Annotated in this window: 44 protein-coding genes, 1 pseudogene and 1 riboswitch (2 of these 46 running past the window's edge); of the genes and pseudogenes, 27 read left to right on the top strand and 18 right to left on the bottom strand. The window is 41.4% G+C overall.

Annotated features, from left to right (window positions below):
- A protein-coding gene (locus IGI77_RS16725; RefSeq protein WP_438770380.1) for a bacterial Ig-like domain-containing protein crosses the window boundary here: on the top strand, nucleotides 1-2,910 show its 3' portion. Its footprint begins 921 nt before the window's first position; 2,910 of the gene's 3,831 nt are visible here — the last part of the coding sequence; its start codon lies off the left edge, out of view; it ends in the stop codon at nucleotides 2,908-2,910.
- A 350-nt stretch (nucleotides 2,911-3,260) separates the two neighbouring features.
- Here the strand turns inward: IGI77_RS16725 and IGI77_RS16720 are convergent, their stop codons facing one another.
- Nucleotides 3,261-4,745: a helix-turn-helix domain-containing protein gene (locus tag IGI77_RS16720; RefSeq protein WP_438770379.1), complete on the bottom strand. Its 1,485-nt coding sequence runs from the start codon at nucleotides 4,743-4,745 to the stop codon at nucleotides 3,261-3,263.
- Between the two features lie 756 nt (nucleotides 4,746-5,501).
- Between IGI77_RS16720 and IGI77_RS16715 the strand changes: the two genes are divergently transcribed.
- Nucleotides 5,502-9,839, top strand: a complete 4,338-nt coding sequence (locus tag IGI77_RS16715) for a bacterial Ig-like domain-containing protein (RefSeq protein ID WP_438770378.1) — start codon at nucleotides 5,502-5,504, stop codon at nucleotides 9,837-9,839.
- A 287-nt stretch (nucleotides 9,840-10,126) separates the two neighbouring features.
- On the opposite strand, the gene IGI77_RS16710 is transcribed toward IGI77_RS16715, so the two are convergent.
- Both IGI77_RS16710 and IGI77_RS16705 read right to left on the bottom strand, forming a co-directional pair.
- The gene (locus tag IGI77_RS16710) at nucleotides 10,127-11,941 is read right to left on the bottom strand and encodes an alpha/beta fold hydrolase (protein ID WP_438770377.1); all 1,815 of its coding nucleotides are present in this window, start codon (nucleotides 11,939-11,941) and stop codon (nucleotides 10,127-10,129) included.
- Nucleotides 11,942-11,995: 54 nt separating this feature from the next.
- Complete coding sequence (locus IGI77_RS16705; protein ID WP_438770376.1) at nucleotides 11,996-12,580, bottom strand: TetR/AcrR family transcriptional regulator; 585 nt, start codon at nucleotides 12,578-12,580, stop codon at nucleotides 11,996-11,998.
- A 176-nt stretch (nucleotides 12,581-12,756) separates the two neighbouring features.
- Between IGI77_RS16705 and IGI77_RS16700 the strand changes: the two genes are divergently transcribed.
- The 4 genes from IGI77_RS16700 to IGI77_RS16685 all read left to right on the top strand — a co-directional run bounded on the left by IGI77_RS16700 (nucleotide 12,757) and on the right by IGI77_RS16685 (nucleotide 15,364).
- A complete protein-coding gene (locus tag IGI77_RS16700; RefSeq protein WP_015510558.1) occupies nucleotides 12,757-13,005 on the top strand; it encodes a hypothetical protein in 249 nt (82 codons plus the stop codon).
- 54 nt (nucleotides 13,006-13,059) lie between these two features.
- On the top strand, nucleotides 13,060-13,674 hold the full coding sequence (locus IGI77_RS16695; protein ID WP_438770375.1) for a lysostaphin resistance A-like protein: 615 nt from the start codon (nucleotides 13,060-13,062) through the stop codon (nucleotides 13,672-13,674).
- Between the two features lie 249 nt (nucleotides 13,675-13,923).
- Nucleotides 13,924-14,274, top strand: coding sequence for a winged helix-turn-helix transcriptional regulator (locus tag IGI77_RS16690; protein WP_015510556.1), 351 nt, complete (start codon nucleotides 13,924-13,926; stop codon nucleotides 14,272-14,274).
- A gap of 145 nt (nucleotides 14,275-14,419) precedes the next feature.
- Nucleotides 14,420-15,364 (top strand): NADP-dependent oxidoreductase, encoded by a 945-nt coding sequence (locus IGI77_RS16685; RefSeq protein ID WP_438770374.1) that lies wholly within the window; start codon nucleotides 14,420-14,422, stop codon nucleotides 15,362-15,364.
- A gap of 266 nt (nucleotides 15,365-15,630) precedes the next feature.
- On the opposite strand, the gene IGI77_RS16680 is transcribed toward IGI77_RS16685, so the two are convergent.
- Both IGI77_RS16680 and IGI77_RS16675 read right to left on the bottom strand, forming a co-directional pair.
- Nucleotides 15,631-16,497, bottom strand: a complete 867-nt coding sequence (locus IGI77_RS16680; protein ID WP_438770373.1) for an aldo/keto reductase — start codon at nucleotides 16,495-16,497, stop codon at nucleotides 15,631-15,633.
- 75 nt (nucleotides 16,498-16,572) lie between these two features.
- A complete protein-coding gene (locus IGI77_RS16675) occupies nucleotides 16,573-16,992 on the bottom strand; it encodes a MerR family transcriptional regulator (protein WP_311903588.1) in 420 nt (139 codons plus the stop codon).
- 409 nt (nucleotides 16,993-17,401) lie between these two features.
- On the opposite strand from IGI77_RS16675, the pseudogene IGI77_RS16670 reads away from it, so the two are divergent.
- Nucleotides 17,402-17,844: pseudogene (locus IGI77_RS16670) on the top strand (GNAT family N-acetyltransferase).
- Between the two features lie 612 nt (nucleotides 17,845-18,456).
- On the opposite strand, the gene IGI77_RS16665 reads toward IGI77_RS16670, so the two are convergent.
- A complete protein-coding gene (locus IGI77_RS16665) occupies nucleotides 18,457-18,885 on the bottom strand; it encodes a hypothetical protein (protein ID WP_438770372.1) in 429 nt (142 codons plus the stop codon).
- A gap of 152 nt (nucleotides 18,886-19,037) precedes the next feature.
- Here IGI77_RS16665 and IGI77_RS16660 point away from each other — a divergent pair, with 152 nt between their 5' ends.
- The 5 genes from IGI77_RS16660 (at nucleotide 19,038) to IGI77_RS16640 (ending at nucleotide 25,812) form a co-directional block, all read left to right on the top strand.
- The gene (locus IGI77_RS16660; RefSeq protein WP_438770371.1) at nucleotides 19,038-19,679 is read left to right on the top strand and encodes a hypothetical protein; all 642 of its coding nucleotides are present in this window, start codon (nucleotides 19,038-19,040) and stop codon (nucleotides 19,677-19,679) included.
- 26 nt (nucleotides 19,680-19,705) lie between these two features.
- Nucleotides 19,706-21,115 carry an amino acid permease gene (locus tag IGI77_RS16655; protein WP_010748933.1) on the top strand — a complete coding sequence of 470 codons (1,410 nt, stop codon included), beginning with the start codon at nucleotides 19,706-19,708 and terminating at the stop codon, nucleotides 21,113-21,115.
- 29 nt (nucleotides 21,116-21,144) lie between these two features.
- A complete protein-coding gene (locus IGI77_RS16650; RefSeq protein ID WP_074934182.1) occupies nucleotides 21,145-22,539 on the top strand; it encodes a glutamate decarboxylase in 1,395 nt (464 codons plus the stop codon).
- A gap of 537 nt (nucleotides 22,540-23,076) precedes the next feature.
- A complete protein-coding gene (locus IGI77_RS16645; RefSeq protein ID WP_010748935.1) occupies nucleotides 23,077-24,525 on the top strand; it encodes a helix-turn-helix domain-containing protein in 1,449 nt (482 codons plus the stop codon).
- Nucleotides 24,526-25,182: 657 nt separating this feature from the next.
- Nucleotides 25,183-25,812: a helix-turn-helix domain-containing protein gene (locus tag IGI77_RS16640; protein ID WP_438770370.1), complete on the top strand. Its 630-nt coding sequence runs from the start codon at nucleotides 25,183-25,185 to the stop codon at nucleotides 25,810-25,812.
- A 345-nt stretch (nucleotides 25,813-26,157) separates the two neighbouring features.
- Here IGI77_RS16640 and IGI77_RS16635 read toward each other — a convergent pair whose 3' ends face one another.
- The 6 genes from IGI77_RS16635 to IGI77_RS16610 all read right to left on the bottom strand — a co-directional run bounded on the left by IGI77_RS16635 (nucleotide 26,158) and on the right by IGI77_RS16610 (nucleotide 33,337).
- Entirely contained in the window at nucleotides 26,158-26,556 is a 399-nt protein-coding gene (locus IGI77_RS16635) for a DUF1093 domain-containing protein (protein ID WP_438770369.1), read from the bottom strand.
- Between the two features lie 412 nt (nucleotides 26,557-26,968).
- A complete protein-coding gene (locus tag IGI77_RS16630) occupies nucleotides 26,969-28,390 on the bottom strand; it encodes a cryptochrome/photolyase family protein (RefSeq protein ID WP_438770368.1) in 1,422 nt (473 codons plus the stop codon).
- 241 nt (nucleotides 28,391-28,631) lie between these two features.
- Entirely contained in the window at nucleotides 28,632-28,997 is a 366-nt protein-coding gene (locus tag IGI77_RS16625; protein ID WP_010748938.1) for a DUF2512 family protein, read from the bottom strand.
- A gap of 384 nt (nucleotides 28,998-29,381) precedes the next feature.
- The gene (locus tag IGI77_RS16620; protein WP_438770367.1) at nucleotides 29,382-30,566 is read right to left on the bottom strand and encodes a PTS transporter subunit EIIC; all 1,185 of its coding nucleotides are present in this window, start codon (nucleotides 30,564-30,566) and stop codon (nucleotides 29,382-29,384) included.
- 11 nt (nucleotides 30,567-30,577) lie between these two features.
- Nucleotides 30,578-32,659 carry a glycoside hydrolase family 3 protein gene (locus IGI77_RS16615; protein ID WP_332283368.1) on the bottom strand — a complete coding sequence of 694 codons (2,082 nt, stop codon included), beginning with the start codon at nucleotides 32,657-32,659 and terminating at the stop codon, nucleotides 30,578-30,580.
- Nucleotides 32,660-32,863: 204 nt separating this feature from the next.
- Entirely contained in the window at nucleotides 32,864-33,337 is a 474-nt protein-coding gene (locus tag IGI77_RS16610) for a DUF3955 domain-containing protein (RefSeq protein WP_081117137.1), read from the bottom strand.
- A gap of 427 nt (nucleotides 33,338-33,764) precedes the next feature.
- Between IGI77_RS16610 and IGI77_RS16605 the strand changes: the two genes are divergently transcribed.
- The 7 genes from IGI77_RS16605 to IGI77_RS16575 all read left to right on the top strand — a co-directional run bounded on the left by IGI77_RS16605 (nucleotide 33,765) and on the right by IGI77_RS16575 (nucleotide 40,796).
- A complete protein-coding gene (locus IGI77_RS16605) occupies nucleotides 33,765-34,079 on the top strand; it encodes a rhodanese-like domain-containing protein (protein ID WP_010748940.1) in 315 nt (104 codons plus the stop codon).
- Nucleotides 34,080-34,081: 2 nt separating this feature from the next.
- Nucleotides 34,082-35,740, top strand: a complete 1,659-nt coding sequence (locus IGI77_RS16600) for an FAD-dependent oxidoreductase (protein WP_438770545.1) — start codon at nucleotides 34,082-34,084, stop codon at nucleotides 35,738-35,740.
- On the top strand, nucleotides 35,733-36,032 hold the full coding sequence (locus IGI77_RS16595) for a rhodanese-like domain-containing protein (RefSeq protein ID WP_010748942.1): 300 nt from the start codon (nucleotides 35,733-35,735) through the stop codon (nucleotides 36,030-36,032). Before IGI77_RS16600 ends, IGI77_RS16595 begins: the two co-directional genes overlap by 8 nt.
- On the top strand, nucleotides 36,029-36,289 hold the full coding sequence (locus tag IGI77_RS16590) for a metal-sensitive transcriptional regulator (RefSeq protein ID WP_005230585.1): 261 nt from the start codon (nucleotides 36,029-36,031) through the stop codon (nucleotides 36,287-36,289). Before IGI77_RS16595 ends, IGI77_RS16590 begins: the two co-directional genes overlap by 4 nt.
- 305 nt (nucleotides 36,290-36,594) lie before the next feature.
- Entirely contained in the window at nucleotides 36,595-37,437 is an 843-nt protein-coding gene (locus IGI77_RS16585; protein WP_010748943.1) for a PRD domain-containing protein, read from the top strand.
- 5 nt (nucleotides 37,438-37,442) lie between these two features.
- Nucleotides 37,443-39,311, top strand: a complete 1,869-nt coding sequence (locus IGI77_RS16580; protein WP_438770366.1) for a beta-glucoside-specific PTS transporter subunit IIABC — start codon at nucleotides 37,443-37,445, stop codon at nucleotides 39,309-39,311.
- Nucleotides 39,312-39,329: 18 nt separating this feature from the next.
- The gene (locus IGI77_RS16575; protein ID WP_438770365.1) at nucleotides 39,330-40,796 is read left to right on the top strand and encodes a glycoside hydrolase family 1 protein; all 1,467 of its coding nucleotides are present in this window, start codon (nucleotides 39,330-39,332) and stop codon (nucleotides 40,794-40,796) included.
- An 86-nt stretch (nucleotides 40,797-40,882) separates the two neighbouring features.
- Here IGI77_RS16575 and IGI77_RS16570 read toward each other — a convergent pair whose 3' ends face one another.
- Together IGI77_RS16570 and IGI77_RS16565 are read right to left on the bottom strand one after the other, a co-directional pair.
- Nucleotides 40,883-41,089 (bottom strand): hypothetical protein, encoded by a 207-nt coding sequence (locus IGI77_RS16570; protein ID WP_008380254.1) that lies wholly within the window; start codon nucleotides 41,087-41,089, stop codon nucleotides 40,883-40,885.
- Between the two features lie 367 nt (nucleotides 41,090-41,456).
- Nucleotides 41,457-42,197 carry an SDR family oxidoreductase gene (locus IGI77_RS16565; protein WP_438770364.1) on the bottom strand — a complete coding sequence of 247 codons (741 nt, stop codon included), beginning with the start codon at nucleotides 42,195-42,197 and terminating at the stop codon, nucleotides 41,457-41,459.
- Between the two features lie 165 nt (nucleotides 42,198-42,362).
- Between IGI77_RS16565 and IGI77_RS16560 the strand changes: the two genes are divergently transcribed.
- The gene (locus tag IGI77_RS16560) at nucleotides 42,363-42,800 is read left to right on the top strand and encodes a MerR family transcriptional regulator (protein WP_005230594.1); all 438 of its coding nucleotides are present in this window, start codon (nucleotides 42,363-42,365) and stop codon (nucleotides 42,798-42,800) included.
- Between the two features lie 142 nt (nucleotides 42,801-42,942).
- Here IGI77_RS16560 and IGI77_RS16555 read toward each other — a convergent pair whose 3' ends face one another.
- From IGI77_RS16555 to IGI77_RS16540, 4 genes are all read right to left on the bottom strand, one after another.
- Nucleotides 42,943-43,692, bottom strand: a complete 750-nt coding sequence (locus IGI77_RS16555) for a SagB/ThcOx family dehydrogenase (RefSeq protein ID WP_438770363.1) — start codon at nucleotides 43,690-43,692, stop codon at nucleotides 42,943-42,945.
- A 352-nt stretch (nucleotides 43,693-44,044) separates the two neighbouring features.
- Nucleotides 44,045-45,928, bottom strand: a complete 1,884-nt coding sequence (locus tag IGI77_RS16550; protein WP_074536495.1) for a glycosyltransferase family 2 protein — start codon at nucleotides 45,926-45,928, stop codon at nucleotides 44,045-44,047.
- Nucleotides 45,929-46,098: 170 nt separating this feature from the next.
- Complete coding sequence (locus tag IGI77_RS16545) at nucleotides 46,099-47,199, bottom strand: iron-containing alcohol dehydrogenase family protein (RefSeq protein ID WP_017144437.1); 1,101 nt, start codon at nucleotides 47,197-47,199, stop codon at nucleotides 46,099-46,101.
- Entirely contained in the window at nucleotides 47,135-48,136 is a 1,002-nt protein-coding gene (locus tag IGI77_RS16540) for a bile acid:sodium symporter family protein (protein WP_010748949.1), read from the bottom strand. The genes IGI77_RS16545 and IGI77_RS16540 overlap by 65 nt, the downstream gene beginning before the upstream one ends.
- Before the next feature lie 600 nt (nucleotides 48,137-48,736).
- Between IGI77_RS16540 and IGI77_RS16535 the strand changes: the two genes are divergently transcribed.
- From IGI77_RS16535 to IGI77_RS16505, 7 genes are all read left to right on the top strand, one after another.
- Nucleotides 48,737-49,372 carry an NAD(P)H-binding protein gene (locus tag IGI77_RS16535; RefSeq protein ID WP_005230609.1) on the top strand — a complete coding sequence of 212 codons (636 nt, stop codon included), beginning with the start codon at nucleotides 48,737-48,739 and terminating at the stop codon, nucleotides 49,370-49,372.
- A gap of 341 nt (nucleotides 49,373-49,713) precedes the next feature.
- A complete protein-coding gene (locus tag IGI77_RS16530) occupies nucleotides 49,714-52,362 on the top strand; it encodes an HAD-IC family P-type ATPase (protein WP_438770362.1) in 2,649 nt (882 codons plus the stop codon).
- 194 nt (nucleotides 52,363-52,556) lie between these two features.
- Nucleotides 52,557-52,695, top strand: a riboswitch (FMN riboswitch).
- A gap of 112 nt (nucleotides 52,696-52,807) precedes the next feature.
- Nucleotides 52,808-53,884 carry a bifunctional diaminohydroxyphosphoribosylaminopyrimidine deaminase/5-amino-6-(5-phosphoribosylamino)uracil reductase RibD gene (ribD, locus tag IGI77_RS16525; RefSeq protein WP_115232921.1) on the top strand — a complete coding sequence of 359 codons (1,077 nt, stop codon included), beginning with the start codon at nucleotides 52,808-52,810 and terminating at the stop codon, nucleotides 53,882-53,884.
- Nucleotides 53,869-54,456 carry a riboflavin synthase gene (locus IGI77_RS16520; protein WP_438770361.1) on the top strand — a complete coding sequence of 196 codons (588 nt, stop codon included), beginning with the start codon at nucleotides 53,869-53,871 and terminating at the stop codon, nucleotides 54,454-54,456. The genes ribD and IGI77_RS16520 overlap by 16 nt, the downstream gene beginning before the upstream one ends.
- Nucleotides 54,457-54,469: 13 nt before the next feature.
- A complete protein-coding gene (gene ribB / locus IGI77_RS16515; protein ID WP_438770360.1) occupies nucleotides 54,470-55,645 on the top strand; it encodes a 3,4-dihydroxy-2-butanone-4-phosphate synthase in 1,176 nt (391 codons plus the stop codon).
- 21 nt (nucleotides 55,646-55,666) lie between these two features.
- Nucleotides 55,667-56,140, top strand: a complete 474-nt coding sequence (ribH, locus tag IGI77_RS16510) for a 6,7-dimethyl-8-ribityllumazine synthase (protein ID WP_005230622.1) — start codon at nucleotides 55,667-55,669, stop codon at nucleotides 56,138-56,140.
- 473 nt (nucleotides 56,141-56,613) lie between these two features.
- On the top strand, nucleotides 56,614-57,671 hold the 5' portion of the coding sequence (locus tag IGI77_RS16505) for a FecCD family ABC transporter permease (protein WP_005233272.1). 16 nt of this gene lie beyond the right edge of the window; the window shows 1,058 of its 1,074 coding nt (coding positions 1-1,058); the start codon lies at nucleotides 56,614-56,616; its stop codon lies beyond the right edge, outside the window.

Raw genomic sequence — 57,671 nt, 5'->3', positions numbered from 1 at the left:
TTTGATCGTGCAGGGGAAGTTTCTTCTTTAGATCTCTCCAACTTTGACACGAGTCAAGTCAGAGATATGAGATATATGTTTAATGGCTTAGCAGAATTAGCATCGCTTGATGTAAGTTCTTTCGATACTACACAGGTTCAAAACATGGCGAGTATGTTTACTGGTACTCAATCTTTAACAAACATCAATTTGTCAAGTTTTGACACCAGTCTTGTAAAAAATATGGACAATATGTTTGAAGGTATAGGTGTTTCCTCATTAGATGTTTCAACCTTTGACACAAGCCAAGTGACCAGCATGACTGCCATGTTTAGAAATGCGGCAAGCATCACTGATTTAGATCTTTCAAATTTTAACACCTCAAATGTGATAGGATTTTCTTTAATGTTTGCTGGAATGACGAACTTAGTATCATTAGATTTATCAAGCTTTGATACTAGCAAGGAATTTGGATATCTTAGCGCTATGTTTGACGGAGCAACGATGCTGAAACAACTTAAATTAGGAACCAATATAAAAAAATTATATCCAGTTGCAGCACTTCCAGCCATTCCTGTAAGTAATATGTATACAGGCTATTGGCAAAATGTTGGTTCTGGAACAGTCGACAATCCCAAAGGAACCACTATATTGACAAGTGCAGATTTGTTACGTACTTATGCTGGAGGAACGATGGCGGATACGTATGTTTGGCAAAAACAAGCTTCTGCTTCGATCCAAGTCCATGATTCAACCATTTATACGGGAGATAGCTGGCAAGAAGAAGATAACTTTGATAGTGCATTAGATAAAGATGGTAATCCAGTAGCTTTCCAAGATATAACGGTAGAAGGCAGCGTAGATACTAACACTCCAGGGACATATCAAGTGAATTATCGCTATGATGGCGTGACTAGTACGGCCACGATTACGGTAAAAGCGAATCAAACCGCAGTCAACGCCCATGATTCTACGATTTATGTGGGGGATTCATGGCAAGCAGAGGATAATTTCGATAGTGTTTTGGATAAAGATGGCAATCCAGTAGCTTTCCAAGATGTAACGGTAGAAGGCAGCGTAGATGCTAACACTCCGGGGACATATCAAGTGAATTATCGCTATGATGGCGTGACTAGTACGGCCACGATTACGGTCAAAGCGAATCAAACCGCAGTCAACGTCCATGATTCAACGATTTACGTGGGGGATTCATGGCAAGCAGAGGATAATTTCGATAGTGTTTTGGATAAAGATGGCAATCCAGTAGCTTTCCAAGATGTAACGGTAGAAGGCAGCGTAGATGCTAACACTCCGGGGACATATCAAGTGAATTATCGCTATGATGGCGTGACTAGTACGGCCACGATTACGGTCAAAGCGAATCAAACCGCAGTCAACGTCCATGATTCAACGATCTACGTGGGGGATTCATGGCAAGCAGAAGATAATTTCGATAGTGCATTAGATAAAGATGGTAATTCAGTAGATTTCCAAGATTTGACGGTTGATACGAGTCAAGCTGATACGAGTAAAGCAGGTAGCTTTGAAGTTACCTATACGTATGATGGTGTAACCAGTAAAGCGATTGTTACAGTCAAAGAAAAACAAACCGCGGTGAACGTCCATGATTCAACGATCTACGTGGGAGATAACTGGGAAGCGAAAGATAATTTCGATAGCGCGTTAGACAAGGATGGTAATTCAGTAGCTTTCCAAGATCTGACGGTTGATGCGAGTCAAGCAGATACAAGTAATGCAGGAACTTTCGAAGTTACCTATACGTATGATGGTGTAACCAGTAAAGCGATTGTTACAGTCAAAGAAAAACAAACCGCGGTGAACGTCCATGATTCAACAATCTACGTGGGAGATAACTGGGAAGCAGAAGATAATTTCGATAGCGCGTTAGACAAGGATGGTAATTCAGTAGCTTTCCAAGATCTGACGGTTGATACGAGTCAAGCTGATACGAGTAAAGCAGGTAGCTTTGAAGTTACCTATACGTATGATGGTGTAACCAGTAAAGCGATTGTTACAGTCAAAGAAAAACAAACCGCGGTGAACGTCCATGATTCAACGATCTACGTGGGAGATAACTGGGAAGCGAAAGATAATTTCGATAGCGCGTTAGACAAGGATGGTAATTCAGTAGCTTTCCAAGATCTGACGGTTGATGCGAGTCAAGCAGATACAAGTAAAGCAGGAACTTTTGAAGTCACCTATACGTACGATGGTGTAACGAGTACAGCGACTATCACGGTCAAAGAGAAAATGACAGCCGTCAATGTCCACGATTCTACGATTTATGTAGGAGAAACCTGGGAAGCGAAAGATAATTTCGACAGTGCATTAGACAAAGATGGCAATTCAATAGATTTCCAAAATCTGATTGTCGATGTTAGTCAAGCAGATACAAGTAAAGCAGGCAGTTTTGAAGTTACCTATACGTACGATGGTATAACCAGTACAGCGACTATCACAGTCAAAGAGAAAATGACAGCCGTCAATGTCCACGATTCTACGATTTACGTAGGAGATACTTGGCAAGCAAAAGATAACTTCGACAGTGCGTTAGATAAAGATGGTAACGAGGTCGCATTTTCTGCCCTGACAGTAGATACAAGTCAAGTTGATCCGAGCAAAGCAGGTAGTTACAAAGTAATGTATACTTACGATGGGATTACAGTAACGGCCACCATCACAGTAAAAGAAAAACCTAGCCAAGAAGAACCTGCAGATGATTCAGAGCATACATCACAAGAACAAGAGAAAGAGAATCAGAAAAAGATAAACTCTGATAGTAAGAAACATGAAGCACTTCCGAAAACAAACGAAAGCAAATCAGTGGTTGAATTAGCAGCAGGGTTCATAATTGTGTTATTGGTAGGTGGAATTTTCTTTTGGAAAAAAAGAAAAGCGAATAAATCGTAATGATTAAATAAAGTACTTGGGATTCATTCCCAAGTACTTTATTTGTGTATGATAAATTTTTATCAGAACCAAAGGTATAAATGAACCCTGATAGTCGCAAGTTATTATTTATCGAAAATGATTGGCATAAGACTCTCATAATTTAGTATCAATTTTTTAAAGAGAGTATTGAAAAAATAGTACCAAGAAAACGAGCAGTGTATGAGCATGAACTAAGCCGTTCTATTATAGATGTATCACTTCAATAGATAATTCATATGCTTTCTTGAAAAAGGAATTTCTTCCTAACGATGAATGAATAGATCGTATGTTGAGTATTTGTACCCGAGAAAAATGCACATCTATAACCTTTACAAACTGAATTTTTCCTTTTGGATGTGCTGTTTTTCCAAATAAACACGTTGAATCAGAAAAAGTAACTCAGCCCATCGTCCGTCATTTTCTATCGAGTTCAAATAAAACACTTTTTTCTTAGGATCGGATCGTACTAATGTATCAGTAACGACGATATCGGCTATCTCGTAATTATCGGTAATATTGATGTGTTCTTTATTAAAGAAGTTCATAAGACTATTTTCAATATAAAAACTGGCGGAATAGTCTTTTACTAGTTGTAAGTATATTGTAACTTCTGTCTTTATATTAGCGGTGTGGAGCGTATAGAGCAGACTTGATAAAAATTTGGTGTGATTTTCATCTTTGGTGTAGATAGAAACAGTTTTTTTTATGACATTCATATAGTCATTTTGAACATTTGATCGAAAAAATAAAGGTGGAATAAATAGTTGGGCGAAGCAGTCAATCGTATCTCCTATCAAAAAATAAAAAGCGTTGAATAAGGTTAAATAGTAGAGAACAAGATACCTGTTCTGATCAGAGAGTTTGTCGTTTATTAGAACAGAACTAGCTGCCAAAACGTCGCGAGAGAAAGTGCAATAAGAATGATCTGATTCGAAAAAAGTTTTTCCTAGTTTTATCTTTTCTTCTATAGGGATAATGTCTGAAATGAAAAGATGGGAAAGAAAATTAAAATAGAGAATCTCGTTATTTTTCGTACTATCATCAAGGGATCCGAAGCTGTTTTTTTGAAAGATTACTGCTGCATCAAAACTTTCAAAAATAATTGTAAACAAAGTTCGAGTCAATAAGGATTCTGGTTGAACCAAACGATGATTACTATGGATTCTTGTTTGCAAAATAGCATATAAAATATAAAGTGATCTATTTTTTGTAAAAGAACGTTTGTAAGATTCTTCCAGGATTTCTTCGGGAACTGATGCGCGAATACTGTGAAGGGAGATATCTCGAAATGGCCACTCTAAATCATGAAAAGAATCTTGCAAGTATAGATAAGAGAACAAGCGAATATTCATTTCATCGCCAACTAAAGTATAATAGCCCTCTCTAACTGTAATGCGGAAATCAAAACCTGAGAAAAATTCATTTAATTTTTGGGTTAGTATGTTCAGATAGCTGGGGGAAATAAAGAGTTCATTTAATACATGATCTTTATGCAGTGAGCTTCGAGTAAGCAACAAAACGGTATAATTAAACGCTGCATTGTTTTTTAATAGGTGCAATTTCAGAGAGTAGGCGGAAGAGACTGAATGTTCTTTGAATTCAGAGTTGATTTGCACCACACCAGAGTTTTTTATGAGAATAAAACTACTGATGCTATGAAATTCCTCAAAATGTTTATTGATGATGGTTAAGGTATCCCGTACTTTTCGAGGAGTGATCTGTAAGCTTTCCGCAATTTCTTTTGTGGTTGTTTGTTCTTTGTTTATGATAAAAAATAAAACAGATATTTCCCTTCTTAAGTAGTCAGGTATCATACAATTCCCCCCTTTCTCAAACACAGTTTCCGTACAATGGTATACCAGAATTGTAAATAGCGAGCGCTTTTTCTGTGTGCTATCATACCACCGTGATTGAAAAAACGCAAAATAATCTAACGCTTTTTTATTGCCAATAAATTTATTAATTACAAATAAATGTTGTGCGAAAATAATTTTAATTAATATATTGAATGTGTAGTGAATATAAAAAGAAAGACAGCACTAAAATAGAAGAATCTGATAATAACATCGCTACCGTTGGAGAGAAGATGAATTCAATTGATAAGATACCAAGTGCAGGCGGACCTACTAATAGACAAATATTGTAGGTTTTATGAAAAAATAAAAATTACTTTAATGAATGTATAAATAAGATGGTTGTTGTATTTACTAAACTTTATTTATTGTCGTGATAGTCAGTTCTATTGTAAGTAGTATTAAAATTTTGTAGTTCTATTATTTAAATCCCATGAAAAAAATAGAAATTTCTATACACAAAAAAGAAGGATAATAGAACAAGTACGATTTTAGTCTTTGGATGAAATAACTAGATAAGTAAGATATTTAAGATGAAGAAAGCATAGATAATAAACATTTCCATGATGAAGTATAGGTTACGCACTTCTAATATACACATTATAAATCATAGCATTTAGCAAATAATTTTATGTAATAACCTTAGTGGGAGGATGAATTAAAATGTGTGGTTTAATGCGAAGATACCTTTTGTTAAATTGAAACGAGGAGAAACGAATGAAAAACAAGAATATGCAACTATTTTTAGTAGGTTTATTGTTAGGCTCTGTGGTAATGAATCCAGTACAAGCATTGACAGATACGCTCGGATCAGCACCCGCTCAAGAACAAGAAGCTGCCAATCTTTTATCGGAATCTTTGAACAGCTTTGAAAAAAGTGAAAATCAGGAACCGTCGCCTGATAACAAAGATGTATTTTCTGAAAGTGAAGCAAAGGAAAACCCTTTGGGGGATGAAATGTCAAGCAGTCTAGAAGATGATGCTGTTATTAATGAGGAGCAATCGGATAACAGGAAAGAACTATCTGAAAGCCAGTCATCTGGATCCGATACGAGAGAAAGTATGACAGATAATGCTGACCAGAATCAAATACATAAAAAAGACTCGAAGACGATTATGACTCCAATGGAAGCTTCAGAGACGTTCACTTATGATTTAACAGTCGAATATGATCCTATTAAGTTTAAGTCTTTGGTAATCGATTTACCCATTCCTGAAAAATATATACAGGATGAACTATATTTTCGTCTTCTGTTAGGTGGGGATGACGGAAACTTTTACGAGTACAAATCGGATCAGCAATATTTCATGACAGGTTTATCACATAGTAACCCAGTAATAGGAGTGAACACTTTACAAATGTCATGGAGTAATTTCACGCAAGGTTGGAGCCCAGATGATGTTGAGTATTTTGGGTTTACTGTGGTTATTCCTTACAAAGATGCTAACGGGAATGATCTATTTGCAGCTGCATACAATATCCGTTTTACAAACAGCCACTTAACTATTAACTATGTAGATGAATCAGGTAATGAAATCTACCCTTCACGTCGAATTGATGATAGTACAAATCAGCCCTATGACGTTTCAACTAGTGACTATATTCCAGAAATTCCTGGATATGAGCTAGATACAAGTAACTTACCTGTAGATGCTATTGGAAAATTTAAACGTGGTGAATTTACTGTTACCTATGTTTATCAGAAAGCGCAAATTGATTATACCGATATTTCGATTAAAGATAGCACTATTTATACAAAAGACACATGGTCACCGATTGATAACTTTATCGAGGCTTCATCAAAAGAAGGGAAACAGCTAACTTATGAGGAATTTTTAGCAAACGGCGGGATTGTTTCTGGTACAGTAGACACACAGACAGCGGGTACTTATACGGTTAGTTATACTCTCAATAATCTAACCAAGGATGCAACAATAGTTGTTAAGCCTAGGCTGACTGCCGTCAACGTCCATGATTCTATGATTTATGTGGGTGATCCATGGCAAGCAGAGGATAATTTCGATAGTGCATTAGATAAAGATGGTAATTCAGTAGATTTCCAAGATTTGATTGTCGATGACAGTAAGGTTAATACAAGTAAAGCAGGCAGCTTTGAAGTCACGTATACGTATGATGGTGTAACGAGTACAGCGATCATTACGGTCAAAGAGAAAATGACTGCCGTCAACGTCCATGATTTAACAATCTATGTAGGAGATGTTTGGCAAGCAGAAGATAATTTCGATAGTGCGTTAGACAAAGATGGCAACGATGTTGATTTTTCAGCTTTAACGGTCGATGCGAGTAAAGCCGACACGAGTAAAGCAGGCAGCTTTGAAGTCACGTATACGTATGATGGTGTAACGAGTACAGTGATCATTACGGTCAAAGAAAAAATGACCGCCGTCAATGTCCACGATTCTACGATTTATGTAGGGGATAACTGGCGAGCAGAAGATAATTTCGATAGTGCATTAGATAAAGATGGTAATTCAGTAGATTTCCAAGATCTTGTAGTCAATGATAGTGAAGCCGACACGAGTAAAGCAGGGAGCTTTGAAGTCACGTATACGTACGAAGGTGTAACGAGTACAGCGATTGTTACAGTCAAAGAAAAAATGACCGCCGTTAATGTCCATGATTCTACGATTTATGTGGGAGATAATTGGAAAGCAGAGGATAATTTCGACAGTGCATTAGATAAAGATGGCAACGACGTTGCACTTTCAGATCTGACGGTCGATGTTAGTAAAGCCGACACGAGCAAAGCAGGGAGCTTTGACGTCACGTATACGTATGATGGTGTAACGAGTACAGCGACTATCACGGTCAAAGAAAAAATGACCGCCGTCAACGTCCATGATTCAACGATCTACGTGGGGGATAGTTGGGAAGCAGAAGATAATTTTGATAGTGCGTTAGATAAAGATGGTAACGACGTTGCACTTTCAGATTTGACGGTCGATGTCAGTCAATCAGATACAAGTAAAGCAGGCAGTTTTAAAGTCACGTATACGTACGACGGTATAACCAGTACAGCGACTATCACGGTCAAAGAAAAAATGACCGCCGTCAACGTCCATGATTCAACGATCTACGTGGGGGATAGCTGGGAAGCAGAAGATAATTTTGATAGTGCGTTAGATAAAGATGGTAACGACGTTGCACTTTCAGATTTGACGGTCGATGTCAGTCAATCAGATACAAGTAAAGCAGGCAGTTTTAAAGTCACGTATACGTACGACGGTATAACCAGTACAGCGACTATCACGGTCAAAGAGAAAATGACCGCCGTCAATGTTCACGATTCTACGATTTATGTAGGAGATAATTGGGAAGTAGAGGATAACTTCGACGGTGCTTTGGATAAAGATGGCAACGATGTTGATTTTTCTGCCCTAACGGTCGATGCCAGAAAAGCAGATACAAGTAAAGCAGGCAGTTTTGACGTCACATATATGTATGATGGTATAACCAGTACAGCGGTTATTACGGTCAAAGAAAAAATGACAGCCGTCAATGTCCATGACTCAACGATCTACGTGGGGGATAACTGGCAAGCAGAGGATAACTTCGATAGAGCGTTGGATAAAGATGGTAATCCGATAGATTTCCAAGAACTGACGGTCGATGCTAGTAAAGCAGAAACAAATAAAGCAGGTACTTTTGAAGTCACCTATACGTACGATGGTGTAACGAGTACAGCGGTCATTACGGTCAAAGAAAAAATGACAGCCGTCAATGTCCATGATTCTACGATTTATGTGGGAGATAATTGGGAAGCAGAGAATAACTTCGACGGTGCGTTGGATAAAGATGGCAACGATGTTGACTTTTCAGCCCTGATGGTGAATGACAGTAAGGCAGATACGAGTAAAGCAGGTACCTTTGACGTCACGTATACGTATGATGGTGTAACGAGTACAGCGATTGTCACAGTTAAAGAAAAAATGACAGCCGTCAATGTCCATGATTCTACGATTTACGTAGGAGATAACTGGCAAGCAGAAGATAATTTTGATAGTGCGTTGGATAAAGATGGTAATCCGATAGATTTCCAAGAACTGACGGTCGATGCTAGTAAAGCAGACACGAGTAAAGCAGGCAGCTTTGACGTCACGTATACGTACGATGGTATAACGAGTACAGCGATTGTCACAGTTAAAGAAAAAATGACAGCCGTCAATGTCCATGATTCTACGATTTACGTAGGAGATAACTGGCAAGCAGAAGATAATTTTGATAGTGCGTTGGATAAAGATGGTAATCCGATAGATTTCCAAGAACTGACGGTCGATGCTAGTAAAGCAGAAACAAATAAAGCAGGTACTTTTGAAGTCACATATACGTATGATGGTATAACGAGTACAGCAATTGTCACAGTTAAAGAAAAAATGACCGCCGTTAATGTTCATGACTCAACGATCTACGTGGGGGATAACTGGCAAGCAGAAGATAATTTCGATAGTGCGTTAGATAAAAATGGTAATTCAATAGATTTCCAAGATTTGACGGTTGATCCCAGTAAAGCCGACACGAGCAAAGCAGGGAGCTTTGACGTCACGTATACGTATGATGGTGTAACGAGTACAGCGACTATCACGGTCAAAGAAAAAATGACCGCCGTCAATGTCCATGACTCAACGATCTACGTCGGAGATAAATGGACGGCAAAAGAAAATTTTGACAATGCATTAGACAAAGCAGGAAAGAAAGTCGTGTACGAAGACTTGACAGTAGACGCAAGTCAAGTTGATACGAGCAAAGCAGGTAGGTACGAAGTATCGTATAGTTATGATGGAATTACGGTAACGGCTACAGTCACAGTAAAAGAAAAACCTAGCCAAGAAAAACCTGCAAATGATTCAACGCATACGACATCAGAACAAGAGAAAGAGAATCGGAAAAAAATAACTTCTGATAGTAAGAAACAGGTAACACTTCCTAAAACAAATGAAAACAAATCAGTAGTTGAATTAGTAGCAGGTGTCATAATTGTGCTTCTAACAGGTGTAATTTTCTTTTGGAAAAAAAGAAAAGCGAATAAAGTGTAATGTCTAAAAAATAAAGTATGCGGGATTTATTTCCGGGTACTTTATTTTATTTGAAAAAGACTTCAGCCAAGCTTCTCTTTCTTGATAGTTGAGAGATAGAAACCCTCACAGAGGCCATGTAAATTTATTTCATAGAGGATTATATCTCTTACATGAAGAATGTTAGGAAGGTACTGACACCATTCTTATCAAAGAGAGGGTCACCTTTCAATAACTAATTATATTAAGTAGGAATTTTCGGTAGCAAGGTTAGCGCAATTGATCAATCATCGCATGCCTCTCTAAAATCACCCTTCGATTAACTCTACCAACACATCAGCTGTTTCTTGCGGATGGCTGATTGGAAAATGATGACCCAATGGCAGATCGACTATTTTAGTCGTTTCTCTTGGCGGTAAATAGCTTTTATCCTCGGTTCCCCATACGATTGGAATCGAAGGATCTATTCTTTGGTGAAGGGACATTTCTTTTAACAACCGATTTAGTTGAAGTGTTGTGTTGACTATCCGTGAAGAACGAGCACTCTTCTTCACTCTTTTTAAATATTCACTAGAAGAGGCTGTTTCGTCTATCAGCAGTCCTTTTTTTGTGAAATAGGCGAGTAATTGTCGTTCAGATGCATGCTTTAAAGCTAGTTTACTGAGCCATGTTGCAGGGACCGAATCGGTTTTTTGAATAGGTGGTTGTAAAAGAATCAGTTGATCGTTCTCTGAAAAGAAGCGCTGTTCAGCGGCTGTTAATAACAAGGCGGCACCAAAAGAATGGCCGATAAAGACAGAGCCGTCAGGCAGGATATTATTTAGTGAGCGTATCAATTCAAGATATGGTGTCAACAGCTGTTGCTTTTTAATAAACGGAGATCTTCCGAATCCTGGTAAATCTGCAATGATAATTTTTCTGCCTGTTTGCTTATTCAATGCTAGTCCCAGTTGAAAGAGATCGGTGCCATCGCTAAATAAGCCATGCAAAAGCACGAGAGGAGTAGCAGAGCCCTCCAATTGATAGACCGTCGCTTCGTTGACAGCTATGCGTGTGTAGGGTGTTAGGCTTTCTTCCCCATAGGTCAAGCGAAAATCAATGTCAGCTACTGCTAGCGGGATGTTTGATGCTGCTATTTTTTTTATCAGTTCCGGTTCAAAATCGCGTTTTGTCAGCCGGTTGTCAAACGTTCTATTGGTCAAAAAGTTTAAACTGCTTTCAGGAATACCCGTTAGTTTGCTTCCGCCAGCTGCCATAACGAACTTGAGTAAACCAAAAGGAACGCTCAGACGAGGTTTGTTTCGATTAAGACTTTCAGAAATCAGTCCCATCAGTTGAACGATCTCTTTATCGGCGTGTTTATCGGCAACAAGGGGATACGTCATTTCGTCTTTTGTCTCATTGAATATGGTTTTGACAATAAATTGAGCGAGTACATTTTTATTGATCAACGGCAGTCGATAGTCGGTTCCTCCGGGGATAACAGGTAAGGCTCCACTTCGGATTATTTTTATAAATAAGCCAAAGCCTTCGAGTTGTTCGGTGCTGCCTGTTTGCTCATCACCGATGACGGTTGGCGGATTGATCACGGCTAAAGGAATATGGTGCTTTTTCGCTTCTTGTCGAATATAAATATCAGATAAAAACTTCATCTGCTCATAGGGCGGGGTTCCAAGTAACGCTGGATGCACCTCTTTGAACACATCCGTCGTTTCCCAGACAGAAGCATCATCTGTGAATGGGCTCATGTACCCAGCTACGTGGATGATCTTTTTCAATTTGTTTCTCTTGTTGATTTCTGTTGCAAGGGTCATGAGGTTTTTGCTGCCTTCTAAAAAGGAGCTCTTCGCGGCTGCTTCTGATAAGGTGATATCCATCGGACCGCCGCAGTGAAGAATCATGTTGCAGTGCATCGCTCGTTCTTGGTCGATCGCATTTAAGCCTAAGTTCTCTTTTGTTAAATCGCCTGTTACCAATGCTATTTTTTCAGGGGCTAATGCTTGTAATGGTCTTGCTTTCGCTGAATTTCTGACAAGTAATGTTAAGAAAACATCTTCCTTTGCGAGTTGTTTGACGACTTCTTTGCCAATAAACCCAGTTGCCCCGATAATTAAAATATTCATTATTTTCTCCTTTTTAGAACTGTTTAGTCCTAATTTTATATAAAAAAATTACTCTTAAACGAGTAATTTAAATAAATTTTTGGCTGTAGTAGTGAGATACTGACTCTCTTTTTTTACTTCTGCTAAAAAGAGTGCCCCTTCAAGGTTGTTCACAAAAATCTCCGCCGTTTCTTTGACGTTGATATCTTCACGAAATGCTTTAGTATTTATTCCTTCTTGAATCAATCCCTTGCAGATACGCGTTAAATAATCAAAAAAATGATTGATTTTTTCTTGGACCTGCCGATCATTTTTCGGCGCTTGCATAATGAAAGTAATGAAGGGACAGCTGCCTTGATAGTCCCGCTCTTCAATTTCTTCAGCCAAACTTTCTAGAAAGGTCAACATTTTTTCTTCCAAAGTTAGATTGGTCTGTTTCAAAATGTCTGCTAGTTTTTCTCGGTATATAGTGATCCAAAAATCAATCACTGCTAGTAATAATTCCTCCTTACTTGAGAAATGGTAATAGACATTTGATTTTGACACACCGCTTTGCTGCACGACCTCATCCATACTGGTATACGTGTAGCCGACTTTGAGAAAAAGGCTGGCGGCTGTTTCGATCACTCGGTTTTTATTTGAACGTTTATAATTTGTCATAATAGAACTATATAGTACTAATTGAGTCTTGTCAATTTTTTGTTTGCCGATTGATTCATTTTCTTTTTATTGATGTAAAATTAATGTTAAAAAATAATTTAAGGTTCTTTTTTTAATGGTTGATATGTATAATAAGAACATACAGTAAGAAAGTGTATGCTGAAAAGAGGACTCTTATGAAAAAATTTGCAATTGGCTGTTTTGGGATCAGCCTTTTTATGACGATCGTTGGCCTTTTTTTACAGACGATTTTGATCCCTATTCAAGATTTTGACACAATCAGCAAAGAAGAACTTAAGAATATCCAACTTGATCTTGCTATTAATTATCCATTAGGAACTGGTATGCTCTATGTCGGGCTTCCTTTGTTAGTATGCTCGAGTGGTTATTTGGTTTTTTGTTATTTTAGAGATAGGAAGAACTGAAAGAAGAGTAACAATATCTGGAGTATAAAGCTTTCGTTCATAAGGAGGGATAAGTTGAAAAGAGGGTTATTTTTATTGTTTTATGTCCTATGGAAGGGGCTAGCAATACATGGCATTCCTTCTTCTTATGCAAGATATTTGATGAGTTATAATCATATTGGGATAAAATTACTATTCATTTTATTCGGTACTATACTCTTTCGTAATTATTTAGTGGAGAGTTATCAAAAGCTAAATAAAGTTAAATTAATAAAAATCGTTCTAATCGTTCCTACGAGTATCATCCTTACAATCGGGTTAATTAATATTCTTTTATTTCGTGATCTCAATGCGTTGATTTTTGTTTATCCCTCAGATCAACGAACCCTTCCCTTTGTATTTGATGCCCTTTTGCTAGCACCTGTTTTTGAGGAAATCCTTTATCGATATTCACTGATTTATGTTGGAGAAAAACGATGGTTGAGAATCATCACTGCTGCCGGAAGTCTCTTGCTTTTTACTCAGAGTCATATTGTAAATGTGAACGGGAATCTTTTTGCTCTTTTTCCTTACTTTGTCATAGGGTTTTATTTGACGATCACCTATTTACGTAGGGGAAATATTTGGGAATCCATTTTTGCACATAGCTTCTATAATTTCGTTGTGCTGGCAGCAGCCATCTTGATCTAAAAATTACTGTGCAGTGGCTGCCTATAAGCGTAAAGGAATTGAGGATGGCTTGGTTGTACGCCTAGAAGCTCTAAAATTAGGTTGATTGAAGCCGATTTGAGAGTTCAGATAAGCGCTACGGGCTTGCTATTTTTTGCAGTCGTTATATACTGATGTCTATACTTCATGTTTTCGTATGTCGTCATCATTTCGGTAGTATTGCTGATATGAAAGACCGCAGCAAAAGTGAGCGAATAGGAGGAAGTAGTGATGCAGCAAACAGAAGAAACTGAATTATTTGTAGAATGCCCAGTGGCTAGCGTCCAGAAGGTCGTACGCGGCAAGTGGTCCATGGTCATCTTGTCCTTTTTACGGCACAAAACGCTTCGTTTCGGTGCGCTTAGTCGTAAAATGCCCATGGTGACCCAAGCAAATTTGACAAAGGAATTGCGCATGCTTGAAAGCTATGGCCTCATTCATCGTGAAGTCTATCCGCAAGTGCCGCCAAAAGTTGAATACTCACTGACCGAAATGGGGCATAAATTCATGCCAGTTTTGGATGCCTTAGAAACATTTGCTTCTACCTATGAGTCAGAAAACGAAAAAGTAGTCAATCCTTGAAGCGTTCAAGGATTTTTTTTGTACCTGAAATCCGTATGATTACACAAATCTATTGAAAACGATAGTACCTATCAAAAAATATGGTACTTTTTATTATTGAGGGAACAGGTCATAATGAAATCATCTTAAGAAAGAAGGTTTTTTTATGAAAAAAATGATACTGAATCAATATGGCTCTGTAGATGTTATACAAATGGTTGAAACTGCTATCCCTGAGCCAGCTGCTAAACAAATTGTGATCAAAACCGCAGCGATCGGCGTGAATGATCCTGATATTGTTATTCGTGCGAATGGACCATTTCCAACGATGCCAAAAGAATTGAAACCTGTGCTTCCACACTCTTTGGGACAAGACTTTTCTGGTATCGTAACAGCTGTCGGAGATGATGTGACCCGCTTTTCAGTAGGTGATCATGTGGTTGGGATGGCGTTTATGAGTACATATTCTGAATACATTTTGTTAGACGAGTCAGCAGTTGTTGCTGCTGTACCGAAGGAGCTGGACTTGGTGCCGTTAGGTGGATTTTTCCTTGGCGTGGCCACAGCCTACGGTGCAACCATTCGTGATGGTCAAGCAAAAGATGGACAAAAAGTACTGATTCATGGCGGTGCTGGCGGTGTCGGGTCTAAAGCTGTTCAGCTGGCAAAACATGCCGGAGCGTATGTCATAGCAACAGGCAGCGCTGAACAAGCTGACTATATGAAGGAGTTAGGGGCAGATGAAACGATCGATTATCAAACAGAAGATTTCACAAAATTGGTTTCTGATGTCGATTTAGTGGTCAACTTGACTGGTCCTAAAACATTGGAGAACAGTTATCAAGTAATCAAAAAAGGTGGACGCGTCACTTCTGTTAATGCGCCAATCGATCCTGTTGAAACGGAGCGTAGAGAAATTACTGGTATGTATTCTATGGGGTTCATGTCTGTTGAAGAGCTAAAAGAAGTCATTGATCTTTATGCGCAAGGAAAACTTGATGTCCTTGTAGACAAGACATATCCCTTTGAATTAGAAGCAATCAAGCAAGCTCACCTTGATTTCCAAGCAGGCGGAAATACTGGCAAAAAGATCATTGTCTTTGATAAATAGGGAGTAGTAAATAGAAATCGTACAATAGAGATTTTAAGAGCGAGCGTAACAGAACGCTGTCCGTTGTTTAGCTACAAGCACAGTGCTCCAGAGAAATGAGTTTAATCGATGGATTCTTCAGTTACTTGATCAAGGCAGAATTTCCAAAAATTTTGTAAGAATTACCATGAAAAGAGACAAAATACAACTCAGTAAGAACCAATACAAGTCCGCTTCCTTTCGAAACGGAAGCGGACTTGTATTGGTTTCCTTCAATAAAAACCCTATTAGTTTTCAGTATCTAACATCCGATTCATAAACCATTCCACTTGTTCGGGGGCATCGTGGTCAAAGAATGCGGACTCTTTTTTATCTAAAGCGGCTATTTTTTCAATGTCTTCCTGGGAAAGCTCAAAGTCAAAAATAGCAATGTTTTCAGCCATCCGTTCTGGACGAACTGTTTTTGCTAAAGCGACGATCCCTCTTTGCATCAACCAGCGAAGCACAACTTGGCCAACCGTTTTGCCATATTGCTTGCCAATTTCTGCTAATGTCGGATTGGTAAATAGGTCATGACGCCCTTCTGCAAAAGGTGCCCAAGCTTCCACTTGGACGTCATATTTTTCATGCCATTCCTGATCTTCCACTCGTTGATTCCAAGGGTTCACTTCGATTTGATTGATTTGAGGTTTCACCTCATTCAAGCCGACAAACTCGATCATCTTAGCTGATTTGAAATTTGAAACGCCAATTGCATGTAATTTTCCTGTTTTTTGAGCAGCAACCATTGAGCGCCAAGCACCATAAATATCTCCATATGGTTGGTGAATAAGGTAGAGATCAAGGTAAGTTAATCCCATTGTTTCAAGCGAATGTTCAATCGTTTCCTTAGCTTTATCTTCGGAAGCTTGTAGAATAAATAATTTAGAGGTAATAAAAAGTTCTTCTCGAGTGACTAGACCTTCACTGATGGCACGCTTGATTCCCTCGCCTGTTTCTTTTTCATTTCCATAAATAGAAGCAGTGTCGATCAGACGATACCCAGCTTTGATTGCTTGGTAAACAGCCTCAGCTGTTTCTTCCAAAGGAATTTGATAAACGCCAAATCCTAGTTGCGGCATGGTGACACCATTATTGAGTGTGATTGTTTGCATAGTGTTTCCTCCTCTAATTTTCATTACATGTTCTATCCTAAACCTTGGAGTTAGGTCCATAGCAAGTAAAAGATTTTATTTCTTTCGTTCCCATAATTTTTCCACTTTATCAGGAGTCATATTTCCTGCTTTGAATTTTGCGATATGCTCATCATACGTTTCTATCTTATAAATAAGCAGGTCTCGTACTTCCTGCATTTCTGCTAACTTTTTCTCTAATTCTTCGAGTTGATCGGCTAAAATCTGTTTTTGGGCTTTTTCGACATTTTGACTTTCACGTACTTGTGCCAATTGGGCAAAATCAATTAGTGATTCGATCGACAATCCTGCATTTCGTAAATGTTTTGCTAAATAGATCCAGTTTAGATCATTCGTTGTGTACACCCGATAGCCACTCTCATTGCGTTGAACAGGTGGAATCACACCGACTCGTTCATAATAGCGCAATGTGTCTACGCTCAAATCAAACATTTCCGCTGCTTTTTTTATATTCATCGTCGGTTCTCCTTATCTTTTTCTATAAGTAATCATAAACCCTGAAGTGGACTCTAAGGCAAGTGGTTTAAACTCGTTTATTTAAAAGAATATATTTTGTTCGTTATGGCGGCTATTCATGAAGAAAAAGCTACAAGCATTTTTATTCCAACAGAATGATTTGAGCAATCATCAGTATTGAAAGCTCCTTTTTTAGTGTGCTTCAAAGCATATCATGCTCTTTTAAAATTCAGAAATACATACCTAGATTATTGTTTTGCTATCTATATGAGCGAGGCATTTTTTTCCATAGATTTTAAATAAATCCATCTCATGTTATGATGATGATGAAAATTCTTAACTTGGATCAAGGAAACAATCGGTTCTTGTTATGAAAAACGAAAAAAAGCTGATGAGAGTGTGACTATTCATGAATATAAAAGAAGTAAATAATATGAATCAAAAGTTAGAGCAACAATTAATTGAAGTTTGGGAGAGTTCTGTTAAGGCGACGCACACCTTTTTGTCAGAGTCTGAAATCCAAGCCATTAAGCAATACATTCCAGAGGCATTGCATCATGTGCCGCATTTGATTGTCGTAGAAAGTGAGCAGCTGGTTTCATGGGGATCTCGGATCGAAATCTTGAAATGCTGTTTATAGCAAATGAACAAAGAGGCAAGGGCCTAGGAAAGAAACTCTTGGCATACGGGATGGAAAACTATGCTGTAAATGAACTGGGAGTAAATGAACAGAATCCTCAGGCGAAAGGATTTTATGAGCATATGGGATTTGAGGTATACAGAAGAAGCGAGTTGGACGAACAAGGAAATCCTTATCCGATTCTTTATATGAAGAAAGTTGCTAAAAAGTAGCTGTTTTTTTCATTCTTTGTTTTTGAGGATTGCTTGGCTGGATGCCTAGAAGATCTAAAATTAGGTTGATTGAAGACGATTTTAGAAACAAGATAAGCGTCACAAGCTTTTTATTTTCAGCAGTCGTTATATACGACTGTCTATCATTCATCATTTTATAGGTCGTCATCATTTAGATTACGCTTGTAATGTGAAAGGCTGCTACCCAATCAAGTCAGCTTCATTTGCAATGCCTCCAAAAAACTTTCCAATTTGAATGAAAAGCTCACACAAAGCAGCCTCCGAAACTGTTTTTCGGGGGCTGCTTGGGGTTTTTGGGGGCTTAGCTTGCTAAGCAATGATTGATCATTAAAAAATGATCAAAACAGAATAGGCAATTTTTTGTTTTCAATCAAAAAAGTTTGATCGTTTTATCAAGCAGAGGATGGCACAAGTAAGTGGAAAGTAGGTAGTGGCTATTTTTTGTGTTCAGGATGGGGAAGTAGATTTGTCTAGGATACACGTGAGGATAAACGTTTGAGGATCATTTGTTTTTGACTTACCTATGTGCCATCACTGCGGAAACCCTGTGGATGAAGGCGTCGTGTACGACACCAGATACTCGGATGAGAACTAAGGACGGTTGATTGCCCGTGCCTGACACGCTTTTTCTAACCGCAAAGTCGTAAGGGCTGAAGAGCTGCAACGCTGAGTAAGTTGGCTGCCCCGTGCGGTTTTTGGTGTTTTTTGAACCCTACAAGCTGCTATTGCTGCGCGTCTATTCGTCGCAATCTTGGAAGGCTTTCTCAGAAAATACCCGTCAGCTGTCAGCACGTTGTCTTTTGTATCAGGAAGCATTAGCGTTCCAACAAACCTTTGTGACCCAGCAGGCACCCACTCATTTTTGGCAGCTTTTATCCGAGAAATCGTTGCGCTAGAAGTAGGTCCGTCCGTACTTTCCAGACAAAAGGCAGCTGAAAGTGGGCGGATACCCAACAAAAAGGCGGTTATGACGACCACAAGCGCTCTCAAAAAACTCAGTCCTTTCTTTTCAATGGTCATTGTTCTTATCTGCACTTCATGATAGCACCGAAACGCGAAGTATTTTTCGCGTTTTTTTGTTTTTAAAATAAAAAATTAGATATTCGCTTTTTTTAGATAAATGGTATACCTGAGATGGAATAAAAATAATAAAAGAAAGGACAGGATTTACAATGAAAAAAACATCATTAGTTGCAGGTTTCGTTTTAGGTGTAGGCGTTTTGTTCACTCTAGGTGCGTGCTCAACAGTGGAAGAGTCAGGGGAAGTGGTCTCTGGGTCAGGAACCGAAACGTTGATCAGTGATTCTTCAGATGAGGTGATCGTGGGAAGTGAAAAATTGAGTGATGACGGGTATTTTGAAGAAATCGTAACCAAGGGAATCGATCCGAAAGTCAAAGATGTTGTTTGGTATGAAACGAATTATGAAAATGCTGGTTGGGATCACATTCGCTTTTTAGTGAACCATGTAAAAATTGTGAATGTAGAAGCGTTCAAACACAAAGACAAAGAATACAAAACATTGCTTTCACTGAAATACCAATTGTTTAATGAAGATTCGAAAGACAAAAAAATCAAACCTGACAAAGCATATTTGGTGTTGAATGATGGCAAGAAAATTGAAGCGGAAGTATTTGTGGACTATTTAGATGATGAAATTTTGACCCATGACAATCACAAAGATGGCTTTATTCACTTTAAAGTAGCACAAGAACAAAGTTTGCCAGCGATCAAAGCAATCGAAATCGAATTTAAAGCAGATGGCGATCTGACACATACGTACCATATTGATCTTTCTTCCGCTGCTGAAAAATAGTATCTAACGATAGGAGGTTGAAAAAAATGGATACTAGCAAGAAAAAACTATCATTGTTGAGTTTTTTTGCGATAACTGCTTCAATGGTGATGACGGTATATGAGTATCCAACCTTTGCGACATCGAAGATGAATCTAGTTTTTTATTTACTCGTCGGCGGTTTCCTCTGGTTTATCCCTGTGGCCCTTTGCTCTGCGGAGATGGCTACTGTAAAAGGATGGGAAAAAGGGGGACTCTATACCTGGGTCTCAAAAACATTAGGGAGAAAATGGGGCTTTGCTGCCATTTTCTTCCAATGGTTCCAAATCACGGTAGGCTTTATTACGATGATTTACTTTATTGTCGGGGCGCTTTCCTATGCCCTAAATTGGCCGGCTCTTAATACCAATGTTTGGCTGAAGCTGATTGCCACTTTAGTGATCTTTTGGTTGATTACGATCTCACAATTTGGCGGAACAAAAAATACCGCGAAGATTGCCAAAGTAGGGTTCTTTGTGGGGATCGTCGCAACTGGGATCATACTTTTTATCCTAGGAATTGTTTACATTGCTCAAGGAAATCCCATCAAAGTTTCCTTTGGCTCAGGCGCTTGGATTCCTGATTTTACGAAAATCAATACGCTGGTCGTTTTTGTTTCCTTTATTTTGGCCTATGCAGGGGTTGAATCTTCTGCCAGTCACGTAAAAGACATGGACAATCCTGGGAAGAATTACCCGAAAGCCATTTTGATTTTAGTCGTAGCGACGATTCTTTTGGATACGCTCGGCGGAGCAACGGTGGCTGCCACGATTCCCCAAAATCAATTGTCTCTTGATACTGGTGTGATCCAAGCCTATTCTTATTTGATCCATCATTTTGGCGGCGGGGAATGGCTGGTTCGTTTGATTGCCGTGGTCATCTGTTTAGGTGTTATTGCAGAAATTGCTGCTTGGGTAGTTGGCCCATCGACGGCGATGCTTGAAGCAGCTGAAAATGGCTTGCTGCCAAAACAAATGGCCAAAGTCAATCAACACAATGTCCCAATCAATATCGTTTTGGTGCAAGGCATCATTGTTTCTATTTGGGCGGTTGTCTTGACATTAGGCGGCGGGGGCGCCAATCTATCCTTCTTCGTTGCGATGGCTTTGACGGTCTGCATCTATCTGGTTGCTTATGTTCTCTTGTTTCTTTCGTATATTAAGTTAGTCAAGGAAAAAGACGACTTAACAAGAACGTATCATATTCCTGGTGGGAAAAATGTGAAAATTGGTGTTGCGATGGTTGGTTTGCTTGTTTCTATTTTTTCTTTCTTTATTTCCTTCTTTCCACCGAGCGATATTGGATCGGGAAAAGGCGGAACCTATTTGGCCATCTTGATCATCAGCTGGCTGATAATTGTCGTGATACCGTTTGTCATCTATAAATACGTAGGTGAAAAAGCAAGCGATAAAAAATAAAAAGCACAACCTATGAGGAGGAGAGCTGCATGTTATTTAGTAAAAAAAATCGAAAAGAAGCCCAATATTTGGAACCTATCTATGGGAATGAGGCAATGGATCGGGCGATCCCTATGTATAAATTGCCAAAAGAGTCCTTGGTACCGCGGGACGCCTATGAATTAGTCAAAGATCAATTGATCGATGAAGGGGTCTCAAGACAAAATTTGGCGACGTTTTGTCAAACCTACATGGAACCAGAAGCAGTCAAAATCATGAGTGAAACCCTTGATAAAAACGCCATCGATAAAACCGAGTACCCACGGACAGCAGAAATTGAAAACCGCTGTGTCAACATGATCGCTGATTTATGGCATGCACCAGAAGCGTCCGATTTTATCGGTACATCAACGGTAGGCTCAAGTGAAGCGTGTATGCTAGGTGGATTGGCCTTAAAATTTGCTTGGCGCAATCGGGCAAAAAAACTTGGCTTAGATATCAATAAACAAAAACCAAACTTAGTGATTTCTTCTGCCTATCAAGTCGTTTGGGAAAAATTCTGTGTTTATTGGGACATTGAAATGCGGACGATCCCTATCGATGAGGAACATGGCAGCATCAATGTTGAAAAGGTCACAGACTATTTAGATGAATATACGATCGGGGTCGTCGGTATTTTAGGGATCACTTACACTGGACGATACGATGACATCAAAGCACTAGATAAGAAATTAGAGGAATACAACAAACACACCGACTACAAAGTCTACATCCACGTGGATGCGGCTAGTGGTGGATTGTACACACCATTTATGGAACCAGAGCTTGAATGGGATTTCCGTTTGAAAAACGTTCGTTCCATCAGTACGTCTGGACATAAATATGGGTTAGTCTATCCTGGTATCGGTTGGGTGCTTTGGAAAGAAAAAGATTTCCTTCCAGAAGAATTGGTCTTCAAAGTAAGTTATCTTGGCGGTGAAATGCCAACGATGGCCATCAACTTTTCAAGAAGCGCCAGCCAAATCATCGGACAATATTACACCTTTATCCGCAATGGGTTTGAAGGCTACCGCTTGATCCACAAAAAGACCAGTGATGTTGCCCAATATTTAGCAAAAGAGATTGAAAACATGGGTTACTTCGATATTTATAATGATGGGTCACGGTTGCCGATCGTCTGCTACAAATTAAAAGAAGATGCCGACATTTCTTGGAATCTGTATGATTTGACGGATGAATTTGCCATGAAAGGCTGGCAAGTCCCTACCTATCCATTGCCTGATAATCTATCACATATCAATATCCAACGCTTTGTCTGCCGGGCAGATTTAAGTATGCAAATGGCAATGGATCTGGTGCAAGACATGAAAGAAGGAATCGAGCGCTTGAACAAGCGACCAAGCCGTCATGTTTCATCTGATCAAACCTATGGCTTTTCACATTAAGAAACGGTATCGCTAGAAACCCGTTCATTGCTTTTTTCAATGAATAAAAAGACCCTTTATGAAACGTTTTTTGCAAGACTGAATGAACAATGGTTTATAGAAAAATCAAAGGCGGTTGCATCGACTGCCTTTGATTTTTTTGCTTATAAGAACGGGTAAGTACTTGATAGTGTCATTTTTTAAGAGAAAGTAAAAAAATGGCGCTTGATAATTTCATTTATTGACATTTCTAGCTTGTGATAGTATTAATTATTATGGTCTAAATATATTTTTTTAGAGAAGCATGTTTTACATAAACAAAAAGAAAATCCGAGAACGTTGTTGCGAGGAAATTCTAAGGAAAGTTCGTCTGACAGGGCGCATTTTTGTTCGTTCGTTTTGGTTTATTTGGGGAGTAAGTGAAGGAAAAGTATGTGTAGAAAGGGCATGTTTTTACTGCATTTGTTTGTTTCATAGGGAATGTACTGCTATCTTTTTCTGTAAATTGGTTGTGACTATTCGAAAAGAATAAGGATTTACACAGGAGGAAAAACAGTCATGTATAAAGAAGACTTACTGGATAAAGACTTGAAATTGGAGTATATCTTGCTCAAATTCTTGTATTTATCGACGGGTCATATCAAAAAAAGTGATGCGTGTCGGGAATTAGAGATTACGATGCCAACCTTGACGAAACTATCAGAAAATCTTCAGCAGCAACTAAAAAATGAGAAGGTCTCTTTTGCAATCAACCGTTATACCCTTGATCTGCAAGTAAACGACAGCGTCTCATTGGATGATTTGACCGACACGTTATTGAAAAAATCTGTAAAATATCAAATTATCCATTATTTGTTTCAACATGCAGGCTATGATGCTTTCGTATTAGCCGATGAATTAAAAATAAGCGTCGGGACACTGAATCGTGTGATTGCAGAGTGCAATCAGCTGCTGCAGCATTTTGAATTAAAGATAAAGAACAAAAAGCTAGCGGGAACGATGACGCAACGCATTTATTTTTACTATAATTTTTTAAAAATGGGGGAAACAGCGATCGATTCTGTTTTGATCGATGACCTAGTGGCGGAGTTAGCGAAAAAAATAACCCTCTCGATTGCGCAACAAAAGCAGTTGAAGATCTGGCTATTTGTGATCATGAAAAAAGTCACACCTCACACAACCTTGGGAAGCTTAAGTCCGGAGGAACAAATCAAAATCAATCGCTGCCAAGAAATGCCGATTTGTCGCTTTATTCGACAGGCCTATGTGTCGAAAAAAAGCATCTGTTCAGTAGACGAAGCCAAGATCGTCCCCTTCTTTATCTGTCTTTTTCTCGTTACGGTAGGAGGAATTCCTTACGAGGAGCTTCGCTTAGGGTTGTATACCAATAAAAATCCTGTCTTTGAGATCACCGATGAAGTCATGGCAGCGATCCAGTCCATTTATTGTCTTGAAGCCTCCCATACGACGATCGATATTAAAGCCAGTGTCTTCTCCTTGATCGCACAAGTCTATTACTTTCATGGGGTAAATTACTCCATTGACAGAGTCACCTTGAATTATTACCACAAGCTGTTTCACAATTCCTTGCGAGATCAAGTGATTACAGACATCCTGCAACACATTATTGCACCAACCAACTTGTTTACACCCACGAAACTCAACTACCTCAAGAAACGTCTGGTCTTTTTAATCTATCTGTTATCACCGAAAGAGGAATATCGGGTACGGATCGGGGTCTTAAATATGGGCTCCAGTCTTTTGGCAGATGCTTCCATTTACTTGTTAAAAAATGAACTAAAAGGGAAACAAAATGTGACTATTTCTCCTTATAACAATGAGGAAGAATACGATTTGCTGATTTCAAACGCCCGTGTCCCTCAACTTGGCAACAATTATGGTCAATTTTATCAAGTGACTGCCATCGGTGCCGATTTAGATGTCAATCAGGTTTCTGCGATCGTCGATCAAATTGCTTACTCTAAGTACCATTCTTTTGTGGTGTGAGCCATTACTTGTTAGTTAAAAAGCAGTGAGTCAACGGATAGGTGATTCGCTGCTTTTTCAATTATCTGCGAAGGAGGGAAAGGAAAAGGAGCTTGAATTGCTCTTATCATGGATGACGGAATGAAAACAAGGATCAGTCAAGCAGCTTTCTGCTAGATAAATGTGTCCAGTATCCTTGTATAACGTATCGCAACAGAGCAGAAGACATCAAGCGTGAAAATAATAGAAGGGATTCAAAATGCGGGTTTTGGAAGGAGGTAAAAAAAGGCCCACGTAATGATGTGAATCTGCAATCGTTAATTGGCTCTATCAATATCGACAAACCGACTAGCTATATTTTTCCAAAAACGGAAGTATGCTAAAATAGAATTCAACTAATAGTTTAGTTCTGATTTCCTCTATTCCGCACTCTGTTCATTGAAAAGATAATTTCAAGGGAGTTGTTTTAATGGTAGAGAGAAGAGAAAATCAAAGAATTAAGGCAATCTAAAAGATGACTCAAAAAGCTTAACAGAAATTCTGAGCGATAATTTTTTTTAGCAACTAATGAAAGCGTTTGAATAAGTGCTGAGATAGAACTCAACCAATAGTTTAGTCCCCATTCCCTCTATTCAACGATCTGTTCATTGAAAAGATAATCTGAAGGGAGTTATATTAATGTTAGATTTAGGAAAAAATATCAAAGAATTAAGACAATCTAAAAAGATGACCCAAAAAAGCCTAGCAAAAATATTGAACGTTACGCCACAAGCTGTATCAAAGTGGGAAAGAAACGAGAGCAATCCAGACATTCAGACGCTTATATCTTTGAGTAACTACTTCAATGTTTCTGTTGACGAGATGTTAGGAAGGAAAAGACCTACTTTTTTTGAGACTCTTTTTTCTAAAAAGAAAGGATACCAGCAAATGGAAAAAACAGGAGATTTAATTAAACCAAAAGATTCAGTAGAAGAAAAGAAATGGAAAAAAGTTGTTATTTTTGATATCGTTTTCAGCTTCATTGCAGACCAAGGACTTTTACAAACGCAAGCTTTAAGTAGGAAATTGGAGATGCTTATGCAAAAAAGAGGACAGAAAGTTGTAATTGAGACTTATAATTCGAATCAGGTAAATCAATATGGCGGCGAAGCCGATCTTATTTTGCTGACTCCAACTTTCGGGTATGCGAAAAACGAAATTGAACAGAATTTTCCTACAACACCAGTCATAGCTATTTCAAAAAAAGATTACGGGATGCTTAATGTTGAAAAATTGTACCAAGTGATAGAAAATGCATTCGATCGATAGCGGATCTCAAAAGATTTGCTATTTTTGTTTTACGTTTCCCTTTCGGACTTTGGTTGGTTCAGCAACCTTATCCGCTATTTCGTTTGATTGAGTTTCTGTTCGTAGGCTAAAAGTTGTGCGGCACTACTTCCTGCACATTGTCATTATTGTATTCGGCTTGTGGTTCGCTGCACTTGCCAGTAACTATCTGCGAGTGGATTTGCACCAGATAGAGAAGTGCCATCCATGTCCAGTAGACTCAAAAAAGATGAAAATCACTAACAAAAAATCTGAGCCAGAATGTGGTTTATTCTGTCCCAGATTTGATGTTGTGCAACTCATTAGTCCTTATTAACGAAGAGTTCATTAGTTCTGATTTTCTAATTTCTCTAGAACCTTTTTGGGAATTGCGTCTTTTTCAACGCCATTCGGGCCTTTTATTGTACGTTTTTCACTGATCACCGCTTTTACATAAGAATTTGGTGTTAGTGGTTTTGCGTTATCTTCTGATAAAGAAACCTCAAGGGTTTGTATGCTGCCATCTTCTTTTACAAAGTTTAATGTGTAATCGTAAGAATACCAAGGAGACTGGTCGCCGATGCCGCTCTTACTTTCGTGTTGGACCTTAGGCGGAATCTCAGACGGGACATACGCGTAAGCTGTTTGTCCTGAGTAGGTGGATTGATAATATTCATATCCTTTGTATCCAACGAATCCTAAAAGTACGACTAAGATGAATCCGATTATTTTTTTCATATAAACCATCCTTATCCTCAAATATGGAGCTATTATAACAGAATGGTTCTATAGATGACCTTTCATCAGACGAACAGTTTTGCAAGGAGAAACGTTACTAGCCAGTCGTGAAAAAGCAGGGAACGCCGCTAGTAAAGGGTTCTGTCTATGAATCGTTAGGGGATTGGTGCTTAGAGCGACTAGAAATAAGAGGGAAAGTAGACAACAAGACCTTAATTAAAAAACACAGCATGGAAAATGTTTCTTTTATGTATGCCCAGCAGCAGACAGCTTGATGAGACATGCCGCTTGTTTTTTCACTAGAGAAAGGCGAAAGAGGGCGCACCAGTTTCATAAAAAACCAGCAAAGACGGTCCTCTTACGGATCGTCTTTGCTGGTTTTTTCTACCGAAAATGCTTGAGAGCAGTCCATGACAGCTTTTTATGGTTCGATTTTACTATACAAATCGAGGGCTCTTTTTCTGGCTTCGTTGTGGTCAACTACAGGCAACGGATAGTCGGTGCCTAAAACTACCTTTAGGTTGGCTTGTTCTTCGTCAGTCATCAAGTAGGGTTCATGGATGAATTTTAGCGGCAACTGGGCGAGTTCGGGAACAAATTGTTTGATAAACGTCCCATCCTTGTCGAATTTTTTCCCTTGTGTAATGGGGTTGAAAATTCGAAAGTAAGGAACCGCATCGGTGCCAGTCGAAGCGGCCCACTGCCAGCCGCCGATATTGCTGGCCACGTCATAGTCGATCAATTGTCGAGCAAAATAGGCTTCTCCTTGCCGCCAATCGATCAGTAAATCTTTGGTTAGAAAGGAAGCGACGATCATCCGTAGACGGTTATGCATCCAACCAGTTTGATTCAGCTGCCGCATCGCGGCATCAATGATCGGATAGCCGGTTTGCCCTGCTTGCCATTTATTTAGCGCCTCCTCATCCTTTTGCCAATCCATGTTTCGATATTTCTCAATGAGTTCATAGTTTTTTTGTTCAGGATGGCTGAAGTAGATCATATGATAAAAATCTCGCCAAGCCAGTTCTTTTAAAAAGGTCGCTTTGCCAGTGCTTGATGGCATTCCTTGGCAAGCGGCCCAAACCTTCCGAATGGAGATTTGTCCAAAAGACAAGAAAGGGGACAGGCGGCTGGTTCCTTTGATCGAAGGGATATCACGGTCTTTTTCATAGGCGGCCAAACGCTTTTGCACAAATGCCTGCAATTGTTTATGCGCATAGTCTTCCCCAACGATCGTTGAAAAATCGGTCTTTCTATTTTCTAGCAGCTTAGTAAGCAGCGTTGTCCCTGCTTTGAAGTGCGGGGCATCATCAAAATCAACGGCTTTTTCAAAATCGAGGTCCTGCTTTTGATACACCGGTTTGGGCAATTGAATCCATTTCTTATAGTAGGGGGTAAATTTTTTGTAATACGTCCCATCCTCTTTGGTGACTTCTGTTGGTTGATGCAGATGATGGTCTTCAAAAGAATGGACAGTGATGCCTTTTTTCTCGACCAATTCTTTTATGTAGAGATCACGTTTACGACCAAATCCACGGTTATCAAAGTTGAAGTAAAGCTGGCTCCATTCGGGATAGCAGGCGAACAATTGATCAAAGGCTTCTGTCAAAGTCCCTGTCAATAGGTGGATCGTCAGATTTTGCTTTTTGGCAGCCTTGATAAAGTGAGCAACTGCGCTAAAAAAGTAATCATGGCTTGGCGCCTCGGGGAGAAACTGCTTGTCATTGAGATGAAATACACACAACAAATGGTCGTTTTCTTGAAGAGAAAAAAGCGCCTCAGTCAGTGCCGTGTTGTCCTCTAAGCGTAGATCCTTTCTAAACCACATCACATGAATTGCCATACAAACCTCCCTGATAGTATAACCGTGCAAAAAACGATCGGATTTCGTTTATAGTAATGGAAAGATGGGATTTATTCAAATTTGGCGATTGCTTTAGCTAACCAGAAATCTTGGCAAGCGTCCGTGATTATAGAAAGCATATGGAACAAGAAGATGCGTCGCTTTTCAATAGCCGATCTTGTAAACAAAAAAAATCGAACACAGAACAAGAGCCTGCGTTCGATTCTAGCAATCAACAAAATTATTTCATTTTCCGTTCATCTGGCACGATGTCTGCTTTTAACAACCAGATGTGGAAGAACCATTCTGCCACACCGATCAATACTGCTGGGATCAATACTAGCATCCAAATATCATTTGTATAGTCCATATAAGTCAGATACAGCCATAGGATAAGGGCTGCTGCGCCGGCATCTGCGATCGTTGCCGCAATGTTACCGATCTTGCGCAAAATGACCAAGTCGCCTAGCACATAGATCATCACCACAATGATCACACCGACGATCGTCGAGTCCATAAAACTGACATCGTAAATCCCTGACAACACAATCCACAAAATCGCCCAAATCATTAGTGCTTTGACAACCAACGCTTTTAGATGTTTCATTTCATACACTCCTTTTTATTATTTATTCCAAAAGCAAGAAGGTCATCTTAGTGATAACCTTCTATTTCAAGGCTATCATCTGACATTTTTTGTGTCAAAAAAAATGATTGGCTTGGTTTTTTATTCAAAAGCACTAGCAAGAGGCACATGTTGCGAGCAGATTCGCTTTCTCCATTCATTTACTTGAGAAGCGATCTTGTTACATGGTTCGATTGTTGGTTATCAGTTGGTATTTGTTTTAATATATCTTGTAAGATTAGTTAGTAGTATTGCTAATATTATTCTTAAAAAAAGCAGGTAATCGCCTATTAGATAGTTTCTAGCAGGATAAATAAATTCGACTCTTTTCATCAATATCAGAAAAAATTTTTAATTGAAATTCGCTTAGTTTACTAGGGCTTCTTCTGCTTGATCTGGTTCTAGTACAACTTCCTTTCCTATTTCGGAAGCAGCAGCTTCTTCCTCAGGATCTTCAATTCCTAAGAATAGTTGAATAATAAATGATGCGGAAAAAGCAATGATACAACCGATGATTGCATAGATAAAATTCGAAAATCCATCCGTGCCAATATAGCTTGGAAGTGATACGAGACTTGGCGCAACTTGGGCATAGCGTCCAACATTCATAACTCCTATAAACAGACCACCCAATCCACCTCCGACCATTGCTGAAATCAATGGTTTTTTAAACCTTAAGCTAATGCCGTATAGGACAGGTTCAGTTATTCCTAAGAGAGCAGAAATACCTGAGGAAATCGCAAGTTGTCTAACTGAACTATTTTTTGTTTTGACAGCTACTGCAAAAGCGGCGGCACCTTGAGAAACATTCGAAATCAACATTCCCGGTCCAACGACTGTATCGATCCCTATCGTGGCAAGAGAATTGATGCCCAATGAAATCAATACATAATGCATACCAGTCATCACTAAAAGAGGATTCAAAATACCAACCACAGTTGGTGCCAGCCAACTTACATGTTCATTCAGAAAAGTTACCATATCTCCTAATCCTGAGCCAATCAGAGCCCCTAATGGTCCTAGTAAGACTAAAGTTACTGGCGCAACAATAGCTAGAGTTAGAAGAGGTACCATAATGAGTTTGATGGATTTATGAACAATTTTATCTATAAAAGGTTCAACATAAGACATAAACCAAACTGCAAGAATGATTGGTACAACGGATGAACTATAAGTGGCAACTGTGACTGGAAAAGCAAGAAACCTTACGGCATTTCCCGTCTCTATACTGTTATTCAACAGGCCTATGAAAGTGGGATGAACAAGTGCTCCTGCTATAGCCATAGCAATGTAAGGATTGACGGAAAATGTTTTAGCAGCTGAATTTGCTAATAAAAGTGGTAAGAAGTAAAAAGCAGCATCACTTATCATCTCTAGAAGAATATAGGTTTCTGATTCTGTTGACAAGATTCCTAATAAAGAGATGATTGCAAGCAGGGCTTTTAACATCCCGGCACCAGCAATGGCAGGGACGATTGGCATAAAAATTCCTGTGATCATATCGATGATTTTAGTTAATACACCATTTTTCTTTTTCGCTGTGGATTCCATACTAACCCCCGTTAAACAGTTATAGTTTCTTTTATTAAATCTGTTGGTGAACTGCTGTTTCCTAGATAGACTTCGTAAGGAATTTCTTCTAGCTCCCATTGTTCAGAATCAGGATTGTACCATTTCAATTTTTCGATAGGACATTTAATCGTAATATTCTTTTTTTCTCCAGGAAGTAGATGCACTTTCTTGAACCCGCGTAATACTTTGATGGGACGATCGATTTGCGAGTGACTAAATCCTACATATAATTGAACAACTTCTGCTCCAGGTAGTTTCCCTATGTTTTCAACTGTACATTTTGCTGTCAAAAGCTTTTTATCTATTGTAAAATCATGGTTTGAAATATCAAAATTGGTATAAGAAAGCCCATAACCAAAAGGAATCGAAGGCACTTTTCCTTCCTTTTCCAACTTCGCATATCCATGGTAATATTCATAGGTGATTTGATCTGCATTCCAATCAATCTGTGGCAGATCTTTCTCTTTGTAAGGGATTACAAATGGGAGTTTTCCACTCGGATTGGCTTCTCCAAAGAGGATTTTTGCCAGCGCTGTGCCACCTTCCATTCCTGAGTAGTAGGTAAAGAGAATCGCAGATACTGCATTTTTCCATTCTTCAATCATAATTGTGTTACCACCAACTAAAGCAACAACTGAATTATTGTTTTCTGGGCCAACTTGGTTTATTAGTAAAATATCTTCAGAATGGAGTTCTAATGATTCTTTTCGATCACCGCCTTTAGCGTCAAAAATCGCACCAGCAGGAACCTCTCTGTTTTCTGCTTCACCAGTATATTCACCTTCATCATCATAATTATATCCAACAACAAAAATCGCTGCGTCCGCTTCTCTGGCAATCGTTTTTGCTAATTCAATATCTGATCCTTCGTTATAAATAACCTGAATGTGTGGAGAGTATTTTTTTAATCCTTCTAAATAACTGATAACATAGGGAGGATAAACTCGACTAGAACCACGATCGCCTGTATTTTCTTCAGTCGCTAATTTTCCAAAAATAGCAACTTTTTTAATATTTGCGTTTAAAGGAAGACAGTTGTTTTCATTTTTTATCAAAGTAATCGATTGTTCTGCAGCATCTAAAGCTAGACGTATATGTTTTTTGTAATCAATGGTTTCTTTGGAATCATCGTTTTTCCTAGCTTCTTCAAAGACGAGTAGGGTACGAATAATTCTTAATGCAGCATCGTCAATTGTTTCTACAGGTACTAATCCATCTTCGACAGCTTTTTCTAATTTTTCTCCGTAATGATTTGTTACATGCATTTCAATATCTAATCCTGCCAATGCTGCTTTTACAGTGTCTCTCGTTCCGTTAACGAAATCACTAATGACAAAGCCGTCGAAATTCCATTCATTTTTTAGTACATCTCGAACTAAATAAGTACTATTACCAGTATGTTCGCCAAAATATTTATTATAAGAAGTCATTACCGAAGCTGCACCAGAATCAATAACATCTTTAAAATGCGATAAATAAATTTCTCGTTCTGTTCTTTTGCTAGCATGAACATCGACTTTAAAACGAGCATTTTCCATACTGTTAAATGCATAATGCTTGACGCAAGCAACCACACTTTCAGATTGAACACCTTCTGAAAGGGCAGATCCCATCGCACCGAGAAGGAATGAATCTTCTCCGTAGACTTCTTGACTGCGCCCCCAACCGGGATTATAAGGTAAATTAATACACACGCCGCCAAAAAAATTCCCACCACTATCTTTGATTTCTTTCGCAATCGCTATTCCAATTTGCTTTTCTAACTCAGTGTCGAAGGAAGCGCCCCTTGCCATAGAAACTGGAAAACAAGTTGTTTTGTCTCTGCCGGTTACTGCACCGCGAGGACCGTCTACAAATTTCATGGAGGGAACATTCAATCGTTCATTTCCACCGGCCTCATAAGGAAATTCGTTGTAATGCTGCCCATTTGCCATATCCCTTCTTACATCTGCTAAAACCATATTGCCGCTCATCAAGTGCACTTTTTCTTTTAGGGTCATTTGCTTCAAAATCTTCTCAGCTGCTTCCGTATATTGGAGCCGATTTTTTCTCATATTCACATCAATTTTCATTTGATCTCCTTCCTTGTTACATTTTATCTTTTAGTGATACCGTTTCCATTATTAAGTTAGTTTTGCGTACTAACTTAATAGGTGAAATATAAATCATAAAATATAAAAAGTCAATGGAAATTTTAGTTATTATGATTAAATAAATAGATATAATTTGGAATATTGAAGAAAAAAGAGCACGACCCAATAGAGTCGTGCTCTTAATCATTTTCTCCTAACAGCTCGAAAATAATTGAGCCCGGTTCCTGCAAATACTACGAAACTAGCCAATAGGAACAAAAATCCTACAGGAATCAGGTAGAAATTTTCATGTAAAATGCCGGATTGATCGATGTATTCTACGGCGCTTGCTTTGATGAAGAAGCAGGCAAAGCCGAATAGTAGTAAAAATGTTCCGATCAAGGTCGTGATCAAATTGAGTTTGGCGCGTCGGGTCTCGCTGCCGTCTTTGATTAGTTTTTCAGTGATCTTGTTCACTTGAGTTCCTCCTAAAATCAATTCATCAAGCGAGAGTTCAAAAATCGTGGCGATGGCAATCAGCATTTCTAAATCTGGTAGATTGCGATTGTTTTCCCAGTTCGAAACGGCTTGTCTCGTCACGTGTAGTTGAGTGGCAAATTGTTCTTGGGTCAAGTTATTTCTCGTACGTACTTCTTTGATTTTTTCGCCAAATTCCATCTTTTCTTCCTTTCGCTGATGTGACTTAAGCATAGTCGAAACCCTCATTGGTTCCAAGAAAGCAGGGCTTGCTGCTTGATAAATCAAGGGAAAGTGGTGCTTGCGTCGCTTTTTTGTCCGCTCTTGGTTAGGGCGGGAGCCAATCATCTTTAATAATCAAAGCGATCAGCTGCTAAGTAAACGATTTGATGTGTGTTATTTTTACAATGTATCTTTTCTTTTATTATAGCATTGTGATCGAGGGGAGGGAAATGTGGGATACAGGCCTTTCGCTACTTGATTGGTAGCTGTCTAACAGCTGTCGAGAGTATCGAGTGGGGGGGGGAGCGCAACAGCAAGTTTCTTTTCTTAAAGAAAATCACTTAGTTGACAAATCGCAAAACATCTTGTTTAATATACCCCAAGGGGTATACGAAAGGAGCAAGAAATGTTTTCACTATTTAAGCGCATACCAAGTATGTCAACAGCAGATTTACAAAAAGAAGGAGCCAAAGAATGGACGGTTCTGGATGTACGCACGCCGGCGGAGTACCGCAGCGGGCACATTGCCTATGCGAAAAATGTACCGTTAAATAAGGTTGCTGGATTTACTCAAAAAGGCGACAAGAAACTGGCAGTCATTTGCCAATCGGGGATGCGAAGCAAACAAGCAGCCAAAATCCTAAGTAAAAAAGGTTTTGATGTGGTCAACGTTCGTGGCGGCATGAATCAATGGCGCGGAACAACCAAAGGAGGAAAGTAATGATGGAAAAAATAGTTATTGTCGGTGGGGTAGCAGGGGGAATGTCGGCAGCCACGCGCTTACGTCGGCTTAAAGAAGCAGCGGAGATCATTGTTTTTGAAAAAGGTCCTTTTGTCTCTTTTGCGAATTGCGGGTTGCCGTATGCCATTTCTGGTGAGATCAAAGAGCGAGACGCCCTATTGGTCCAAACACCTGAAGCATTAAAGAAACGGTTCAACTTAGATGTGCGACCTTTTCATGAAGTGCTGGCGATCGAGCCAGAGGAGAAAACGGTGACGGTCAAACATGGCGAACACGTCTTCACGGAATCTTATGATGCGTTGATTTTATCGCCGGGGGCAAAACCGCTAGTACCAGCGATCAAAGGGCTAGAAGAAGCAACCAACGCCTTTTCTTTGCGCAATGTTCCTGACTTAGACCAAATCATGGCGCATCTTGAAGACAAAAAGCCTCAAAAAGCCACGATCATTGGCGCTGGGTTTATTGGGTTAGAAGTCGCTGAAAATTTACATAAAAAAGGCCTCGAAGTAACGATCGTAGAAAAAGCACCCCACGTATTGCCACCTTTGGACGAAGAAATGGCTGCGTATGTCAAAAATGAATTGATCAAGCAAGGGGTCAAAGTTTTGACCTCGCAGTCAGCGACCGCTTTTGAAAAAGCAGGGCAAGAAATCGTTCTGGAAGATGGCACGGTCCTGACTTCAGATGTCACGATTCTTTCGGTGGGTGTCCAACCAGAAACGGATTTGGCGAAACGTGCTGGTATCCAATTAGGACACCGGGGGGGTATCCTAGTAGATGAGCAATACCAAACCAGCAAGAAAGATATTTACGCGGTGGGTGATGCCATCGTTGTGAAACAACAAATCACCAACGAAGACACGTTGATCTCCCTGGCGTCACCAGCCAATCGCCAAGGTCGGCAAGTTGCTGATGTGTTGGGTGGACTGGATCGCAAAAACAAAGGCAGTGTCGGGACTGCGATCGTGCGCGTATTCGATCTTGCAGCAGCTTCCACAGGGTTGAGTGAGCGCAGCGCCAAACTGGCAGGGCTAAATCCCCAGGTGGTTCATCTGTCAGGCAAAGACCATGCAGGGTATTATCCTGATGCGACGGATATTTATTTGAAACTGATTTTTGATGCGGATACTGGAAAAATCTACGGTGCGCAAGGCATCGGTGCCAAAGGAGTCGATAAACGGATCGATATATTGGCAACAGCGATCAAAGGCGGCTTAACGATCTTTGACTTGCCTGAACTGGAATTCACCTATGCACCGCCTTTTGGCTCAGCCAAAGATCCAGTGAATATGCTTGGCTATGCAGCGATCAATCTGGCGGAAGGAATCAGTGAGAATATTCAGTGGCACGAATTGACGGATGCCTTAGAAAACGGTAAGCAGTTGTTGGATGTTCGTTCAGAGATGGAATTAGCCAATAATGGACGTTTTCAACAAGCGCTCCACATTCCGTTAGATGAATTGAGGGATCGGTTGTCTGAATTGGATCCAAGCGTTTCGTATGTCGTTACGTGTCATAGCGGATTGAGAAGCTACATTGCCGAACGCATCTTAAAACAAGCGGGCATCAATTGTCAAAACCTCGATGGTGCCTTTTCGTTGTATAATACTATTAAGCCGGAGATGATTATTCATGATTAAAGCAATATCTATGGAGGAATTTGCCCAGAAAGAAAAACGTGAACCACTTGAGATCCTTGATGTCAGAGAAGTCGATGAGTTTGCACAAGGACACATCAAAACAGCACAAAACCTACCGTTGAGCGAGCTGACAGAACAAATCAGCGACTTAGAGAAGGATAAAAACTACTATGTCATCTGTCATTCAGGGGCTCGTTCGCAAATGGCATCTGAGTTTTTGAGCCAGCAAGGGTTTCAAGTGACCAATGTCCTCGGCGGCATGTCAGCATGGAGAGGAGAAATCAAACGATGACCGCATGCAACAAAGATATTTTGAATCGGTTAAAACGAACCGAAGGGCAGTTGCGGGGGATTCAAAAAATGATTGAAGACGAGAAAGAATGCGTCGATGTCATCACGCAATTGTCCGCCGTCAGTTCCAGTGTTAACCGTATTATGGGGATCATTGTCGCTGAAAATTTGAAAAATTGTTTGGAAAATCCAGACAGCGACACGGAAACCCAAAAGCAGAAAATCGATCAAGCCGTTCAGCTGATCGTGAAGAAATAACGGGATTTTTGAAAGGTTTGTCGTGTTTTTTCATTTGAAAGAGTTTTTTGTCAACCAGTTGAAGATTCGAAGCTGACCGCAAAAGAAGGGAAATACCTATTTTGCGGTTTTTTCTACATTAAAAAAATGATTGCGTTTTCTTTTTTTGGATGCTATGATTAATTTAAGAAATAAATAATGATTTTTTTTATGTGTATGTGACTGTACGGCAGGCAAGGCATAATAAAATCAATTTTGCGAAGGTTCGCAGATTTGATTTTATTATGCCTTTTTTTACGCTTAGAAAGGAGGAAGGAGAAGAATACATGTATTTGATTAAGAAGGTTTTGAATGTGAACGTTATTATTGTTGAGAAAGACAACAAAGATGTTATTGCTTTTGGCAAAGGTATCGGTTATCAGCAAAAGAAGGGTCAATTGATTTCGGAAGAGAAAATCTCTAAATTTTATCTTCCGATTGAAGATAATCGAATGGAGTCCTTGATCACGTTTATGAACAATGTACCTGTAAAGTATATCGAGCTAGCGTATGAAGTCATCCAAGAAGCGGAGAAATATCTAGATACGGAGTTATCTGCTAATACACTCTTTTCACTAACCGACCATATTTATTTTACTGTCGAGAGGATCAGAGACAATGTCATTATGACTTCTTCAATGTATTGGGAGTTCAAACGATTTTACCCGGAAGAATTTCAGGCTGCTCAAAAAGGTGTTGCCATTATTGAAAAAGCACTTGGTGTTTCTTTGAATGAACAAGAAGCAGCGAACATTACTTTCCATATTATTAACGGAAATAGTCGCTCATCAATTCATGCTAATGCTATCCAAATTACAAAAATCGTGACAAATATTTTAAAGTCTGTACAAATGTTGGTGAAGAAAAAATTGGATAGCCACAGTCTGCACTATGAGCGTCTGGTTACACATGCCAAATTTTTTGCAGAACGCTATTTAACGAACACGATGTTAAACAATGATGCAGTTCTAATAAAGACAGTTTCTACGCTATATCAAGAATCGATGGCCTATAGTCAGCGAATAAAACGGACTTTAGAAGAAATCTATGAGAAACCAATCACTGAAGAAGAAATTGCGTATTTAGCCATTCATATTAATAGACTATTACTATCACAAAATGAGGAGTGAACCAAATGGTTGATAAAAAGAAAGAATCAGTAGACAAAATCATTCAATCGATCGGTGGAGAGAAAAATATTAACGCGGTCTATCATTGTGCAACTCGCCTTCGCTTCCAGTTAAAAGATACCACGCAATTCAATCAAGCACAGGCGAAGGAAATTCCAGGAGTATTAGGAACCAAATTGACCGGAGATGAAGTACAATTTGTGATTGGTGGAGAAGTAGGCAATTACTATTCGACTGTAATCAATCAGTATAAAATCACGGAAAAAAACAGTGATGAAGCTGCAGATACATCTAAAAACGGACTTGTGAAACGAATCATCGAAAACATTGTTGGTGTAATGGCGCCAATCATTACTGCATTGATCGGATTTGGTTTAATCCGGGCGGTTCTAGCTTTACTGGTCCTTTTGGGATTGAGTAGAGAAAGTTTAAATTATCAAATCATCAATATGATTGGAGACGCTGCCTTTTACTTTTTGCCTTTTTTAATTGCGGCTAGTGCGGCAAGGCAATTCAAAACCAATCTTTATTTAGCATTGGGGATCACAGGTGTCTTATTACATCCAACTTTTCAGAGTCTGGTTGCCTCGGATGTTTCTATGCAGCTGTTTGGGCTTCCGGTACGTGAAGCCGCTTATTCAGGAACGGTTATCCCCATCATCTTGATTGTCTGGGTTATGAGTTATGTTGATCGTTTATCTGAAAAGATCATTCCGAGTGTTTTAAAAACCATGTTGAAGCCGCTTTTCATCGTGATCATCATGGCTCCGCTAGCACTGATGATCTTAGGACCTATCGGCGCGATTTTTGGAGATGGATTATTCTTTGTTGTGGATTATCTGCGAGTGACTGTTCCGTGGCTCGTTCCAACACTGATGGGCATCTTCACGCCTTTATTAGTAATGGTTGGTATGCACACGGCTTTGACTCCGATTGCGCAAGTCTCCTTTTCAACCGTAGGCTTTGAGATCGTCCAAGGACCAGGTATGTTAGCAAGCAACATTTCGCAAGCGGGGGCCGCCTTTGGGGTATTTGTTAAAACCAAAGATAAACAGATGAAACAAATTGCTTTTTCCAGCGGTATCACGGCGCTGTCTGGTATCACGGAACCTGCACTGTACGGGGTTAACTTGAAACTGAAAAAACCACTGATTTATGTGATGATTTCAGGTGGAATTGCTGGTTTTTATGCGGGGATCAGCGGACTAGTCCGCTATTCATTCGGATCGCCGGGACTTTTGACCTTGCCGGTATTTTTCGGAGAGGATGCCTCTAATATTGTAAAAGCAGCCATAACATTGGCGTTAGCTTTTTCGATATCGTTTGTTTTGACAGTCATTTTTGGTTTTGAAGAGGGTATTGAAGAAGATATGAAAACGTTGGAGAAACCTTCACTGATTGCTTCAGAAAAACGGACAGCGGCTGAAGAAGCATTGATTCAAGGCTTCGTCCGCGGCAGCGTTTTGCCGCTGAGTGAAGTAGCTGACGAGGTTTTTGCTACCGAACAAATGGGACCAGGGCTAGCGATCGATCCTGTGTCAGGAGAATTCCATTCACCGATTGAAGGCACGATAACAACTGTCTTTCCAACAAAACATGCCATCGGGTTGCGACATGATAATGGATTAGAAATGTTACTGCATATTGGATTAGATACAGTGAAACTGGATGGAGACGGATTTGAACTTTTTATTGAGGAAGGTCAGCGAGTAAAGGCGGGTGATTTGCTAGCCCGTGTTGATATTGATTTTATCAAGTCTAAAGGCTATGATCCAACTTCTGTTTTGATTTTTATGAACAATCAGAATGAACCGGTATTTTTAGAGCACGATGAATTGATTGATTGCTCGAATAAATTAGTAACAATTATTTAGAAGAAAGAAGGGGAAAAAATGAAAGCAAAATTTCCAGATGGATTTTATTGGGGCGGGGCGACAGCTGCCAATCAATTAGAAGGAGCATATCAAGCGGATGGCAAAGGAATGTCAATCAGTGATCTGCTTCTGGGAGGCGATGTGAACACGCCTCGGCGAATCACCACAGAAATTGAAGAAGGTGCTTTTTATCCAAGTCATGAGGCGATTGATCATTTTCATCGATACAAAGAGGATATTGCTTTATTTGCAGAAATGGGATTTAAGCTATATCGCTTTTCTATCGCATGGACTCGTATTTTTCCGACCGGTTTAGAGAAAGTGCCAAATGAAGAAGGGTTAAAGTTTTACGATGATCTGATCTCAGAATTAAAGAAGTACGAGATAGAACCGATGGTCTCATTGTCTCATTATGAATCACCGATAGAAATGACAAAACAGTTCAATGGCTGGGAAAGCAGAGAAATGATTGAATCGTATGAAAGATTCGCCAAGACGGTCATTGATCGTTATCAAGATGATGTGAAATATTGGCTAACATTCAATGAAATCAATATTTTATCCAGGGATGTAGGGGTGGGTACGTATTTAGGTGGAGGAATGTATCCAAAAGATATTGATGATTTTTTGAATACTCAAAATATCGATAACAGTCAGCAACGGTTTCAGGCACTCCACCACCAATTCGTTGCAAGTGCCCGAGTGATTAAATACGCAAAAAGTCTACACAAAAATTTGCAAATGGGCTGTATGATTGCCTATCGAATGATTTATCCGTTGTCTTCTCATCCAGAGGATATTCGCTTCGCACAAGAGATGACTAATATCAGTAATTTTTACTGTGGTGATGTTCAAGTGAAAGGGCGCTATCCATATTTTGCTAAAAAGTTTTGGCAAGATAGAGGAATCGATCTTACTATCGAAGCAGGAGATTTAGAAGTACTGAAAGAGGGCACTGTTGATTTCTATACGTTTTCTTACTACCAATCTTCCACTGTGACTAAAGTAAATAATCAAGCCGAAAAGCAAACGGGGAATTTTTTCAATGGGGTTAAAAATCCGCATCTTACAGCGAGTGAATGGGGCTGGGAAATTGATCCATTAGGATTACGCATCGCGTTAAATCAAATTTATGAGCGCTATGAAATTCCCTTGATGGTGGTCGAAAATGGGTTGGGTGCAATGGATACCCTAATTGAAAAAAATGGTGAATATACAGTCGAGGATGATTATCGTATCGACTATTTACGAAGACATATTAAGGCAATGGCTGATGCTATTGCAGATGGCGTTGATCTTATCGGCTATACTTCTTGGGGGCCCATCGACCTTGTTTCAGCAGGAACTGGACAAATGGCAAAACGCTACGGGTTTATTTATGTAGACAAGCATGACGATGGGACTGGCTCGTTGGCTCGCTATAAGAAAAAGTCCTTTTATTGGTATAAAAAAGTGATTCAATCAAATGGGGAAGGAATTAATTAGAAAATCGCAAGCTAAAGTAATTACAGAAAAAAGCGAAGGTGCTGCTGAGCCTTCGCTTTTTCGTCGCCTGCAATTGGACAGGGGGATTAATTGTGGCTGACTTCTTCGTAAAAAATGGCGTTGCGTTCTGCAATCAGTTGGGTTTCCCTTCGCTCTAATTCAAGAAAGGTTTCGTCTGCCAGCAATTCGGCAGCAGAGTAGCCGGCAGCCAAGAAATTTTCGGCATAGGTCAATTTTTGATTCGTAATGTTTCTTCGTTGCTCGGCAATGACGAGTAGCTGTTTTACATTCATATACACACTCCATTCTTTTATAAAAAGCAAGTACTAAGAAGAGGACAGCTAAGGCAGTACTTGCAAGTCAACGGTGAAGGTAGGGCTGCGCGCTTGCTTGGCTATTCATCGTTCATGAGGAGAACGTCCGGTTTGTTTCTGATCAAACGGGTTTATACGGAAGCTTTGTACTAAGTATAAAAAAATTTCCACCGTAGCAACAGAACCTAGTCGTTTACATAAAGCAACCATTGGTTTACATCCCTCGGACAATTGGGTGTTACAAGAAAATCAAGTAATTTTTCCAAGAAAACGGTGGGATTTGACGACAAAAAAACCTGCGACCAGCCTGAAGCAGTCGCAGGTTTCATAGATTAGTAGAAATAGCTTAAACGGTTTGTTTTGCTGGGCGCAGCAAGACTTCGCTGATCGCCACATGTTTAGGCTGTTGAATGGCATAAACCACTGCATTTGCTACGTCTTCTGGCGTTAGGCTGTTGCCTTCTACGCGAGAGGTTTCTTTCAAGGCTGCTTCTAGTTGAGCATTGCCGACGGTTTCAAACAATTCCGTGGAGACCATTCCTGGAGAGACGATGGTGGAGCGAATGCCATGTTCACGTTCTTCTTGGCGCAAGCCTTCCATAATTGCACGAACTGCAAACTTTGTCCCGTTGTACACGGCAGAACCTGGGTAAATGACATGTCCGGCAACTGAGTCAGTGGCGATGATCAAGCCGTCTTGCTGTTTTTGCATGATGGGCAGCACAGCGCCGATCCCGTTCAATACCCCCATGATATTGATATCCAGCATTTTTTGCCAGCTGTCATAGTTCAACTCTGCCAAGTTTCCTTGAGGCATGATGCCAGCATTATTGAAAAGAACATCAATCCGACCAAAGGAGGCCATGGCTAAATCAATGACTTGTTGGACTTGTTCGCGATTGGTGACATCAGCTGTTTGATACGAGACATTTTCTCCTAATTTTTCAGCCAGTGCTTTGATGCGCTCTTCACGGCGGGCAGCGATCACTACTTTTGCCCCTTGTTCGGCTAGTTTAACGGCAGTTGCTTCCCCAATCCCTGAAGATGCTCCCATAATTACGATAACTTTTTCTTTGATTTCTGTCATTTGTATATCCTCCAATGAATGATTTTTTCAGCGAATCCTGCTACTGCCAATGGTGAACCTGTGAGACGATAGGTGATTGACAGTACAGTGCTTGCGGTGTATTTTAATTGTAGAACCTGAAGTTAGGTTTAGGTCAAGCGATAAATATAATTTTTTTTAGGAGCGATGCAAGTGAGTTACTCGATTGGCGAAGTATCACAAACGACCAATATCCCCATCTCGACTCTGCGTTATTACGATCGAGAAGGGATGTTTCCGAAGCTGGCCCGTAGTAATGGCGGCATTCGGGTGTTTTCCGAAAAAGAAGTAGCGACGATCAAAGTGATCGATTGTTTGAAGAATACTGGCATGCCCATCAAAGACATCAAGAATTTCTTGGATTGGGGGGAGGAAGGCGATGCGTCTTTGCAGAAACGGCAGCAACTGTTTCATGAACGTCTGGAAGAAGTCACAAAGCAAATGGCAGCCTTACAAGAAACCATGAATACGATCAAATACAAATGCTGGTACTACGATACCGCGATGGCAGCAGGCACCGAAGCGGTGGTAAAAGAGTTGCCGCTAGAAGAAATACCAGAAGAAGTCCGAGCATACAAACTGTAAGTCCATCGAAAAACCACCTGCTGTTTTTGCAGGTGGTTTTTCGGTTCTACTGGTTTTTGTGGGAAAATCAACCTTGTCAGTTGCCGTTTTCTAACGGCAGTTCGGCAGTTCCATGAAAATTGGGTTTCGTTCGTCGGCAGTGTTACTCAATAACGCCTACAGGAATCAAATAGCGGGGTTCATTTTCCGGTGGCAGCTGCAGCAGCTCTGTAAGTTCATGATCTGTGAAGGCGCCGATCGGCACAGCACCTAAGCCTAACGCTTGGGCTTGTAAAAGGACATTTTGGGCGGAGTGACCGACTTCGATATAGGCATAACGTTCGATTCCTCGGTCCCCATAGCGCTCGATCAGTCGTTCATAAACCACTGTATAAAGCAATGTAGCAGGTGCCCGTTGGATCGCTTGCTGATCCAACGAACCTTCCGCCAGTGCGGTCCGAAAATCGCCGGCAAGAACTTTTGCTAAGGTATGCTGCTCAGGTTGATACAGATAAAGCCCTGGCTCAAGCCCCGTTACCTGTGTGACCACGACATAGAGGTCTAAGGGATACAAGGCACCAGCCGAAGGCGCTGTGCGGCGACCATCTTCTGTAGTGACACCGGCAGCGGCCCATAAAAGCTGTGCCAGCTGTTCTTGTGTTAGCTCAGTGTCTTGAAAATCCCGTTGCGAGCGCCGCTCGAAGAGAGCTTCCGACACACTGGTTTCCCCGACTAAGATTGGTTGCGGCAATGGAAAGGTTTCATAGGAAACCGCTGGTTCAGAAGAAGTGGCGGTGTTGGTAGTCGGTTGTTCTTCAATTGGTGCCGTATCCGCACTGCAGCCAGTGAGGAGTAAGCCCAACACCAAAAGAGCGCCTAAATGAACAAAGCGAAATCGTTTGTAACGGGTCATGAGTTTTCCTCCTTTTTCTAAGGACTTCGTGTTATTTATAAGTATAACAAGGATTGCTTTTCCATGCGCTTTTATTCACAAACGGGTGAGCAGTGACAAGCGTATCAGCTCAATCAGGTCATAGGAAAAGCAGACTTTTTAATATTTTCTAATGGCTTAAAAAGTATTTGCCATCGAGACATCATCAAGATTCTGTTATGGCTCTTTCAATCAATGATCATTGAAAAAAAATAAAGCAGACGTCTAAGTGTTATCTAAAGGAAGAGAATCATCAGAAGATGGAGAACTGCCCTTTAAGGAGCTTTCTGGAATCAATAAAGCCCCTTTGTCTCTTGCGACAAAGGGGGCGGGGCTAACTATTCATTTCTGCGACTTCTTCCTCCATATCAAATTCCAACTGTTTGGCAGCATTGAGCTGGTCGCTATAGTAGCTGGCAAGCTCTTCAGCAGATTGCGGTGTTAGATTGTTGAAGGCAAAAGTCACATAGGTGCCATGATCCTCCAGACAGATCGAATTGATGGTGAAGCGGTGTTTATCATCGTAAAAGGTATAACTTTCACCTGGTACGAATAGTTGCTCGGGATGCGTACGGATACGGAAGCCGTTAAAACTCATTTGATACATCTCGAACGTCTTTGCATCATAAGAAAGCTGACGATTGATGGCGATACTCAAGGCTTCACTATCACTTTCGATAAAACGGTTTTTCCCGATCAAAATGGCATAAAACAAGCCATAGAGGTTATAGAGCGACCAAATCAAGGTCACGATATAGCCGAATTCATAGCCTTCTCCTCGGTACAAACGATACCCAGCCACCAGACAGGCAAAGGAAATCCAAGTAAAGAGGATGATGTGGGGCAAGACGGTTCGCCAATCAAAGGCGTTGCTGCCGACGATCTCTTTTTTGGTCACGTTGAATTTTTTCTGTGATTTCATAAATTCTTTGATCAATGCCCCAGTGTGGATAGGAGCGACAAAGCAATCATAGATGTGGGAGCTTGTCAGGTTCCTGATCTTAGGGACATACAGCCGAAACGACAGGGAAATCATAATGAAAGGCGGTAAAAAGAACAGCAACAATTGATGATTGTTGCTTCTGACGATAAAGATATCAAAAACCATAAATAAGGTTGGTGCCAATAAAAAGATGATTTTTTGGAAAGAGGTAAACCAATACAAATAGGAGTTGTAATAACAAAGTTTTTGCATGAACGACAATCCTTTTAAGCGGCGCGGTTTGAAGTGGTCAAAAATTTGTTTCGTTCCTTGCGCCCACCGAGTCCGTTGTGAGGTCAGCTCTTTGGCAGTGTAAGGAGTGATCCCCAAGGCATAGGCTTTATTGATAAAAATCGTTTCATAGCCGGCGTCTTGTAAAAGCATCCCAGTCGCCATATCTTCGGTGATACTGCTGGTAGGAACGCCGCCGATCTCTTCAAGGGCACTGCGACGAATGATGGCATTGGTACCGATATGGATCAAAGCATTCTCACGAGAAAGTGCGGGTTCTAGAAAGCGCATGAATAATTCCTGTTCGTTGTACATGGATTTGCGCAGTAATTGAAAAGGATCTTTGTTATAAAATGTTTGTGGATATTGCACCAATGCAACTTTAGGATTGCGGAAATAGTCGACAGCTTCAAAAATAATGTTCTTTTTGACGATAAAGTCAGCATCCAGAAGCAAAATCAAGTCACTGCTGGTTTGGGACAAGGCATAGTTGATATTCCCAGCTTTAGCATTGGCATTTCCTTCGCGGGTCAAATAGCCGAGGTTCATTCGCTCGGCCATTTCTTTTAGTTCCTCTCGATGGCCATCATCGCAGATATAGATTTTTTTGTTGGGGTATTTCAAGGCTTTGACAGCCAGTGCGGTGGCGATCACCAGCTTGATGTCTTCATTGTAAGTACAAATAAAAGCGGCGACACTTGGCAAGAATTCTTCTGCTTCATCCCCCTCGTAGCGGTATTCTTTTGAGAGCTTATTGGAAAAAAGGTAAACAAAAAAGCCATAGACAAACAAACCAATGACTTCCGCAATATAGAGAATGATCCCAAATACTAGTGAAGCAGAACTATCCATAGGGATCGTGAAAAACAAACGCCAAACCAAGTAAATAAGCAGAAAAGCAATCGTGATCTTCGAAAACAACTGTTTGATGCGATTATTTTTCTTTGCCAGAAAATACAACAAGAAAATGACCAAAAACAACCCAGATAAATAAACCAATTCCAAACCAATCTCCTCCTTTGTTATACTAAAATAGTAATAAGTTTTTAAAAATAAATCAAAGCAAACGATTGCATGTTTTTTAACATGTAAGAAAGAAGAAGGAGGACAAGTACGAAGAAGCGAAAAAAGGACATACAAAAACCCTCCAGCAACGAATTGCTGGAGGGTTTCATTTAATTGGCAGCTGCCAATGCTGCTTGGTTTTGTTTGGCATGATAGGCTTCCACGTCTAGGATTGCCTGTTTAAACATTTCTCGCGTGATCTCATAAGGGACGTGGACGATGTCATTGGTGGTCATTGCTTTGTCTAAGATTGCCTCAAGATCGCTGGTGTCGTTAAGGCCCATATCCGCTAGGCAAACCGGCAGTTTGTTTTCCTTCATAAAGGCGTAGATGCGCTGGAAGAGGGCATCTTGCTGATCGAGTTGCAACAAGGCCAAAACGCCGTAACTAACGGATGCTCCGTGTAAATAGTCTTCCATTTTTTCCAAAACGGTCGTTCCGTAGTAAAAGGAATGGGCAAGGGCGGAGTTGTAATCATTGATGACTAAGACGGAAACTAAGCCGGTGGTCACGATGATATCCAAGACGACTTGCTCAATGGCATAAGACGGCTGATTGGCGGCACTGTCTTTCAAGGCTTGTGTGCCGTATTGCAATAAGCGTTCCGTGCACATTTTGCCGATTTGGATGCCTAACCCATCGGTGTAATCTAACTGATCGCCCCGCGCTGAAAATGTCGATTCGATCTCTTTGGAGAGGGCATCGCCGATTCCTGCCCATAAGTACTTGTCGGGGGCTTGGGCGATGATCTCACTGTCGATAAAGGCATGGGTCGGCGGTTGCGAAGGGAAAAACAACCCTTGCATCTCGCCGTTTTCTTTATAGATGACACAAACCGCGGTGACTGGTGAGCAGTTGGAGCCGATCGTTGGGAAGGTGAAGACTGGTTTGCCAGCTTTTTCCCCAACCACTTTGACGGTATCGCAAACGCGGCCGCCACCAACGGCGAATAGAACATCGGCGGCTTGGACACTTGGAGTAGCGAACAGCTGATCGACGTTTTCATAGGTCGAGTTGCCGCCGTACCACAAGGTATCCGTCACTTGGACTGCTGACGTTAAAGCGGCTTTAATCTTGTCTTCAGCTTTTTCAAGGGCGGTTTTTCCGCCGATGATCACGGCATTGGTGCCGTATGGTTTTACGATGTCATTTACTTTTTCGTAGGCGTCCGCCCCGATTGTGTAGTTTGGCAAAAAGATACTTTGACTCATACTTTTCTCCTTCTTTCTTGGCCACGAGATTGGCTAAAATTGGTCCGGTAATTTGATGGATCACCATGCCGACTGCGGCAGGGGTAACGGCTGCAGCAATGGCGGCAAAGTGGGCATTGGCTAACGAGATCGCTAGGCCAGTATTTTTCATTCCTAATTGAAACATGATGGATTTGGCTTGGGTAGCACTGACGCCCATCACACGGCTCAGACCATAGCCTGCGCCGTAGCCGATCAAGTTATGGAGCAAGACTAAGAAAATCACGATCAAGCCAGATTGGACGATGACGGCACCGTTGCGAGCGACAGTTCCTGCAACGATCAATAAGATACTGACGGAAGAAATCAACACAAATGATTGCAGAAATCGCTCGATGTGCTTGGCAATGAGTTTGTGGACGATCACCCCTAAAATGATCGGCAAAAGCACCATCTGCAAGACAGACAGGAGCATTTCCCAGAAGGAGATCTCGGTGTACTGACCAGCTAAGACATAAACCAAAAAGGGTGTAACGACGGTCGCTAACAAGGTTGATACCGTGGTCATGGAAACGGTGAGGGCGACATCGCCTTTGCCGATGAAGGTCATGACATTGCTGGCGGTTCCGCCAGAAACGCAGCCTAGTAAGACAAAACCGATGATCAAACCGGAAGAAAGACCAAACAGCTGCGCTAAGCCGTAAGCCACCAAAGGGCTGATGGTGAACTGGAAAAGCACCCCTAAGATGAATGCTTTGGGCTGTAAGACGACCATTTTAAACGCAGCAACGTTTAGAGTCATCCCCATACAAAACATGATGATGCTCAAAAGAATCGTTGTACGAGGCGGAATCCATAAGAAGGGTTGCGGGAAAAAATAAGAGACGATCATCAATAAAATCATGATGTAGATCAAATACTTGTTTACAAAAGCAGCGATCGTGTTGACGGTTTTCATAATAAAAAATCATCCTTCCTTTTTTCTGCTTGACCAATCAAGTGTCCAAACAGAAGGGGTCTTTAGAATAAGTGCAGTGCATAACCGCGGGGAATCGGCAGCAGTTGGTCAACGAGCGTTTTGGATCTATCTGACATCAAGGTGTCAGCTTGCAAAAGGCCGCTTTCTTGAAAATGGGTATAAAAAAACACTCCATCTCAAGAAGCTGTTCTTCTTTTTGGATGCAATGTGAATAGGGACTCTTTGAATGTATAAAATCAAACAGTCCCGACTATAATAATAAAATAATTCGTTTGCTAACATTGGTGTGGGTCATATACGCCACCGTCCTTTTCTTTATTTGGAATTTTCTAAATATTTAAATTATTTCTACCTAGTCTACAAAAGAGTCAACGCTTTGTCAATCGTTTGAGAAAATTTTTTTCATTTTTTTGGGTGTTTTTTAAAAAACATGGGTTTCTATGGGGAAAAACAGCAAGAATTGGTTTGTGCTGTGCTTTTTTTCCCTTCGTTTAGAAACAGAATAGTTGTTGGATCTTGGTTTTTGTCCTACGATGATACTAGCAAGAGTTGGAAAAAGAAACGAGAGGAGCAAAGAAAATGAAAATTTTTGTCGTTGGTGCTACTGGACGAGTAGGCCAAAAATTGATCACCTTTCTAGAAAAACAAGGACACATCGTTTATGCTGGTGCGCGCAGCAGTGAGAAAATCACAGAAACGGAGACGATCAAGCCCGTGTTCTTTGATTTACACACGGAACCGGAAGAGATGGCGGCGAAATTCGCAGATGCGGAAGCGGTATACTTCGTGGCGGGTTCCCGAGGCAAAGACTTGCTGCAATCTGATCTGTATGGTGCGGTCAAAGTGATGCAAGCCGCTGAAGCAAAAGGAATTAAGCGCTACATCCACCTTAGCTCAGCCTATGCCTTAGAACCTGAACAGTGGCAAAGGGAAGGCATGGCGTCATTGATGGATTACACGATCGCCAAATTTTTCTCTGATCGCTGGCTGATCGACAACACCGCACTAGACTATACGATTTTGCAGCCGGGTGCGTTGAAAGAAACGCCAGGTTCTAGTTTGATCGAGATCAGTGAAACGACCTCTGGTGCGATCCCCATCGAGGATGTCGCCGTCCTGTTAGGTGAAATGCTGGAACGTCCAGCAACTTATCAAAAAGTCATCAAAGTCCAAGCTGGGGAAACCCCCATCAGCGAGGCACTGGATCAGCTTTAAGGCGAGCCTTTGGGCTTGAAGAGAATCTACTGAAGGAGCTGTACGGCAATGAATCGTTGGCGTGCGGCTTTTTTTTGTGAAGAAGCCAGCCACTTTTCATTTTTGAAAGCGGTGACTCTTGACTTTGGAAAAATAGTTTGTTACGCTTATTGCTAACTTTAGAGGGGGTGGTAAACGAATGTCAAGCGACTCGAGTGACGGTGAGCAGAAACACTATTTTGACTTGCCTTACTTTTTAATTGAATAGGAGACAAACAACAGCGCGTTATTTAGGAGCAGTTTCTAAATGAGGGGCTTATTTGTGTTATCCATCAATGAAAAAGAAAAGGAAGAAGAAAAAAATGAATAAAAAAGAGTTTCAGTTATCAGTGTCAGAAACAATCGAACAGTATCAGGTGCCGTCAATCGATCAAGGGTTGACTGAGGCGCAAGTAACCGAGCGGTTAGAAACCTACGGATTGAACCAATTAGCGGTCAAAAAAACCGCCAAGTGGCGTTTGCTGCTGCGACAATTCCATAACACGATCATCTACATTTTGATTTTCTCTGCCATCTTAACGCTGCTGATGGGGCATTTCTCTGATGCCGTGATCATTGGCATCGTCGTGCTGGTCAATGCGTTGATCGGTTATTACCAAGAAGCGAATGCTTCCGATGCGTTAGAACGGATCAAAGAGATGCTATCAGCAGAAGCCACGGTCTATCGGAATGGGATTCGTCAAGATATTCCAGCTGCCGAAGTCGTTCCAGGGGATGTCGTATTCCTAGAAGCTGGTGACAATGTGCCCGCAGATCTGCGAATCATCGAAGCCGACAACTTGCGTATCCAAGAATCCGCCTTGACTGGTGAAGCCGATTCGGTGGAAAAAATAACAGATGCCTTAATGGATGAAGCAACTCCATTAGCGGAACAACGGAATTTGGCGTTTGCTTCGACTTCCGTGACGTCAGGAAGCGGGAAAGGGATCGTGATCGCTACTGGCGTCACGACTGAGATCGGGAAAATCTCAGCTGAAGTCAATCAAACGGAAGAACGAAAAACACCGTTGATGAAAGAGATCGATGGACTGGGGAAAGGCATCACCTATGTGATTATGGGCGTGGCGGTCTTGCTATTTGTCGTCAGTTTGTTCCAGCAAACCTATGCGATCTCTGTCTTATCCTTAGCCGTTGTCACCATGATCGTCGGCTCGATCCCAGAAGGATTGCCAGCAACGACCTCGGTGGTTTTGGCGATGGGTGTCAGCGACATGGCAAAAAACAAGCACACCATCATCAAAACGCTGCCAGCGGTTGAAACGCTAGGCTCAGTGGATGTGATCGCGACGGATAAAACAGGTACCCTGACCAAAAATGAAATGACGGTCAAAGACATCGTATTGGCTGAGCAGGAATATGAAGTGACGGGTGACGGCTATGCGCCGGTGGGAGAAATTCGTCCAAAGCAGGAGGACGTCCACGCGCAAGACACCTTGCAGTTGTTTTTGGAAGCTGGTTACGAAGCCAACGATACGGTACTGGTCCCAGAAGGAAATCACTGGACGATCAATGGGGAACCAACAGACGGCTCCTTTTTGACGCTGTATCATAAGCAGTTTGCCTATCCGCAAGCACCTGCTTACCAAGAGCTGGATATGCTGCCCTTTGATTCGGACAACCGCTACATGGCGAAACTAGTGGCAAACCCTGCGGGGGAACGCTTGCTATTTGTTAAAGGCTCCCCAGATAAATTGTTTGAAATGGTGCAAAAACAAGCGGCGCCTTTTGATGAAGCCTATTGGACAGGCCATGTCCGCCGCTTGTCGGCAGAAGGCAAACGAGTGGTAGCGGTGGGCTATCAGAAAGTTTCGATCGATCACATTGATGAAACGATTTTTGAGCAAGGGCTGCAATTACTGGGAATCGCTGGGATCATCGATCCGCCGCGAGAAGAAGTGATTGCCTCCCTGAAGGAAATGAACCAAGCCGGTGTTCAAGTGAAAATGATCACTGGCGATCACCCTTTGACCGCCAAAGCGATTGGGGAAAAGCTTGGCTTAGCGGATGAGATTCACGTCGTGACTGGTGCCGAGTTGGATCAGATGAGTGAAGCCGAATTTCAAAATGCTGCCTTGACGAATCAAGTCTTTGCACGAACCACACCGAAAAATAAATTGGACATTATCAAAGCGCTACAAGCCAAAGGCAAAGTCACGGCGATGACAGGGGACGGCGTTAACGATGCCCCTGCGTTGAAGCGGGCGGATATCGGTGTAGCGATGGGGATCAGCGGCACGGATGTAGCCAAAGATTCTGCTGATATGATCTTGACCGATGACAATTTCGGTACCATGTCCTTAGCGATTCGCGAAGGACGCAGGATCTATGACAACATCAAAAAGAGCATTCTGTTTCTGTTGCCGACATCTTTTGCCGAAGGGCTGATCATTGCCTTTACGATCATGATGCAAAAAGAATTGCCGCTGCAGGCGACACAACTGCTGTGGATCAACATGGTTTCTGCTATTACGATCCAGTTTGCGTTTATCTTTGAACCAGCAGAGTCTGGGATCATGAGCCGCAAGCCGCGAAAGACAGGCAATAAATTGTTGAATCGTCACGATATTTGGCAGATGGCGTATGTGTCGATCTTGATGGCAGTCATCAGTTTGATCGCCCATGACTGGCTCTTGCTGCAAGGCGTCAGCGAAGCCGTTGCTAGTACCATGATGGTCAATATCGTGGTCTTGAGTAAGATTTTCTATTTATTCAACATCCGTACCAGTGCATCAGCGTTTTCTAAAGCTTCCTTCACCAATCCAAAAGCGTTCGTGATCATTGGTGTGATGCTAGTTCTGCAACTGTTATTGACCTATGTTCCATTTATGCAAAGCGCCTTTCATACGGAGGACATGTCCTTGATCGGCTGGGTCATCTCAGCAGCTTCTGGGATGGTCGTCTTACTCGTGACGGAGTTTGATAAATGGCTTCGTTCAAGAAAAAATATTTAACCTAGGTTTTCTCGTGTTTTTTTACAGGCAAAATCGCCTTGCTGCAGCTTAGGAAAATGGCGGAACGACAAGGGATTTCTGCTGTCGCTGCTTTGGGGTTGCCAAAAGAAAAAGCCAAGAGGAATTCCTATCGGCCTGTAATCAGGCCTATTGACAAACAAAAATGGTCGGGCTAAAATGCACATGAATTGAATAGTATTCTTCGGGGCAGGGTGTAATTCCCGACCGACGGTGACAAGCGCAATGCTTGAAGTCCGTGACCCGCATAGCTATGCGGTGGAGCCAGTGTGAATCTGGCACCGACAGTGAAAGTCTGGATGGGAGAAGAAAAACCACAAAATTTCAAGGGGCGCAGTGCGTCTAAAATTGATTTTTTGCCGGTCTTGTTTGTCTATGCCTCGTGAGATTCTCACGAGGCATTTTTTTATTGAAAGGAGGAAGGAAGATGCATAACGAATACATGCGTTTGGCGATCGCAGAAGCCAAAAAAGGGCGTTACCAAACCTTTACCAATCCGCTAGTGGGCGCTGTGATCGTCAAAGAGCAACGGGTCATTGCTAAAGGGGCTCACTTAGTCTATGGGCAGCCCCATGCGGAACGAAACGCCATCGAACAATGCCATTCCTCCGAAGACCTAATCAATTCGACTTTATACGTGACGTTAGAACCTTGCAACCATCAAGGAAAACAGCCGCCTTGCACCCAGCTGATCATCGACAGCGGCATCAAAAAGGTAGTCATCGGCCAGTTAGACCCTAACCCGATCGTGGCTGGACAAGGCAAGCGCTTTTTAGAAGAACAGGGCATCGACGTGTTGGTGGGCATCGAAGAAACAGCGGTGCGCCGTTTGAATCCCCACTATAATTTTTATCATCAGCATCAGCGACCTTACGTGGCGTTGAAGCAAGCGATCACTTTAGATGGCCGGATCGCTCATGATGCGTTGACCCGCAGTGCGATCACTGGTTCAGCGGTTTGGCAAAACGTCCATCAAGAACGTGGAGACTATCAAGGAATCTTAGTGGGCAGTCAGACGGTGTTGACGGATGATCCCACGTTATTGACCACGGTTGAAACCAGCTTTCCGCCGATTCGCATCGTGTTAGACCGTCGGGGGCGAACGCTGTCGCAACCCCATTTGGCACTGTTTGCCGATGATTCGGCACCTGTGTGGATTTTTACGCAGCAGACAACTGTCAGTGATTTGCCAGCTCATGTGTCAGTGATCCAGCTGGAAGAGTTGACAATTGTTTCATTGCTGAAGGAGCTTGCCGCACGACAGGTCCAATCGCTTTACGTAGAAGGAGGCGCTGCGATCCATGATGCCTTTTTAGCCAGCGGACTGTGGCAAGAAAGCATTACCTATGTGGCGCCAAAGTTTCTTGGGGGCAATAGTCTCGCAAGTTTTACCAGTGAGCGTACCCCGAAACAGCTGCAGCAACTAACAGAGGTGACGGTGACTGCAGTTGGGGAAGATGTTTGCATCCGAGGAAGGAGACCAGAGGAATGTTCACAGGATTGATTCAGGAAAAAGGCCGCATCAAAGAGATCCGCAAGCAAAGCCGCACGATCCAGCTAACTTGCAGTGCGTCCGAAGGATTACTGGCGGATTACCAGATCGGAGACAGTATGGCGATCAACGGGACGTGTCTGACGGCGATCGCCAAACAAGCGTCGACGTTTACGGTGGATATCATGCCAGAAACCTTTCAACGAACCACCTTTAAACAACTCTCGGTGGGTGTCGAAGTCAATTTGGAGCGAGCGATGGCAGCGACGCAGCGTTTTGAAGGCCACTTTGTCGCAGGCCACATTGATGTAACGACCCGTTTGATCCAGAAAAAGCAGTTGGAAAATGCCTTGATCTTGACGTTTGCTTATCCTGTCAGTGTGCAAGGGGAAATCATTCCGCAAGGGTCGATTGCGATCAATGGCGTCAGTTTGACGGTTACCCAGACGACGGCACAGGCATTTTCCGTTAGCTTGATCCCCCATTCCAAAGACCAGACGACGCTGGGGCAGTTGAAACAAGGGGAGTGGGTCAATATCGAGACGGATATGATCGGGAAATATGTCAAATACCAACGAAAATGAAAGAAGGCAGACGATGCATAAAGTAGAACAAGCAGTGGAATGGTTAAAAAAAGGCGGCTTAGTGATTGTCGCCGATGATGAAAATCGGGAATCAGAAGGAGATTTGATTGGGATCGCTGAATACGCAACGCCAGAATCTGTCAATTTTATGGCGACTTATGGCCGCGGCTTGATCTGTGCACCCATCTCACAAGCAATCGCTGAAAAGCTGGCATTGCCTGAGATGACCGCCAATAATACGGATGCCTTTGGCACCGCATTTACCATCAGTGTCGATCACGTGACGACGAGTACGGGAATTTCTGCGAAAGACCGGGCAGTGACGATTGAAAAGTTGGCTGATCCTGCGTCACAGGCTGCGGATTTTTATCGCCCTGGTCATATCTTCCCATTGACCGCTCAACCTGGCGGCGTGTTGGAACGCAGAGGACATACAGAAGCGGCTGTGGATTTAGCAAAGCTTGCTGGCAGCGTGGAAGCAGCCTACATTTGTGAGATTTTAAAGGAAGATGGCACGATGGCTCGGGTCCCAGAATTGAAAAAATTAGCAGAAAAATGGCAGCTGCCGTTTTTGACCATTGATGAGTTGGCGGAATATCTACGAGGAACCACGCCTATCACGGTGGATCTGCCAACGGCTTATGGGGCGTTCCAATTGTCCTTATTTGAAGATGAGTTCGGCAATGAACACCTTTTACTAGCCAAAGGCGAGATTCAACACACTACCGAGCCGCTGTTACTACGGATCCATTCAGAGTGTTTAACAGGCGACGTCTTCGGCTCTCATCGCTGTGATTGTGGCGAACAGCTGCAAGAAGCGATGCGGCAGATCGAAGCAAAAGGCCGCGGTGCGATTTTGTATCTACGCCAAGAAGGCCGCGGTATTGGCTTGCGGAACAAGCTCCGTGCCTATCAGCTGCAGGAACAAGGCATGGATACTTATGAAGCAAATATTGCATTAGGGTTTGCAGCAGATGCCCGTCATTACACGTTTGCCGCTGATGTTTTACGTTCCTTAGAAGTGCAGGAGATTCAACTGATGACCAACAACCCTGACAAAGTGAAGGAATTAGAAAGCTTAGGGATCAAGGTCGCAGAACGGGTACCGCTGGAGATGCCTGTGCATAAAGAAAACAGCAGCTATTTGAAAACGAAGAAAGAAAAGTTTCACCATTACCTATCTATTTAATCAACCAAAGGAGAATGAGCGATGACAGTATTTGAAGGAACGTTTCAGGGAGAGGCAGTCAAAGTAGGGATCGTAGTCTCACGATTCAACGAGTTTATCACTTCCAAGTTAGTGGAAGGCGCCAAAGACAATTTGTTGCGTCATGGAGTCAAAGCAGAAAACATCGATGTGTATTGGGTTCCAGGTGCTTATGAGATTCCGTATATTACCAAAAAAATCGTTGACCACAAGCAATACGATGGGATCGTGACATTAGGTGCCTTGATTCGCGGAGCAACGACCCACTATGAATTGATCTCAAATGAAGTGGCGAAAGGCGTAGCCCAAATTGGTCTGAATGCCGACATTCCGATCATGTTTGGTGTGTTGACGACTGAAACGATCGAACAAGCCATTGAACGGGCGGGAACCAAAGCTGGCAACAAAGGCAGCGAAGCCGCTCAAGGTCTTTTGGAGATGATTTCGTTGAATCAGCAAATCCTTGGCAACGCATAGGTTTCACGTTCGAACAAAGGGAAGCTAGCAAGAACAAGCCTGCCTGAGCATAGGCATCAGACTGGAGACAGACTTCGTACAAAATGAAGTCTGTCTTTTTTTCATCATAAAAAAAACACTTGATTATTATGCCAAAGGATTCGCTTCTTCACGGGTACCGTGTTTTCGATCGGTCAATGGAGAGGAAGACGCCCAATCAATCACGAACATTAGAATAACTCTTATTTAAGGAAATTTTCAGAAAATTATTTACATTTCACAAAAGGTTCCTTATAATGACTCTATTCATTGAGAGTGATTCTCATTTGCAAATAGATGTCAAAGCAGCACATGGCTTTGGCGCTTTTCATGAGAAGAACTGTTATAAGCGAAAAAACGCACAGATGCTTCTTTTATGATGGCGGCGAGGCAACAGTCAAGGTTGTTTTTGCTGTGAAATCAGGAGGGAGTCGTGCTGAATAAAGGAGAATCACATGTCGGTAGGGTTGATTAAATCAAATCGTTGGATGGTTTCGACAATCATTTGCTGTGTTTTAGTTGTCGCCATTCTCTTATCTGCAGGAGTTGCTTTGGCAAACGGTCAAGCCAATATCACCCTTGGCGAAGTTTACCAAATTCTCTTCTATAAAATCAGCCATGGATTGGTTGGTGATCTTTCAGGCATTTCAGACGCAAACATCAATATCGTCTGGTTTGTTCGGGCACCGCGGGTCTTGCTGTCTATTTTTGTGGGCATGGGGTTAGCAATCAGCGGGGCAGTGATGCAAGCGGTGGTCCAAAATCCGCTGGCAGATCCCTATATCTTAGGAATCTCTTCTGGCGCATCCTTAGGGGCGACCTTCGCCATCTTAGTCGGTTTTGGCGGCTCGGCGCTAGTCTTACAACTGGGCTTATCGTTTGGTGCCTTTGCAGGAGCGGGGATTGCCACTATTTTGGTGCTGCTGCTTGCCAGTATCGGTGGGAAAATGACTTCCACAAAACTTGTGCTGTCGGGGACGATCGTCAGTGCCTTATGCAGCTCTGTTTCAAACTTGATCATCTATCTGGCTAGCAATGCAGAAGGGATGAAGACTGTGGCGTTTTGGTCGATGGGCAGCTTAGCCTCGGCTTCTTGGAACAAATTAGGCTTTATCGTGGTTCTGGTTTCTTTGATCACGCTGTTCTTCCTGACGCAATACCGTGTTTTGAATACGCTTTTGCTGGGAGATGAAGTTGCTTCCACCTTAGGGGTCAAGCTGACTTTCTATCGTCGTTTTTACATGCTGCTAGCAGCGCTATTAACCAGTATCATCGTTGCGAATTCTGGTATGATCGGCTTTGTCGGCTTGATCATTCCTCATATCGTACGTGGAGTCAGCGGGTCGGATCATCGCCTGTTGATGCCTTTGACCGCTTTGACAGGCGCGTTGTTTTTGATTTGGGCGGATGTGATCGCCCGCTCGACCCTGCAAGGAGTCGAACTGCCGATCGGAATCATTACAGCGCTGATTGGCGCACCGATCTTTATCTATATCATTGTCAAACGGCAATA

Origin of the sequence: Enterococcus sp. DIV0213h (genome assembly GCF_051711285.1) — a bacterium.
GTDB classification, from domain to species: Bacteria; Bacillota; Bacilli; order Lactobacillales; family Enterococcaceae; genus Enterococcus_D; species Enterococcus_D casseliflavus.
This window is presented reverse-complemented; position numbering and strand designations above follow the sequence as displayed.

Coding starts and splice junctions, on each gene's coding strand:
- ribH (WP_005230622.1), top strand. CDS start 55,667: ATGACAGTATTTGAAGGAACGTTTCAGGGAGAGGCAGTCAAAGTAGGG.
- IGI77_RS16545 (WP_017144437.1), bottom strand. CDS start 47,199: ATGAGTCAAAGTATCTTTTTGCCAAACTACACAATCGGGGCGGACGCC.
- IGI77_RS16640 (WP_438770370.1), top strand. CDS start 25,183: ATGTTAGATTTAGGAAAAAATATCAAAGAATTAAGACAATCTAAAAAG.
- IGI77_RS16590 (WP_005230585.1), top strand. CDS start 36,029: ATGACCGCATGCAACAAAGATATTTTGAATCGGTTAAAACGAACCGAA.
- IGI77_RS16625 (WP_010748938.1), bottom strand. CDS start 28,997: ATGAAACATCTAAAAGCGTTGGTTGTCAAAGCACTAATGATTTGGGCG.
- IGI77_RS16715 (WP_438770378.1), top strand. CDS start 5,502: ATGAAAAACAAGAATATGCAACTATTTTTAGTAGGTTTATTGTTAGGC.
- IGI77_RS16690 (WP_015510556.1), top strand. CDS start 13,924: ATGCAGCAAACAGAAGAAACTGAATTATTTGTAGAATGCCCAGTGGCT.
- IGI77_RS16615 (WP_332283368.1), bottom strand. CDS start 32,659: ATGAAAATTGATGTGAATATGAGAAAAAATCGGCTCCAATATACGGAA.
- IGI77_RS16600 (WP_438770545.1), top strand. CDS start 34,082: ATGGAAAAAATAGTTATTGTCGGTGGGGTAGCAGGGGGAATGTCGGCA.
- IGI77_RS16555 (WP_438770363.1), bottom strand. CDS start 43,692: ATGACCCGTTACAAACGATTTCGCTTTGTTCATTTAGGCGCTCTTTTG.
- IGI77_RS16570 (WP_008380254.1), bottom strand. CDS start 41,089: ATGAATGTAAAACAGCTACTCGTCATTGCCGAGCAACGAAGAAACATT.
- IGI77_RS16565 (WP_438770364.1), bottom strand. CDS start 42,197: ATGACAGAAATCAAAGAAAAAGTTATCGTAATTATGGGAGCATCTTCA.
- IGI77_RS16560 (WP_005230594.1), top strand. CDS start 42,363: ATGCAAGTGAGTTACTCGATTGGCGAAGTATCACAAACGACCAATATC.
- IGI77_RS16700 (WP_015510558.1), top strand. CDS start 12,757: ATGAAAAAATTTGCAATTGGCTGTTTTGGGATCAGCCTTTTTATGACG.
- IGI77_RS16710 (WP_438770377.1), bottom strand. CDS start 11,941: ATGAATATTTTAATTATCGGGGCAACTGGGTTTATTGGCAAAGAAGTC.
- IGI77_RS16575 (WP_438770365.1), top strand. CDS start 39,330: ATGAAAGCAAAATTTCCAGATGGATTTTATTGGGGCGGGGCGACAGCT.
- IGI77_RS16520 (WP_438770361.1), top strand. CDS start 53,869: ATGTTCACAGGATTGATTCAGGAAAAAGGCCGCATCAAAGAGATCCGC.
- IGI77_RS16530 (WP_438770362.1), top strand. CDS start 49,714: ATGAATAAAAAAGAGTTTCAGTTATCAGTGTCAGAAACAATCGAACAG.
- IGI77_RS16705 (WP_438770376.1), bottom strand. CDS start 12,580: ATGACAAATTATAAACGTTCAAATAAAAACCGAGTGATCGAAACAGCC.
- IGI77_RS16655 (WP_010748933.1), top strand. CDS start 19,706: ATGGATACTAGCAAGAAAAAACTATCATTGTTGAGTTTTTTTGCGATA.
- IGI77_RS16630 (WP_438770368.1), bottom strand. CDS start 28,390: ATGGCAATTCATGTGATGTGGTTTAGAAAGGATCTACGCTTAGAGGAC.
- IGI77_RS16605 (WP_010748940.1), top strand. CDS start 33,765: ATGTTTTCACTATTTAAGCGCATACCAAGTATGTCAACAGCAGATTTA.
- IGI77_RS16595 (WP_010748942.1), top strand. CDS start 35,733: ATGATTAAAGCAATATCTATGGAGGAATTTGCCCAGAAAGAAAAACGT.
- IGI77_RS16650 (WP_074934182.1), top strand. CDS start 21,145: ATGTTATTTAGTAAAAAAAATCGAAAAGAAGCCCAATATTTGGAACCT.
- IGI77_RS16675 (WP_311903588.1), bottom strand. CDS start 16,992: ATGAATATAAAAAAAGCAGCGGAAATGTTTGATTTGAGCGTAGACACA.
- IGI77_RS16585 (WP_010748943.1), top strand. CDS start 36,595: ATGTATTTGATTAAGAAGGTTTTGAATGTGAACGTTATTATTGTTGAG.
- IGI77_RS16620 (WP_438770367.1), bottom strand. CDS start 30,566: ATGGAATCCACAGCGAAAAAGAAAAATGGTGTATTAACTAAAATCATC.
- ribB (WP_438770360.1), top strand. CDS start 54,470: ATGCATAAAGTAGAACAAGCAGTGGAATGGTTAAAAAAAGGCGGCTTA.
- IGI77_RS16580 (WP_438770366.1), top strand. CDS start 37,443: ATGGTTGATAAAAAGAAAGAATCAGTAGACAAAATCATTCAATCGATC.
- ribD (WP_115232921.1), top strand. CDS start 52,808: ATGCATAACGAATACATGCGTTTGGCGATCGCAGAAGCCAAAAAAGGG.
- IGI77_RS16535 (WP_005230609.1), top strand. CDS start 48,737: ATGAAAATTTTTGTCGTTGGTGCTACTGGACGAGTAGGCCAAAAATTG.
- IGI77_RS16610 (WP_081117137.1), bottom strand. CDS start 33,337: ATGGAATTTGGCGAAAAAATCAAAGAAGTACGTACGAGAAATAACTTG.
- IGI77_RS16635 (WP_438770369.1), bottom strand. CDS start 26,556: ATGGTTTATATGAAAAAAATAATCGGATTCATCTTAGTCGTACTTTTA.
- IGI77_RS16660 (WP_438770371.1), top strand. CDS start 19,038: ATGAAAAAAACATCATTAGTTGCAGGTTTCGTTTTAGGTGTAGGCGTT.
- IGI77_RS16720 (WP_438770379.1), bottom strand. CDS start 4,745: ATGATACCTGACTACTTAAGAAGGGAAATATCTGTTTTATTTTTTATC.
- IGI77_RS16665 (WP_438770372.1), bottom strand. CDS start 18,885: ATGACCATTGAAAAGAAAGGACTGAGTTTTTTGAGAGCGCTTGTGGTC.
- IGI77_RS16645 (WP_010748935.1), top strand. CDS start 23,077: ATGTATAAAGAAGACTTACTGGATAAAGACTTGAAATTGGAGTATATC.
- IGI77_RS16540 (WP_010748949.1), bottom strand. CDS start 48,136: ATGAAAACCGTCAACACGATCGCTGCTTTTGTAAACAAGTATTTGATC.
- IGI77_RS16680 (WP_438770373.1), bottom strand. CDS start 16,497: ATGCAAACAATCACACTCAATAATGGTGTCACCATGCCGCAACTAGGA.
- IGI77_RS16685 (WP_438770374.1), top strand. CDS start 14,420: ATGAAAAAAATGATACTGAATCAATATGGCTCTGTAGATGTTATACAA.